The organism is Sorangium sp. So ce185, from assembly GCF_051526825.1.
GTDB lineage: Bacteria > Myxococcota_A > Polyangia > Polyangiales > Polyangiaceae > Sorangium > Sorangium cellulosum_D.
In genome coordinates this window covers 10,687,334-10,744,374 of record NZ_CP150316.1, presented here as the reverse complement: position 1 = coordinate 10,744,374, position 57,041 = coordinate 10,687,334, and the positions used below count along the sequence as shown (strand labels likewise).

Annotated in this window: 49 protein-coding genes (2 of these 49 running past the window's edge); 25 read left to right on the top strand and 24 right to left on the bottom strand. The window is 71.9% G+C overall.

Annotated features, from left to right (window positions below):
• A protein-coding gene (locus tag WMF26_RS39560; protein WP_437996947.1) for a sensor histidine kinase crosses the window boundary here: on the bottom strand, positions 1–1,364 show its 5' portion. The gene continues 91 nt to the left of window position 1, outside the view; the window shows 1,364 of its 1,455 coding nt (coding positions 1–1,364); it begins with the start codon at positions 1,362–1,364; the stop codon falls past the left edge of the window.
• A gap of 260 nt (positions 1,365–1,624) precedes the next feature.
• Positions 1,625–3,088, bottom strand: a complete 1,464-nt coding sequence (locus WMF26_RS39555) for a hypothetical protein (protein WP_437996946.1) — start codon at positions 3,086–3,088, stop codon at positions 1,625–1,627.
• A gap of 245 nt (positions 3,089–3,333) precedes the next feature.
• Between WMF26_RS39555 and corA the strand changes: the two genes are divergently transcribed.
• Positions 3,334–4,536 (top strand): magnesium/cobalt transporter CorA, encoded by a 1,203-nt coding sequence (gene corA / locus WMF26_RS39550; RefSeq protein WP_437996945.1) that lies wholly within the window; start codon positions 3,334–3,336, stop codon positions 4,534–4,536.
• 73 nt (positions 4,537–4,609) lie between these two features.
• Here corA and WMF26_RS39545 read toward each other — a convergent pair whose 3' ends face one another.
• Positions 4,610–5,719, bottom strand: a complete 1,110-nt coding sequence (locus WMF26_RS39545; RefSeq protein ID WP_437996944.1) for a glycosyl transferase — start codon at positions 5,717–5,719, stop codon at positions 4,610–4,612.
• A 176-nt stretch (positions 5,720–5,895) separates the two neighbouring features.
• Here WMF26_RS39545 and WMF26_RS39540 point away from each other — a divergent pair, with 176 nt between their 5' ends.
• A complete protein-coding gene (locus tag WMF26_RS39540; protein WP_437996943.1) occupies positions 5,896–6,966 on the top strand; it encodes a PHP domain-containing protein in 1,071 nt (356 codons plus the stop codon).
• Here WMF26_RS39540 and WMF26_RS39535 read toward each other — a convergent pair.
• Positions 6,911–8,311, bottom strand: coding sequence for an MATE family efflux transporter (locus WMF26_RS39535; RefSeq protein WP_437996942.1), 1,401 nt, complete (start codon positions 8,309–8,311; stop codon positions 6,911–6,913). The genes WMF26_RS39540 and WMF26_RS39535 overlap by 56 nt on opposite strands.
• A 6-nt stretch (positions 8,312–8,317) precedes the next feature.
• Positions 8,318–9,295, bottom strand: a complete 978-nt coding sequence (locus WMF26_RS39530; protein ID WP_437996941.1) for a phosphotransferase family protein — start codon at positions 9,293–9,295, stop codon at positions 8,318–8,320.
• A gap of 434 nt (positions 9,296–9,729) precedes the next feature.
• Between WMF26_RS39530 and WMF26_RS39525 the strand changes: the two genes are divergently transcribed.
• A complete protein-coding gene (locus WMF26_RS39525; protein ID WP_437996940.1) occupies positions 9,730–10,779 on the top strand; it encodes a PEGA domain-containing protein in 1,050 nt (349 codons plus the stop codon).
• A 122-nt stretch (positions 10,780–10,901) separates the two neighbouring features.
• Here WMF26_RS39525 and WMF26_RS39520 read toward each other — a convergent pair whose 3' ends face one another.
• Positions 10,902–12,128: a DUF790 family protein gene (locus WMF26_RS39520; RefSeq protein ID WP_061629191.1), complete on the bottom strand. Its 1,227-nt coding sequence runs from the start codon at positions 12,126–12,128 to the stop codon at positions 10,902–10,904.
• Entirely contained in the window at positions 12,115–12,243 is a 129-nt protein-coding gene (locus WMF26_RS39515) for a hypothetical protein (protein ID WP_437996939.1), read from the bottom strand. The genes WMF26_RS39520 and WMF26_RS39515 overlap by 14 nt, the downstream gene beginning before the upstream one ends.
• 505 nt (positions 12,244–12,748) lie before the next feature.
• Here WMF26_RS39515 and WMF26_RS39510 point away from each other — a divergent pair.
• Positions 12,749–18,391: a sensor histidine kinase gene (locus WMF26_RS39510; RefSeq protein WP_437996938.1), complete on the top strand. Its 5,643-nt coding sequence runs from the start codon at positions 12,749–12,751 to the stop codon at positions 18,389–18,391.
• Positions 18,392–18,463: 72 nt separating this feature from the next.
• Here the strand turns inward: WMF26_RS39510 and WMF26_RS39505 are convergent, their stop codons facing one another.
• Positions 18,464–19,945: a DEAD/DEAH box helicase gene (locus WMF26_RS39505; RefSeq protein ID WP_437996937.1), complete on the bottom strand. Its 1,482-nt coding sequence runs from the start codon at positions 19,943–19,945 to the stop codon at positions 18,464–18,466.
• A gap of 54 nt (positions 19,946–19,999) precedes the next feature.
• The gene (locus WMF26_RS39500; protein WP_061629189.1) at positions 20,000–20,410 is read right to left on the bottom strand and encodes a 6-pyruvoyl trahydropterin synthase family protein; all 411 of its coding nucleotides are present in this window, start codon (positions 20,408–20,410) and stop codon (positions 20,000–20,002) included.
• Between the two features lie 163 nt (positions 20,411–20,573).
• Between WMF26_RS39500 and WMF26_RS39495 the strand changes: the two genes are divergently transcribed.
• Both WMF26_RS39495 and WMF26_RS39490 read left to right on the top strand, forming a co-directional pair.
• Positions 20,574–21,170, top strand: coding sequence for a YqgE/AlgH family protein (locus tag WMF26_RS39495; RefSeq protein WP_061629188.1), 597 nt, complete (start codon positions 20,574–20,576; stop codon positions 21,168–21,170).
• Positions 21,171–21,328: 158 nt separating this feature from the next.
• Positions 21,329–21,796, top strand: a complete 468-nt coding sequence (locus WMF26_RS39490; protein WP_437996936.1) for a Dps family protein — start codon at positions 21,329–21,331, stop codon at positions 21,794–21,796.
• A gap of 51 nt (positions 21,797–21,847) precedes the next feature.
• Here the strand turns inward: WMF26_RS39490 and WMF26_RS39485 are convergent, their stop codons facing one another.
• The gene (locus WMF26_RS39485; RefSeq protein ID WP_437333321.1) at positions 21,848–22,705 is read right to left on the bottom strand and encodes a CvfB family protein; all 858 of its coding nucleotides are present in this window, start codon (positions 22,703–22,705) and stop codon (positions 21,848–21,850) included.
• A gap of 144 nt (positions 22,706–22,849) precedes the next feature.
• Here WMF26_RS39485 and WMF26_RS39480 point away from each other — a divergent pair, with 144 nt between their 5' ends.
• The 10 genes from WMF26_RS39480 to WMF26_RS39435 all read left to right on the top strand — a co-directional run bounded on the left by WMF26_RS39480 (position 22,850) and on the right by WMF26_RS39435 (position 33,401).
• Positions 22,850–23,587 carry a penicillin-insensitive murein endopeptidase gene (locus WMF26_RS39480; protein ID WP_437996935.1) on the top strand — a complete coding sequence of 246 codons (738 nt, stop codon included), beginning with the start codon at positions 22,850–22,852 and terminating at the stop codon, positions 23,585–23,587.
• 270 nt (positions 23,588–23,857) lie between these two features.
• Positions 23,858–25,603, top strand: a complete 1,746-nt coding sequence (locus WMF26_RS39475; protein ID WP_437996934.1) for a hypothetical protein — start codon at positions 23,858–23,860, stop codon at positions 25,601–25,603.
• A gap of 196 nt (positions 25,604–25,799) precedes the next feature.
• The gene (locus WMF26_RS39470) at positions 25,800–26,759 is read left to right on the top strand and encodes a DUF4202 family protein (protein WP_437996933.1); all 960 of its coding nucleotides are present in this window, start codon (positions 25,800–25,802) and stop codon (positions 26,757–26,759) included.
• Positions 26,760–26,778: 19 nt separating this feature from the next.
• A complete protein-coding gene (locus WMF26_RS39465) occupies positions 26,779–27,849 on the top strand; it encodes a CgeB family protein (RefSeq protein ID WP_437996932.1) in 1,071 nt (356 codons plus the stop codon).
• A gap of 16 nt (positions 27,850–27,865) precedes the next feature.
• Positions 27,866–28,594, top strand: coding sequence for a sugar phosphate nucleotidyltransferase (locus tag WMF26_RS39460; protein ID WP_437951284.1), 729 nt, complete (start codon positions 27,866–27,868; stop codon positions 28,592–28,594).
• 11 nt (positions 28,595–28,605) lie between these two features.
• Positions 28,606–29,454 carry a TIGR04290 family methyltransferase gene (locus WMF26_RS39455; RefSeq protein ID WP_437996931.1) on the top strand — a complete coding sequence of 283 codons (849 nt, stop codon included), beginning with the start codon at positions 28,606–28,608 and terminating at the stop codon, positions 29,452–29,454.
• Positions 29,451–30,338 (top strand): glycosyl hydrolase, encoded by an 888-nt coding sequence (locus WMF26_RS39450; protein ID WP_437996930.1) that lies wholly within the window; start codon positions 29,451–29,453, stop codon positions 30,336–30,338. Before WMF26_RS39455 ends, WMF26_RS39450 begins: the two co-directional genes overlap by 4 nt.
• Before the next feature lie 311 nt (positions 30,339–30,649).
• The gene (locus tag WMF26_RS39445; RefSeq protein ID WP_437996929.1) at positions 30,650–31,516 is read left to right on the top strand and encodes a PIG-L deacetylase family protein; all 867 of its coding nucleotides are present in this window, start codon (positions 30,650–30,652) and stop codon (positions 31,514–31,516) included.
• The gene (locus WMF26_RS39440) at positions 31,507–32,562 is read left to right on the top strand and encodes a glycosyltransferase family 4 protein (RefSeq protein WP_437996928.1); all 1,056 of its coding nucleotides are present in this window, start codon (positions 31,507–31,509) and stop codon (positions 32,560–32,562) included. The genes WMF26_RS39445 and WMF26_RS39440 overlap by 10 nt, the downstream gene beginning before the upstream one ends.
• A 203-nt stretch (positions 32,563–32,765) precedes the next feature.
• Positions 32,766–33,401, top strand: a complete 636-nt coding sequence (locus WMF26_RS39435) for an HD domain-containing protein (RefSeq protein ID WP_437996927.1) — start codon at positions 32,766–32,768, stop codon at positions 33,399–33,401.
• A 77-nt stretch (positions 33,402–33,478) separates the two neighbouring features.
• Here the strand turns inward: WMF26_RS39435 and WMF26_RS39430 are convergent, their stop codons facing one another.
• The gene (locus WMF26_RS39430) at positions 33,479–34,279 is read right to left on the bottom strand and encodes a hypothetical protein (protein WP_437996926.1); all 801 of its coding nucleotides are present in this window, start codon (positions 34,277–34,279) and stop codon (positions 33,479–33,481) included.
• Between the two features lie 274 nt (positions 34,280–34,553).
• Positions 34,554–35,468 (bottom strand): LysR substrate-binding domain-containing protein, encoded by a 915-nt coding sequence (locus WMF26_RS39425; RefSeq protein WP_437996925.1) that lies wholly within the window; start codon positions 35,466–35,468, stop codon positions 34,554–34,556.
• Between the two features lie 293 nt (positions 35,469–35,761).
• Between WMF26_RS39425 and WMF26_RS39420 the strand changes: the two genes are divergently transcribed.
• The 5 genes from WMF26_RS39420 (at position 35,762) to WMF26_RS39400 (ending at position 39,975) form a co-directional block, all read left to right on the top strand.
• Positions 35,762–36,130: a cupin domain-containing protein gene (locus WMF26_RS39420; RefSeq protein WP_020733360.1), complete on the top strand. Its 369-nt coding sequence runs from the start codon at positions 35,762–35,764 to the stop codon at positions 36,128–36,130.
• An 82-nt stretch (positions 36,131–36,212) separates the two neighbouring features.
• On the top strand, positions 36,213–36,830 hold the full coding sequence (locus WMF26_RS39415; protein WP_437996924.1) for a sugar O-acetyltransferase: 618 nt from the start codon (positions 36,213–36,215) through the stop codon (positions 36,828–36,830).
• A gap of 10 nt (positions 36,831–36,840) precedes the next feature.
• Positions 36,841–37,416, top strand: a complete 576-nt coding sequence (locus WMF26_RS39410; protein WP_437996923.1) for a TetR/AcrR family transcriptional regulator — start codon at positions 36,841–36,843, stop codon at positions 37,414–37,416.
• Positions 37,417–37,642: 226 nt separating this feature from the next.
• Positions 37,643–39,010 carry a hypothetical protein gene (locus WMF26_RS39405; RefSeq protein WP_437996922.1) on the top strand — a complete coding sequence of 456 codons (1,368 nt, stop codon included), beginning with the start codon at positions 37,643–37,645 and terminating at the stop codon, positions 39,008–39,010.
• A gap of 278 nt (positions 39,011–39,288) precedes the next feature.
• Entirely contained in the window at positions 39,289–39,975 is a 687-nt protein-coding gene (locus WMF26_RS39400; RefSeq protein ID WP_437996921.1) for an SIMPL domain-containing protein, read from the top strand.
• Between the two features lie 65 nt (positions 39,976–40,040).
• Here the strand turns inward: WMF26_RS39400 and WMF26_RS39395 are convergent, their stop codons facing one another.
• Positions 40,041–40,574: a hypothetical protein gene (locus tag WMF26_RS39395; protein WP_437996920.1), complete on the bottom strand. Its 534-nt coding sequence runs from the start codon at positions 40,572–40,574 to the stop codon at positions 40,041–40,043.
• Between the two features lie 504 nt (positions 40,575–41,078).
• Positions 41,079–42,116: a formylglycine-generating enzyme family protein gene (locus WMF26_RS39390; RefSeq protein WP_437996919.1), complete on the bottom strand. Its 1,038-nt coding sequence runs from the start codon at positions 42,114–42,116 to the stop codon at positions 41,079–41,081.
• Positions 42,117–42,486: 370 nt separating this feature from the next.
• On the opposite strand from WMF26_RS39390, the gene WMF26_RS39385 reads away from it, so the two are divergent.
• Both WMF26_RS39385 and WMF26_RS39380 read left to right on the top strand, forming a co-directional pair.
• Positions 42,487–43,131 (top strand): YdeI/OmpD-associated family protein, encoded by a 645-nt coding sequence (locus WMF26_RS39385; RefSeq protein WP_437996918.1) that lies wholly within the window; start codon positions 42,487–42,489, stop codon positions 43,129–43,131.
• Positions 43,132–43,276: 145 nt separating this feature from the next.
• Complete coding sequence (locus WMF26_RS39380) at positions 43,277–43,888, top strand: GNAT family N-acetyltransferase (protein WP_437996917.1); 612 nt, start codon at positions 43,277–43,279, stop codon at positions 43,886–43,888.
• A gap of 28 nt (positions 43,889–43,916) precedes the next feature.
• Here WMF26_RS39380 and WMF26_RS39375 read toward each other — a convergent pair whose 3' ends face one another.
• The 10 genes from WMF26_RS39375 to WMF26_RS39330 form a co-directional block, all read right to left on the bottom strand.
• The gene (locus WMF26_RS39375; protein WP_437996916.1) at positions 43,917–45,230 is read right to left on the bottom strand and encodes an inositol-3-phosphate synthase; all 1,314 of its coding nucleotides are present in this window, start codon (positions 45,228–45,230) and stop codon (positions 43,917–43,919) included.
• 74 nt (positions 45,231–45,304) lie between these two features.
• Positions 45,305–46,315, bottom strand: coding sequence for a UDP-glucuronic acid decarboxylase family protein (locus tag WMF26_RS39370; RefSeq protein ID WP_437951266.1), 1,011 nt, complete (start codon positions 46,313–46,315; stop codon positions 45,305–45,307).
• A 138-nt stretch (positions 46,316–46,453) separates the two neighbouring features.
• Positions 46,454–47,563 carry a CgeB family protein gene (locus WMF26_RS39365; protein ID WP_437996915.1) on the bottom strand — a complete coding sequence of 370 codons (1,110 nt, stop codon included), beginning with the start codon at positions 47,561–47,563 and terminating at the stop codon, positions 46,454–46,456.
• A complete protein-coding gene (locus WMF26_RS39360; protein WP_437996914.1) occupies positions 47,560–48,702 on the bottom strand; it encodes a CgeB family protein in 1,143 nt (380 codons plus the stop codon). Before WMF26_RS39360 ends, WMF26_RS39365 begins: the two co-directional genes overlap by 4 nt.
• On the bottom strand, positions 48,699–49,835 hold the full coding sequence (locus WMF26_RS39355) for a CgeB family protein (protein ID WP_437996913.1): 1,137 nt from the start codon (positions 49,833–49,835) through the stop codon (positions 48,699–48,701). The genes WMF26_RS39360 and WMF26_RS39355 overlap by 4 nt, the downstream gene beginning before the upstream one ends.
• Before the next feature lie 3 nt (positions 49,836–49,838).
• Positions 49,839–51,008, bottom strand: coding sequence for a glycosyltransferase family 4 protein (locus WMF26_RS39350; RefSeq protein WP_437996912.1), 1,170 nt, complete (start codon positions 51,006–51,008; stop codon positions 49,839–49,841).
• Positions 51,001–52,302 carry a TIGR04295 family B12-binding domain-containing radical SAM protein gene (locus WMF26_RS39345; RefSeq protein WP_437996911.1) on the bottom strand — a complete coding sequence of 434 codons (1,302 nt, stop codon included), beginning with the start codon at positions 52,300–52,302 and terminating at the stop codon, positions 51,001–51,003. Before WMF26_RS39345 ends, WMF26_RS39350 begins: the two co-directional genes overlap by 8 nt.
• On the bottom strand, positions 52,299–53,417 hold the full coding sequence (locus WMF26_RS39340) for an SDR family NAD(P)-dependent oxidoreductase (RefSeq protein WP_437996910.1): 1,119 nt from the start codon (positions 53,415–53,417) through the stop codon (positions 52,299–52,301). The genes WMF26_RS39345 and WMF26_RS39340 overlap by 4 nt, the downstream gene beginning before the upstream one ends.
• Complete coding sequence (locus WMF26_RS39335) at positions 53,414–54,532, bottom strand: SDR family NAD(P)-dependent oxidoreductase (protein WP_437996909.1); 1,119 nt, start codon at positions 54,530–54,532, stop codon at positions 53,414–53,416. Before WMF26_RS39335 ends, WMF26_RS39340 begins: the two co-directional genes overlap by 4 nt.
• A gap of 437 nt (positions 54,533–54,969) precedes the next feature.
• Complete coding sequence (locus tag WMF26_RS39330) at positions 54,970–55,536, bottom strand: DUF1003 domain-containing protein (RefSeq protein WP_437996908.1); 567 nt, start codon at positions 55,534–55,536, stop codon at positions 54,970–54,972.
• Between the two features lie 245 nt (positions 55,537–55,781).
• Between WMF26_RS39330 and WMF26_RS39325 the strand changes: the two genes are divergently transcribed.
• Both WMF26_RS39325 and pssA read left to right on the top strand, forming a co-directional pair.
• Positions 55,782–56,138, top strand: a complete 357-nt coding sequence (locus WMF26_RS39325; protein WP_061629153.1) for an antibiotic biosynthesis monooxygenase family protein — start codon at positions 55,782–55,784, stop codon at positions 56,136–56,138.
• Between the two features lie 178 nt (positions 56,139–56,316).
• Positions 56,317–57,041, top strand: the 5' portion of a protein-coding gene (pssA, locus tag WMF26_RS39320; protein WP_437996907.1) for a CDP-diacylglycerol--serine O-phosphatidyltransferase. The gene runs 232 nt beyond the window's last position; 725 of the gene's 957 nt are visible here — the first part of the coding sequence; its start codon is at positions 56,317–56,319; its stop codon lies beyond the right edge, outside the window.

The following is a 57,041-nucleotide window of genomic DNA, read 5'->3' as shown; positions in this document are numbered from 1 at the left end:
ACGACGGTGCGGAGCCCCACGCGGCCGCCGTGCGCCTCGGTCAGGCGCTTGACGGTCGCGAGGCCCAGACCCAGACCCGGCACTCGAGCGCTTTGCGCTCGGACGTGAGGCTCGAACACGAGCTGCTCGACGGCTGGCGCGATGCCGGGCCCCGTGTCCTCCACCTCGATCCGCACGGCATCCCTGGCGTCGAGCACCCGGACGACGACGCGACAGGTCGCCGCGTCGCCGAGGTACTTGAGCGCGTTGCGGATCAGGTTGGCGAGGATGCTGGTCAGCACGCCCGGGCTCGCGGCCACCGCGCACGGGGCGAAGGGCTCGACGTGGAGCTCCGCGCCGAGCTCCACCGCGACAGGGACGAGCTCGACCATGAGGTCGTCGATCACGGGGCGCACCTCGGCGCGCGCGCCCGGCTCCGGCCTCGCGCCCGCGCGAGCGAACCCCAGGAGCCCGTCGGTGATGCGCTTGACCCGCAGGATGGCCCGCCGGCCCCGCTCGATCGACGTTCGTGCAGGCTCTCCCTCGCCGCACCGCCGCAGGGCGAGGTCCAGCGCGAGCGCGACCGCGCCGAGGGGGCCGAGCACGTCGTGCGCGACCCGGCCAGCGAACTGCTCGAGCTCATCCGCTCGGCGCTCCAGGAGCACGCTCTGCCGCCAGAGCAGCCTCACATTGCGCCGCACCTGCACGGCGGCCGCCGCGCAGGCCAGCAGCGCGAACGCCACGCTCGCCGTGTTGAGCGCCAGCGCGACCCGGCGCGAGCGAACGCGGTTGGCCGCGATCTCGATCGCCATGCGACGCGCGTGTTGTGCGTTGAGCTCGATGCTCGCCATCACGGCCTCGCTCGTCGCGTCGAAGTCCGCTCGCAGCGCGTCGTCCATGAGCTTGTTGGCCTCGCGCGGCTGGTCGTTCGCCACCAGCGAGAGGACCCGATCGGTGTCCTGCCCGAGCTTGCCGAGCTCCTGCGCGACGGTCTGCCACTGCTTGAGCTCTCCCGGATAGACGGGGATGACGAGGTAGGCGTCGAGGCTCCGGGAGAGGTTGTCGCGCGCCTGATCGAGCTCGCGGCGGTCGAGCGGCCGGCCCAGCACGGCGCTGTTGACGAGGTCGCTCAGGAGCGCCTGGGTGTGCCTCAGCTCGGCGCGCGCGGCCGCCAGGTGCATGATGCTCGGCGTGGCGTTCTCCGCCAAGCTCATCGCCGCAGCGTCGATCTCGGCGGCTCGGTGCTCGGCGTAGGCGGCCGAGATCACGAAACTCGCGATAGCGGCGAAGAACGCCGCAAACAGCGACAACAGGATGGACGGCAGCCGCTCGATCATCAGAGAAGATTTCGATTTCGCCGGGGCCTGCGGCCATCGCACCTCCATGCCGGGATCCTGTTGCGCCGCGCGCGCGAGCGCAACGCCGGAAGAGCGCCGGAGCCGCGGCGGATCGCCGTCGCCGCAGCGGCAGATGTCCGCCGGGCTCGTGTCAGGTGCTGACAGATCGACCGGAGCTCGTTGGTGCATCCCCTCGCGCCGCCATTGTGGCGTTCGGGGCTGAGCGCACATGACTTCTGCGCCGGCCCGGGAAGACTCGCTTCCTTTCTTTTGCGCGCTCGACGAGGAGGCCGGGCCGCGGCCGCCGCTCAGCGGTTCACGCTGGTGTCCGGTCCGGCGCCCTTCGGGGGCTCGTACGGCTCGGGGCTCTTGCCGACGGTCCTGAGGTTCACGAGCTTGTTGAGCAGGTCGAACCAGAACGGCGCGCCGAGCGACGCGGCGGCCGCGGTGATGAGGATGCCGGGGCTCAGGAGCCGATCGAGCACCCCGCGGATCCAGGCGACGATGGCCTGGCCGAGGATCGCCGAGAGCGCGCTCCAGAGCCTCGGAGCGCTCGTCTGCTCGGGGGCCTGCACGCCCCAGGCGATCTTGAGATCGAGCCCGGTGAGCTTGCCGTGCGCGCTCCCGCCCTGGGCGAGCGCGGCCATGAGGTCCTCGTCCTGGTCCAGGCCGCCCTCGTGCGGCGCGGCGCGGGGCGCCGTCTTCGCCATCTCCTGCGCCGCGGCGATGAGGTGGGCGCGGACCACGGCGTCGCGCGAGAGGGCGCCCGCGAGCTTGATGCTGTCGGCGTTGAACCCGACGCACAGGACGAGCGCCGTCGCGCTGATGATGAGCTGCGCGCGGCGCTTGTACCGCCCGGCGGCCCGGTCCATGGCGTCGTTGAACCAGCGCTCCAGCCGGATGTTGGCCTCGCGCATGTCCCGGACCGTGCTGTCGACGATCGTGGCGAGGGCGCGCCGGAGATCGCTCTCCCGCGGCATGCGCTCGATGATGCCCTTCAGCTCGTCGAGCGGCGCCTCGTCGCTGCTCGGCAGCGCGGCCCCGCCGCCCGGCGGCGCCGCCGCGGCGCCGGTCGGCGGGGGCGCGGCGGCGTCGGCGATGGCGGGCGGGGACGGCGCGGCGGCGCTCTCCGGCGATGCGGGCGCGGCGTCGCCCGCCGGCGCCGGCGCGGAAGCGGCGTCGCCCGCCGGCGCGGAAGCGGCGTCGCCCGCCGGCGCAGGCGCGGGGGTCGCGGCGATGGAGAGGGCGGCCCTCGCCAGGAGGGGCGACGGCGCGGCGCCCGCCTGGGCGAGCGACGGCGCCGCCGCGACGGCCTGCGGGGGCGACGGCGCGTCGCTCCTGGGCCAGTCGATGTGCCGCAAGGTGTCGATGAGCGCGGCCACGAACGCGTGCGCGGGGATGTAGGACGGCCCCACCCACCCGTACTTGAGGTCCTTGATCAGCGGGTGCTGCCGGAGCGCGTCGGCGAGCGGGCTCGGGTGCGGCCCCGGCATCAGCCGGACGCGCACGAGGTCGGCGGCGCGGCGGAGCACGCGCGTCGCGATCGGCTCGCTCGGGGCGGCCCCGTGCGCGGCGGCCTCGCGGGCGGCGAGCGACCGGAGCACGTGCGGGTCGAGCGCGCGATCGGCCAGCATGATCTCGATGCTCTGCGCGAGGTTGAGGGCGCGCAGCCGGAAGACGCCGGCGAGCGCCTCGTAGATGGCCGAGCTGAGGACGCTGAGCAGGAAGAAGACGCTGACGAGGCCGATCGCGATGTCGAGGGTCGTTCCCATGGGCATCCGGGAGGGCAGGGCGCGCGGCGGCGCGAGGCGCAGGCCGGCGCGCCTCGCGGTGCTCCCCCTGCCAGCAGGACAAGGAGGAAGACGTGGCCTTGCGAGCGCCCGTTCCCCTCCGCGACCATCCCAGCATACGCCACGCGGCGCTGCGGAGCGAGCGCCACCCGCGGCGCCACCCGTGCTCGCCGCGAGCGCCAGAGCGCGCTCGATGCCGCGGGATCTTGGTCTACCATCCCGCCCCCGTGACGAGCACCACGCTACCCCCCGACTCGCAGCGCAGCAGCGACCCGCCGCTGCGCACCTCCTGGGCCCAGGAGCGGGCCGACCTCGACCGGACGCAGCGGCCAAGGCGCGATCGGCTCGTGCACGAGCCGCCGCCGGCGTCGCCGCCCGGGACGCTCGTCATCGACGACACGCGGCGGCCGAAGATCTTCGTCATCGACTACGACGCCGAGGTGGTCTCCGAGAAGGAGATCCCGACCCTCGACGAGTGCATCCCGTACCTCACGGACGACCGGCCCTCCATCACGTGGGTCGACGTCCGAGGGCTCGGGCACAAGGCCACCTTCGAGCGGCTGGGCGAGATCTTCAAGATCCACCCGCTCGCGCTGGAGGACATGGTCAACGTGCCCCAGCGGCCCAAAGCGGACGTCTACGGCGGCGAGCACGTCCTCATCATCGCCCGGATGGCGCAGGTCACCGAGCGCTGCGAGCTGCGCACCGAGCAGCTCGCGATCCTTGTCGGCAAGACGTTCGTCCTGACGGTCCAGGAAGAGGCCGACTGGGACGTGATGGAGGCCGTGCGGGAGCGGATCCGCACCGGCCGGGGCACGGTGCGGACGCGCGGCGCCGACTACCTGGCCTACGCGCTGCTCGACGCGGTGGTCGACGGCTTCTTCCCCGTGCTCGAGCGGCTCGGCGAGCGCATCGAGGACCTGGAGGTCGAGGTCATCGACGCGAAGCGCTCGATGTCGAAGCCGATCCACGACCTGAAGCGCGACCTGCTCACGCTGCGGCGCGCCATCTGGCCGCAGCGCGACCTCGTGAACGCGCTGCTCCGCGAGGACAACCCGATCTTCACGAAGGACACGAGGCTCTACCTGCGCGACACGTACGACCACTCGGTGCAGCTGATGGACATGGTCGAGACGTACCGCGAGCTGAGCTCGGGCCTCATGGATCTCCACCTCTCCGGGATGTCGAACCGGATGAACGAGATCATGAAGGTGCTCACGATCATCTCGACCATCTTCCTGCCGGTCACCGCGATCGCGGGCATCTACGGGATGAACTTTCACCACGAGAGCTCGCCGTACAACATGCCCGAGCTCGACTGGTATTACGGGTATCCGCTCGTCTGGTGCCTGATGTCGGCGAGCGTCGTCGGGCTGCTCACGTACTACCGTCGCAAGGGCTGGCTCGGGAAGGACGGCGACAGCCGCTGAGCGGCGGCGGCGCGGCGAGGGGCGGGGTCGCGGCGGCGCCGCGCGGGCGCGGGCCGCCCGGCGGCGCGGGGCGTCAGCGCTTCGTCGCGGTCGTGTAGAAGGCGAGGTTCCGGAGCAGGCGCGGGTCGCCGGGGCGGCGGGCGAGCGCCGTGCGCAGCGCGGCCTCGCCGGCGGCGAGCTCGCCGAGGTAGAACGCGCTCGTGGCGACGAGGTCGAGCAGCCTGTGCTCGTAGATCTCGGCGTCGACGAAGAGCGTCGCCTGGGCGGGGAAGGGGATGGCGGCGCCGCGCGAGGCGAAGAGGTAGGCGAGCGGCCAGCATTGCTGCTCGTACCAGCGCCAGGCGACGGCGAAGAGCGGCTCGGCGCGGTGCGGGCTGTGGGCGTGGGCGTCGAGGTAGCGCTGCTGCACCTCGGCCCAGGGGCGCCCGAGCGCGGCGGCGGTGCGCGCCATGCGGAACAGCGACTCGTAGACCTCCTCCTGCCAGCCGCCCAGCGCGGCGCGGCGCTCGTAGGTCTCGAACGCCTCCGCGTGCCGGCCGAGGCACTCCAGGGTCTGCGCGAGGTAGAAGACGGTGCGCCCGTCGCGGGGGGCGCGGGCGAGCGCGGCCGAGAGCAGCTCCAGATCGCGCTCCCACCGCCGGGTCTGGGCCGCGGGGTCGCGGCGGGAGAGGTCGTGGACGATATGGGCGTCGGGGACCCGGATCGAGGGGGGCGGCTCGCCTTGGCGGGTGAGCACCTCGTGGGTGGCGCCGACGTAGCGCCACCCGGCCGAGGCGCGGGCGAGCCGGGCGGAGTCGTAGACGGCATCGCCGTAACGCACGCGGACGTAGTAGGCGCCGTGGCCCGGGCCCGAGGCGTCGCGGCGCTCCTCGCAGAAGCGGCGGAGCGCCCCGCCGCCGACGAGGCGCTCGTCGCCGCTCAGCATGAGGGTGAACACCGCGGCGTCGCCCGCGAGGTCGAGCGCGCGATTGCGCGTCGCGCCGAAGTCGACGAACGGCTCCTCGACGAAGTCGCCCGGGACCCCGTCGAGGGCGGCGGCCGCGAGGGCCTGGGTGCCGTCGGTGGAGCCGGTGTCGAGGAGGGTGAAGCGGTCGACGTGGGGCCTGACGGAGGCGAGGGTCTCGCGGATGGAGGGCGCCTCGTCCTTGACGATCATGACGAGGGCGAGCAGGGGGCGGGGCACGGGAGGCAGTATGCCGCCGGGCGTGCCCCCCTGGCGCGACGATTTGAGCCGGAATGAACGGACGGGGGACGGGCGCGCCGGAGCGCCGGTGAGGGGCGCGCGGAGGTGCGATTGCGCTGCGCGGAAGTGGTCGCGGCCGAGGCGTCCTGTATACTCTCCATATCGTCGCTATGGGGATGCGCAGACGCTGGAATGCTCTTGTGGTCATCGGCGCGGCGGCCGTCCTCGCGTTCGCCTCCTGGAAGGAGCGCGCCTGGTCCTCCTCCGACGCCCCCGATCCCCCGGGCGGGCCGCCGGGGCCCTTGCGGTTCGAGCAGACGCTCGACGTGGACGTGTTCCAGCGCGGAAATCTCCACACGCACACGTCGCTGAGCGACGGGGACAGCCCGCCGCGCGAGGTCGCCCGCTGGTACCGCGACAACGGGTATGCGTTCGTGGCCCTGACGGATCACAACCAGCGCGCCGATCCTGCGATGTTCCGGGATCTGGAGGTACAGCCGAAGTTCGTCGTTCTCCCCGGCGAGGAGATCACGATGTCGGCGGAAGGGCGGCCGGTGCACGTGAACGCGCTCTGCACGCGGGCGACGATCGGCGGCGGCGATTTCCCCACCAAGGGCGAGGCGCTGAGCTGGGCGGTCGGGCGGGTGCGGGCGCAGGGGGGCGTGGCGCTCATCAATCATCCGAATTTCGACTGGGCGCTGACGGCCGGCGACCTCCTGGGGGCGCCTGCGGCGGAGCTCCTGGAGATCCACAGCGGGCATCCTTACGTGCACACCGAGGGTGACGCGGCGCGGCCGTCGCACGAGGCGCTGTGGGACACGGTGCTGACGGCACGCGGCTTCGTGGGCGGGGGCATCGCCGGCGTGGCGGTGGACGACCTGCACCAGCTCGTGCCCGGGTCGAGCGCCCCGGCTGCGGGGCCCGGCCGGGGGTTCGTCGAGGTGTTCTCGCGCGAGGTGTCGCGCGCGGCGATCTGCAGCGCGCTGGCCCGGGGGCGGCTCTACGCGTCGTCGGGCGCGCGGCTGCGGAGGATCTCGATCGGCGGCGACGCGTTCTCGGTGTGGCCGGTGGCCGCGGGCGCGGTCGTCGAGTTCGTCGGGCGGGGCGGGCGCGTGCTGGAGCGGCAGCAGCCGCTGGCGGGGCGGGCGACGTACCGGCTCCGCGGCGGGGAGCGCTACGTGCGGGCGCGGATCACGCGGCCGGACGGGAAGCGGGCGTGGACGGCGGCGTACGCGACGGTCGAGTAGGGGCGGCGAGGGGGGAGCTCCAAGGGGGCGACTTCCTCAGCAAGAAGAAGGAGACGAGGCACAGGATCAGCTCCGAGCTCGCCTCCGCGGCCCAGATCCCGGTGAGGGAGAACAGGCGGGAGGCCAGCAGCAGCACCGGCAGCTTGACGAGGATGGTGCCCCCGAGGGTGAGCAGCAGCGCCTCCCTGGCCCGGCCGACCGACTGGAACGAGGCCGCCGTGACCATGACCACGCCGGTCAGGGGATAGGACAGCGCCAGCAGCCGCAAGGCGGTCTGCCCTTCGGCGACGATCGCGCTCTCTCTGGAGAGCAGGGCGATGAGCGCCGCCGGCAGCAGCAGGCAGACGCCGCAGACGAGCGAGCCATAGGCGACCGCGGCGCTCAAGGAGAGCCGGACGGTCTCCCGCACCCGCGCGAAGTGCCTCTGGCCGAAGTTGTACCCCACGAGCGGCTGCATCCCCTGGACGATGCCCGTCTGCGGCGTGATCAGCCCGGCGTAGAGCCGGCCCACGATCGCGAACACGCCGAGGGCGCTGTCGCCGCCGCTCATCCTGAGCAGGTTGTTGGTGGCGACGGCGACCAGGCTGACGCTGAAGTTCTTGACGAGCGAGGGGAGCCCGATCGTCAGCACCTGGGCGATGATGGGCCAGTCCGGCTTGAAATACGACGCCTTGATGCGATAGGAGCGGTCCTTTCTGAAGAAGAAGAAATAGACGCTCATGCCGGCCGAGAGGGTCTGGCCAGAGACCGTCGCCAGGGCGGCGCCCGAGACGCCGAACCGCAAGACGAGGATGAAGAGCCAGCACAGGACGATGTTGGCGCTGACGGGGATGACCCAGATGGCGGTCGAGTACCTGGCGTTGCCGTCCGCCCTGATGATGGCCGAGTAGCCGGTGCTGGTGATGGCGCCGAGGAAGATGATCCGCCCGTACTCGACGGCATAGGGGGCGATGCTGTCGGTGGCCCCGAGCAGGTAGACGATCGGCTCGATGAAGGCCGAGCCCAGGACCGTGATGGCGAGCGCCGCCGTCCAGAAGATCAGGAAGGTGTTCGCCACGGTGCGGGAGGCCCTCTCCACGTCGTGCTCGCCGAGCGCGCGGGAGACCACCGAGGCGCCGCCGGCGCCGACGGTCGTGGAGACGGCGCCGAGGGCGATCAGGACCGGCGAGACGATCGAGGCGCCGGCAGCCGCCAGCGAGCCGATGCCCACCGAGAGGAAGTAGATATCCGTGATGCTGTAGGCGGCATAGACCAGCAGGGAGAGGGTCGTCTGGGAAGACATCTCCAGGAGCAGCTTCCCGATCTTCTCCGTCCCCAGGCGCTCGACCCTGGAGTTGCCGCCCATGCGCGCTCAGCCGGCCTTCAGCCAGTCCATGCTCGCGCCCATCATCTGCCTGGACATGTTGTAGACAGAGTCGGTGTCATAATTCCGGTAATAGCATTCCGTGTTCATGACCAGCGCGAGGTGCAGCGAGTACAGGCAGCACCTTTGTTCCTCTTCCCGGGTGAAGGCGGTCTTGCCGTAGCCGCGCATGCTGTGGGTGATCCCCTCGCTGAAGAGCAACCGGAACTGGGACTCCATCAAGGGATCGGCCCAGAGCGCCCGTTCAAAGTCGATGATGCCGGTGACCCTGCCGCCCTTGACGAACAGGTTGAGGTCCCAGGCGTCCCAGTGGACGAGGCGGGGCGTGGTGACCTCCTCCAGCGCGGAGGCGTGCTTGAGGATGGCGGCGCGGATCTCGTCGTAGCCGTGGTCGTACACCACGTTCTTCCTTGCGCCGTCGTCGAGCACCGACTCCATGATCTTGAGGAACGCCTCTCTCCAGGTGCTCGCGCGCAGGTCCGGGTTCCCCTCATAACCGAAATAGGCGCCGGTGAAGCCGTTGATCTCCCGGATGATCTCGCCGATGTGCCGCTCGACGGACGCCTGAGCCTCGGGGGGCAGGCTCGGCTTCGCGTGCTCGAGGTTGTCGCCGGCGATCTTCTCCATGAAGAAATAGTCCGAGTCGCACAGATCGCGGGCGTCGTCGTAGAAGTAGACCTCGGGCACTGGAATGGCAGGGTTCCGCCGGACAAGGCGCATGGCGGCGACCTCGGTGGCCATGATGTTCTTCTCGTACGACAGGACTTCCGCGTCTCTCGGAGGCGCGATCTTGAGGATGACCTCGCGGCCGTCGGCGAGCCGGACGTCGTACGCCGCGTTGAACCAGCCTTCCTTCAGCTCGCGCACGGCATGCTCGCCGTCCGCGAGCGCCGCGCCGCCGAAGGCCCTGGCGGCCATGGCCGCGATCTGCGGGCGCGTCTTCGTGTTCTTGGTCTTGCTCTCCACGGCTTTCCCTTGGTCGTCGACGGCCGGTGTGATCGGCGCAACAGCGTCCGTCGTGCTGGACTTGGGCCGCTGTCGGGGCGCGGCCGGGAGTGTACCAGGGCACGGAGCAGGGGGACCGGCTCTTTGCGGCACCCCATGGGTGCTGCGCGTGCGCGCCCGTCGCCGGGAGGGGCTCCGGAACCCAGCCTTCGTCGTCGACCGACGCCCGCCGGTAGTCCGCGCCCTTGTGGAGCAAGCCGGCGAGCGCCTCGCGCGGCTCGGCGAGCGGCCTGTGCGGGCGCGGATCATACCGCCGGCGGATGGAACGCGGGCGTGGACGCAGGCCCACGGGACCGTGGCGTGACGAAGCTGCCAATTGACTTGGGATCGCCGCAGCAAGTATCTCAGAGTACGTGCGTCGCTTGATCTCCTGGCTGCTGCCATGTGCTCTCGGGATGTCCGTCGCCGGTGTCGGGAATGCGGCGAGCGCGGACGAGCCCTACGCCGATCCGGACGTGCGCGCGGCGTCGATGGCGGCGGGGCTGCTGCGCCGCGCCAGGCAGGCGCAGGCGGCCGGGCGGCAGGTGGCGGCCGCGGCGACCTACGAGCGGGCGCTGGAGGCCGCGCAGGGGGCGTGGACGACCGACGCGGAGCGGGCGACGATCGCCGGTGAGCTCGGGCTCGTCGAGCTCTCGCTGGGGCGGCATCGGGACGCGGCGAGCCACCTGGCGCAGTGCCTCCAGCACCGGGGCGTGATCAGCGGGTGGCTCCGCGGCCAGGTCGACGATGGCCTGCAGCGCGCCGCGAAGCGCGTGGCGACGGTCTACGTGACGACCAATCCGCCGGGCGCCGAGGTCCTGATCGACGAGCAGGCGCTCTACCCGCCGGAGCCGGTCCACGAGGTGTTCGTGGAGCCGGGGCAGCACACCGCGCGGGCGCGGCTCGAGGGGCACGAGGAGGCGGTGAGCTCGTTCTTCGCCGAGGCCGGCCTGACGCACCCGATCGCCCTCAAGCTGCGGCGCCTTCCGGAGCGCGTCGCGCGCGCGTCGGAGGCGGCCCCGGCTGCGCCGCTTTCGGCGGCTCCGGCTGGGGCTCCGGCGGGGTCGACCTTCCCGCTGGCGGAGCTGCGCATCGGCGGGGTGGCGCTCACGACGGCGACGGTGGCGGCCGGCACGGTCTTCCTCCTGCGGTCTGGCGTCCTCCGCGACGACCTCGCCGCGCAGGAGGCCGCGCTCCGCGGCGGGGGAGGGGACCCGTCCGCGTGCGGGGGGGCGGACGCGCCGCTGGCCTGCACCGAGCTCCGCGACACGGCCGAGGAGCGGGACCTGTTCCGCGAGCTCGGGGTGGGGACGCTGGTGGCGGGCGGCGTCTTCGCGGCCGTGACGGTGGCCGCGTTCCTCACGGATCTGTCGTACCTGGCGCGCGAGCCGGCCCGCCAGGGCGTCCGCGTCGTGCCGGTGATGACGGCAGAGCGGGCGGGGGTCTTCCTTCAGGGCACGTGGTGACAAGGCACGTCCCACGGTAGCGGCGCGACATGGGCAACCCGGCCGTCAGGGGAGCTGGGTTTCCCTTGGCTATCGAGGCGCGCCCTCCAGCCAAACCTGGATACGTGGAGGTCCCGGCCCCCTCAGCCCTCACGCCCCCCGCGCTTGCCGTCCAGCCGCGCCAGCACCGCCCGCGGCGACATCGTCGCCCGGTACACGTAGATCTCCCCCGCCTCGTCCTCCCCCAGCACCTCCTCGCTCACGCGGAGCTGCTTGCCGACCGCGAGCAGGATCCTCGCCGGAAACCCCTTCCGGATCAGCTCGACGCGCCGCCACACCGCGTCTCGGCTCCAGAAGCCGAACGCCTCCAGGTACACCTCCTCGCCGGTCTCCGCGTTCAGGAACACGAGGTCCGGGACGCACACCACCTCTCCGGGCAGCGCGAACAGCCGCTCGTTCGGCGACACGGTCCAGGGCGATCCGAGCTTTTTGAACCCCTCGCAGAACGCGTCCAGCTCCGGCGTCGTGTCCGCGAGCTCGCGCCCGTGGAACACGAGCCCGTCCGACGGGCCCATCTCGACGGCCAGCGGCTCCTTGTCGCGCCCCCAGCGCAGCTCGGCGCGCAGCCGGAACGAGGCGCACGAGAGCACCGACGGCAGGAACATCGCGAGCCGCAGGCCGTAACGCTGCACCGCATCGAACAGGCTGAACGGGCCGTCGAGCACGATCGTGTAGCCGGAGACCGGATCGCCCTGGACCACGTGGATCAGGCCGTGAAACCGCGCCGCGCGGAAGATCCGTCGGTACCGCGGGGCGCTCTCGCCCTCGACGCGGATCGTCACCTGCGTCGCCTTCAGCAGGATCGACTGCGCCAGCGACAGGTTGTACCGGTCGAGCAGGATCTCCGGCGCGTCCGCGGCCGCGCGCCGGAGGATCTCGGCGCCGCGCAGGTCGGCGTAGAGGCCCGCCTCGATCGCGGCGGGCGTGGTGCCGAGCCGGGCGGCCACCTCGTCGAGCACCGCGGCGCGATCGAAGCGGGCGCGGACGTCGAGGGCGCGGTGCGCAGCCGCCGCGGCCAGGAACAGCTCCCGCCGGAGCGCCTCGGGGTCGACGCCCTCCTGCACCTCGTACTCGCAGCCGTCCTCGAGCACCTTCCGCAGGCCGAGCGCGGCGACGCGATCCCGCGCGGGCACCTCGACGGCGTCGAGCGCGGCCTCGACGTCGTCGCGGCGCTCGCCGACGCGCTGGGACAGGATCTCGATGTACGCGCGCGCGACCGGGAGCAGCCGCTCGGCGGCGGCGCCGCGGAGGTACTGCGGGACGAGCAGCCCGCCGCGGCGGCGGACGCGGACGAGATCACTGGTAAGCAACGTGCTCCCGGCGCTTGTCGCTCACCCGCTGCCGGGCGCGCTCGATGCCCACGACGCGAAGCGCGCCGCCCTGGAAGCTCACGACGATCGGCGCTGTGGGAACCGGCTCGGTCATCGGCACGCTCTTTTGCCGCAGACAGGGCCGCGTGCCAACCGGAGAGTGAAGGGCACGACCGCCGCGCCGAGGTGCGCCGTACCCCGGCCCACGACGGAGAGCGCGCCGAAGGCGCTCGAGATACGGACCTCGCGGCCGCCTGTGCGGCGGCCGACGGAGCCTATCAGCGGGGCGACCCCGGCCGCGCGAGCCGCCGCCGACCGCGCCGAGGTCGACGTCGAGGAACAGGGCGAACGGGGAGCTCGGCTGCCATTGCCGCCGAGGCGGCGCGCCAGATCGAGAGCGCTCGGGAAGCCGGGCCGGTGAGCGAGCGCCTCGGAGAGAGCCCGCTTGGCCCCACAGGAGTCGCCGCGCTGAGCCTACACAGGGACTGACCCCGGGACGAACTCAGGGAACGAAGTGCCAGATGCGCGCGAGCAGAGTCTTCCGGGGTGGGCTTGCTGATGCCACGTTGCACAGCCATGCTGAAGATGGGCGACTTCATCGGTCCGCTCGGATTCCCACCATGAGCTCCTCCGCTCCGTACACGATCACGGAGTCTCTCGCCCACGGCAGCCGATCCGCCCTCTATCGCGCGATCCGGAACGCCGACGGTCGCCCCGTGGTCCTCAAGGTGCTCGATCCGCAGCGCAGCCGGCCGAAGGACCTGGAGCGGCTGCAGAACGAATTCGAGATCGGCAGGCTGCTCGACTCCACGGCTGTCGTCAAACCGCTCGCGCTCGAGATCTACCAGGGCATGCCCGCCCTCGTCCTCGAGGACTTCGGCGGCCGGTCCTTGGACGAGCTGCTCGGCGGGACGCCCACGCCGATGGATCGCTTTCTCCCGCTCGCCATGGCCATCGCGAGGGCGGTCTCGGAGGTTCACCGAGCGGGCATCGTCCACAAGGACGTGAAGCCGGAGAACATCCTCGTGAACGCCGCCTCCTTCGAGCTCAAGCTCGCCGACTTCGGGCTCGCGTCCCGCCTGCCCCGCGAGCGGCCGTCCGCACAGCCTCCCCGGCTCATCGAGGGATCGTTGCCTTATCTGTCGCCCGAGCAAACGGGGCGGATGAACCGCGCGATCGACCACCGCTCCGATCTCTACGCGCTGGGCGTCACGTTCTTCCAGATGCTCACCGGAAAGCTCCCTTTCGACGCGAAGGACCCCGTGGAATGGGTCCATCGCCACGTCGCCCGCGCACCTCCTTCCCCTTCGGCGCTCGTCCCCGAGGTGCCCGAGCCGATCGCGCGCATCGTCTCGAAGCTGCTCGCCAAGGCGCCGGAGGATCGCTATCAGAGCGCCGGCGGCCTCGTGGCCGATCTGGAGCGCTGCGTGGCCCAGTGGCAGGCGTGCGGGAGGGTCGAGCCATTCCCGCTCGGCAGGGACGATGTCCTGGAACGAATCCAGATCCCGCACAAGCTCTATGGGCGTGAGCGGGAGACGGCCGCGCTGCTGGCTGTCTTCGACGCCGTGGCGACGACCGGCGCGCCGGCGCTGGTGATGGTGTCCGGCTATTCGGGGGTCGGCAAGAGCGCCCTCGTCAGCTCCTTGCACAAACCGATCGTGGAAAAGCGGGGGCATTTCATCGCCGGCAAGTGCGACCAGTACAAGCGCGACATTCCTTACGCCACCCTGGCCCAGGCCTTCCAGTCCATGGTCCGCCACATCCTGGGCGAGAGCGAAGCCCGGATCCGAGCGTGGCGGGACGCCCTGTGCGCGGCGCTGGGCCCGAACGCAGAGCTCATGGTGAGCCTCATCCGCGAGCTCGAGCTCTTCCTCGGGCCCCAGCCGCGGGTGCCGGAGCTGCCGCCGCAGGAGGCACAGTACCGCTTCCAGATGGTGTTCCGCCAGCTCATCGGCGTCTTCGCCCAGGCCGCGCATCCGCTGGTCATCTTCCTCGACGACCTGCAGTGGCTGGACGCGGGGACGCTGGCGCTGCTCGCCGATCTGACGACCCACCCGGACGTGGGCTACTTGCTCTTGGTCGGGGGTTACCGCGACAACGAGGTCGACTCGAGTCACCCATTGATGCGCAGCCTGGAGGCGATCCGAAAGGCGGGCGGCGCCGTCCATGACATCGTCCTCGCCCCCCTCTCGCCGGACGATGTCGAGAGGCTCGTCGCCGATGCGCTCCATGATCGTCCCGAGAGGGTCCGGCCGCTCTCCGAGCTCGTGTTCGAGAAGACCCGGGGCAATCCGTTCTTCACCACCCAGTTCTTGACGGCCCTCTGCGAGGAGAAGCTGCTCGGCTTCGACCCCGGGAGCCGGGCCTTTCGCTGGGATCTGCCGCGCATCCACGCCAAGAGCTACACGGACAACGTGGTGGACCTGATGGTAAGCAAGCTCGCACGCCTTCCAGGAGGCACGCGGAGCGCCTTGAAACAATTCGCCTGCCTGGGAAACGTCGCCGACGTCGAGACGCTCGGCCTCGCGCTCGGGCAGTCCGCGGGGGCCATCCACGCGTCCCTGGGGGAGGCGGTTCAGGCGGGCCTGGTCCTCCGCCAGAAGGACACCTACAGCTTTCTCCACGACCGGGTGCAGGAGGCGGCCTATTTGCTGATCCCGGAAGACGCGCGCGCCGGCGTCCACCTGCGCATCGGCCGAGCCCTATCGTCGAGCCTGACGCCCGCGGCGATCGCCGAGAGGATCTTCGAGGTCGTCAACCAGCTCAATCGCGGCAGTGCGCTCGTCGAGTCGCAGGAGGAGCGGGAGCGGATCGCCGAGCTCGATCTCTTGGCCGGCAAACGCGCCAAGGCGGCGACGGCCTACGCCTCGGCCTCGAGCTACCTGGCCGCCGGCGCGGCGCTCCTGGCCGAGGACCGCTGGGAGCGCGCGTTCGGGCTCGCCTTCGCGCTGGAGCTCCACCTTGCGGAATGCGAGTTGTTGACCGGCGCGCTCTCGGCGGCGGAGCAGCGGCTCGGGGAGCTCTGGGAGCGGGCCGAGAGCGTCGTGGACCAGGCGGCCGTCACCTGCCTACGCGTGGAGCTGTACCTGACCCTCGATCGGTCCGACCGCGCGGTCGCCGTCGGTCTGGACTATCTCCGCGAACGCGGGGTCGAGTGGTCGCCGCATCCCACCCAGGCGGAGGTCCGGCAGGAGTACGAGCGGATATGGCTGCGGCTCGACGAGGTGCGGATCGAGGACCTCATCGACTTGCCCTTGATGGACGATCCGGCCGCGCGCGCCACCATGGAGGTCCTGTCCCGGATCGCGCCGACGAGCTTGACCATCGACGAGAACCTCGTGTGCCTCGTCACCTTGCACGCCGTCAATCTCAGCCTGGAGCACGGCAACAGCGACGCATCGGCCAATGCCTACGTCTGGTTTGGCATCATCCTAGGTACTTACTTCGAGGAATATGCGATGGCGTTCCGCTTCGGGCAGCTCGCCGTCAACCTGGTGGAGAGGCGCGGGCTGGACGGGTACAAAGCCCGCGTCTACCACATGTTCGGACATTTCATCGTCCCGTGGACACGGCCCGTGCGTTCGGCCAAGCCGTGGTTGCGGCGCGCCTTCGATGTGGCGACCAGGATCGGCGACCTCAGTTTTGCGAACTTCGCCTGGAATTGTCTGGTCACCAACATGCTCTTATGCGGCGATCCGCTCGTCGACGTGGAGCGTGAGGCCGTCGCTGGACTCTCGTTCGCGCGCAAGGCGCAGTTCGGCCTCACCATCGCCTTCGTCGTAACACAATTGCGACTCGTCCGGATGCTGCGTGGTCTGGCGGTTTGTTTCACCTCCTTCAACGGACCAGACTTCGACGAGGCCGATTTCGAACGGCGCCTCGAAGCCAATCCGAACTTGGCCATCGCCTCTTGCTGGTATTGGATCCGGAAGCTGGAAGCACATGTGTTCGCTGGAGACCATGCGTCTGCCCTGACGGCGGCCGCGAAGGCGCAAGGGCTCCTCTGGACGACGCGCATTTTCTTGGAGCACGTCGAGTACCATTTCTACGCAGCTCTCGCGCACGCGGGTGTCTGCGCGGAGGTGCCGGCCGAAGCGCGATCCCCGCACCGAGACGCCCTGGCGGCCCACCACCGGGAACTCGCGATCTGGGCCAAGCATTGCCCCGAGAACTTCGAACCCCAGAGGGCGCTCTGCGCCGCCGAGATCGCGCGCATCGAGGGCCGGGACCTCGATGCCCAGCGCCTCTACGAGCAGGCCAGCCGCTCGGCCCACGACGGCGGCTTCGTGCACCACGAGGCCCTGGCCAACGAGCTGGCCGGCCGGTTCTACCTGGAGCGCGGCCTCGACAAGAACGGCGTTGCCCATCTCGGCGATGCGCGCGCCTGTTATGCCCGTTGGGGAGCCGAGGGCAAGGTCAGGCAGCTCGAGCGGCAGTATCCCCACCTCGTCGCGTCGAGGCTCCTCGCGCCCACGGCCACCGTCGCGATGCGGACCGAGCAGCTCGACCTCTACTCCGTGACCAAAGCATCGCAGACCATCTCGGGCGAGATCCTCCTCGATAAGCTCTTGCGCACGCTGCTCACGATCGTCCTCGAGCAGGGCGGCGCCGAGCGGGCTTGCTTCGTCCTGTGCCGGGACGAACGCCTCTCGATCGAAGCGGAGGCGACCCTCGACGCCAGAGGGGTCGTGACGACCGTCCTCGAGCCCATGTCGGTGGATGGCTCCGAGCGCATCCCCGCGTCCGTCGTCCACTACGCGCACCGGACGAAGGAGCGCGTCATCCTGAGCGACGCCGAAGGCGACGCAGGCAAGTTCGCCGGCGACGACTACTTCGCGGCGCGCCGGCCCAAGTCGGTGCTCTGCCTGCCCATCCTGCGGCAAGCCGAGGTGGTTGGCCTGCTCTACCTCGAGAACGACCTCCTCGCCGGCGCCTTCACGCCCGATCGGCTCCTCGCCCTCTCGCTGCTCGCCACGCAGGCCGCGATCTCCCTGGAGAACGCCCTGCTGCTCGCCAAGGAGAAGGCCGCGCTCGCAGATGCCGCGTTCCTCGCCGAAGCGGGAGCGGTGCTCTCCGAGTCGCTCGATTACGAGGCGATGTTCGCTCGCCTCGGCCGCCTCTGCGTGCGAGGCCTCTCGGACTGGTGCGCCATCGACATCGTAGAAGGTCGAGAGATCCGGCGCCTCGCCGTGGCGCACAGAGACCCCGCGAAGGAGCCGATGCTGCTGGAGATGGTGAGGCGATATCCGCCCGACTGGAGTTCACCCCACCCCGCCATCGCGGCCCTCCGCGCCGGCGAGCCAGTCCTCACGCCCGAGCTGACCGACGATGTCTTGCGGGTGGTCTGCCACAACGACGAGCACGTGCGGCTCGTCCGCGCGCTCGGCACGCGGACCGGGCTCTCGGTGCCGCTCATCGCGCGCGGGCAGACGCTCGGCGTGCTCAGCCTCGCCTGCGACGCCCCGGGGCGCCGCTACGGGCGCGCCGACCTCGGGCTCGCCGTGGAGCTGGGGCGCCGCGCTGCCACCGCGATCGACAACGCCCGGCTCTACCGCGCTTCGCAGGAGGCCGTCCGCGCTCGCAGCGAGTTCCTCACGGTCGCATCCCACGAGCTCAACACGCCCCTCACCTCGCTCACGCTTGCGGTGCAGTCCCTCCGCAGGGCGGCACCTCAGGGGCGAGTCATCGATCCGCAGGTGCTCGACCGGCGGCTCGAGCTCGTCGCGCGACAGGGGACCCGGCTGACCCGGCTCATCCATGATCTGCTCGACGTGTCGCACCTCGACACGGGGCCGCTCGTGCTCGAGCGCTCGGACGTCGACCTCGGCGCCCTCGTCCGCGAGGTGGCCGAGCGCTTCGAGGCCGACCTCGCGGGGGCCCGCTGCTCGGTGTCGATCCGGACCGGCGCGCCGGTCCGTGGCAGGTGGGATCGATCCTGCCTCGACCGGGTCGTGACCAACCTGCTCTCCAATGCCATCAAGTTCGGCGCCGGCAAGCCCATCGAGATCGCCGTCGGCGCCGAGCGCGGCACGGCGCGGCTCGCCGTACGCGATGACGGCATCGGCATCGCCCCCGAACAGCGCGATCGGATCTTCGGCCGCTTCGAGCGCGCGGTGTCGGAGAGGCACTACGGCGGACTGGGCCTGGGCCTGTACATCAGCCGCAGGATCGTCGAGGGCCATGGGGGCTCGATCCGATGCGAGAGCCGGCCGGGCGCCGGGGCCACGTTCATCGTCGAGCTCCCGTGCGCGGAGCCAGCGTGATGCCCGGCCGCCGCGGCCCCGCGGAGGTGCTGCGGGACGAGCAGCCCGGCCCGCCGGCGGACGCGGACGAGATCACTGGTAAGCGACGTGCTCCCGGCGCTTGTCGCTCACCCGCTGCTCGCTCGTGCCGAGGGCCACGAGCTCGTAGAGGATCGCCGTCTTGTTCTCGCTCCGCCGCAGGATGCGGCCGAGCCGCTGGACGTGCTCCCGCACCGAGCCGCTGCCCGACAGGACGATCGCGACGTTCGCCTCGGGCACGTTGACCCCCTCGTTCAGCACCTTCGACGTGACCACCGCCGACAGCGCGCCGCGGTTGAACGCCTCGAGGATGGCGCTGCGCTCCTTCACCTTCGTCTGGTGCGTGATCGCCGGCAGCAGGAACTGCCGCGAGATCTGGTAGACCGTGGCGTTGTCCTCGGTGAAGACCAGCGTGCGATCGGCGCGGTGGGCGTGGAGCAGCCGCGCGAGCACGTCGATCTTGCCGGGCGCGCAGAGGGCGAGGCTCCGCTGGCGGCGGTACGCCTCGAAGGCGCGGCGGCCGGCGTCGGACTGCGAGCTCAGCAGGATGAACTGCCCCCACCCCTCGGGCATGCGGATGCCGTTCGCCCGCAGAAAGCCGATGTACACGGCGCGCGCCGCCTCGTACGCGGCGCGCTCGTCCTCCGAGAGCGGGACGTCGAGCCGGACGACGTCGTAGGCCGCGAGGTACTGCCCGGAGAGCTCGGTGATCTCCCGGCGGAAGACGATGGGACCGATGAGGTCGTCGTAGCCCCGGCCGTCCGCGCGCTCCGGCGTCGCGGTGAGGCCGAGGCGGAAGGGCGCGAGGCACATCTTCGCGGCGAGCGCGTACGACGGGCTCGGCAGGTGGTGGCACTCGTCGAAGATCACGAGGCCGAAGCGGGCGCCGAGCCGGTCCATGTGGGCGTGCGCCGAGTCGTAGGTGGTCACCGTCAGGTCGAGGACGTCGTGGTAACCGCCGCCGAGCAGGCCGATCGGGACGCCGAACGCGGCGGAGAGGCCGTCGTACCACTGGTTCAGGAGATCGAGCGTCGGGACGACCACGAGCGTGCTGCGCTGGCGCGCGGCGATCGCGAGCGTCGCGACGAACGTCTTGCCCGCGCCCGTCGGGAGCACGACGACGCCCCGGCTGCGCCGCCCGGCCCACGCCTCGAGCGCCTCGCGCTGGTACGGGAAGGGGTCGTGCTTGGCGAGCGGCTCGAGCGGCAGCGCCTCGTACTTGCGGGCGGCGTCGGTGAAGGCGACCCCGCGGGCGCGGAGCCGGAGGACGAGCTCGGCGTAGTCGATGGCCGGCACCCGATAGACGCGCTCGCGCGCGTCCCAGCGGCAGGACGCGGGCAGGCACGCGGGGTCGAGCGGCGCGCCCTCCGCGGCCGAGCCCGGCGCCCCGTCGCCGCCCGGCGCCTCCGCCGGGAGGGCGCCGCCGTCGATCTCGCCGGCCGGCGCCAGCGCGGGGCGCGGCGCGACCCCCTCGATGCGGAGGGTGCCGCCCTGGAAGCTCAGGACGATCGGCGCTGTGCGGACCGGCTCGGTCATCGGCGCCCTCTTTTGCCGCGGGCGGGGCCGCGTGCCAAGCCCGGAGAGCGGCGATCAGGCCAGCTCGGTCGGCATGATGGAGGCGCCGCGGATCGGCGCGCGGTAGCGGACCCACACGAGCGGGGACTCGTGCAGCGTGATCGTGAGGGTGGTGCCGGCGTTCAGCGGGAGCCTGCGGCCGAGCTCGCGGTGGATGTAGCGCGCGATGAGCTCCGGGGTCGAGCGCTTGCCGTCGAACGCCGGGTGCTCGTCGAGGTTGCGGTAGTCGATCTCGGCGAGCACGCTGCGCAGGTTGTCCCGCAGCACGCTCGTCTCGACCACCTGGCCGAGCGGCGACAGCTCCTCCCGGTCCACCTCCACGCTGACGGTGTAGGTCGCGCCGTGCAGGCGCTGCGCAGGGCCGAACTGCTCCCCTTTGAGGCTGTGGGCCACCATGATGTGATCGCGGACGCCGACCGTGTACATGGTCGCACTATACCCGTCGTTCCGGCGTCGGAGGGAGATCCCAATCGCCTGCCGCGGCGCGCGGGAGTAAGGTGCGGACGGGTGCCCGCTCCGGCCGCCGCGTCGGCAGGCGGGTTCGTGCGGGACGCAGTGACCGGTCGACCGTTGCGAGGGAGGATCGCCGATGAACAGCGAAGCGAGCGTGCTGGCCCCTGGGTTCCTCATCGCGTCGCCGCCCCTGGGCGATCCGAACTTCGACAAGACGGTCGTGCTGCTGGCGGTCCACAGCGACAGCGGGGCGCTGGGGTTCGTGGTGAACCGGCCGGCGCCGATGACGCTCGGCGAGCTCCTGTCGTTCGCCGGCTACGGCAACGAGCTGAAGGACCCGGCGCCGGTCTACCTCGGCGGGCCGGTCCAGCCGAGCTCGGGGTGGATCCTGTGCCTCGATCCGGCGCTCGGGGCCGAGGAGACGGGCGTGATCCCGGTGGGCTCCCGGGTGCGGGTCACGTCGTCCCGGAGCGCGTTCGACACGCTCGCGGCCGACGCGGTGCGCGGCGCGGCCTCGGCGGACCCGCGGAGGAGGACGGTGCTCCTCGGCTACAGCGGGTGGGGGCCCGGGCAGCTCGAGCGGGAGATCGCCGCGGGCGCGTGGCTGCCGGTGCCGCTCGACGAGCGGATCCTGTTCGACGTGGCCGCGGAGCAGCGCTGGGAGCAGGCGTATGCGCTGCTCGGGCTGCGCCCGATCGAGGTGCTGTCGATGCGCAGCATCGGAGAGGCGTGAACGCGGGCGGCCGGAAGGCTCCTCCTGATTGACTCGGCCCCGGCGCGCACGAACCTTCCCGGTCGCGTCCCGCCCCCGGGGAGGGCGCCGCGCGGGCCTTCACCTCCGCAGCGGCCGGCCCATCGATGCAGAGAGCACACGCCACGAGAGGAGCCATCATGGAGATCAACATCGGAATCGACGCCAAGACCCGCGAGCAGATCGGCGCTGGGCTCGGCCGTGTCCTCGCCGACACGTACACGCTTTACCTGAAGACGCACAACTTCCACTGGAACGTCACGGGTCCGATGTTCCAGACGCTGCACCTCATGTTCGAGCAGCAGTACAACGAGCTGGCGCTCGCGGTGGACCTCGTCGCCGAGCGCATCCGGGCGCTGGGCCTGCCCGCGCCGGGGACCTACAAGCAGTTCGTGGCGCTCTCCTCCATCAAGGAGGAGGACGGCGTCCCCAAGGCGACCGACATGATCAGGCGCCTCGTCGAGGGCCACGAGACCGTGGCGCGCACCGCGCGCGAGCTCTTCCCGGTGGCCGAGCAGGCCAACGATCAGCCCACCTGCGATCTGCTCACCCAGCGGCTGCAGGTCCACGAAAAGACCGCGTGGATGCTGCGCAGCCTGCTGGAGTAGCCCCCGGCCGCCCGGGCTCGGCCGCCGTCGGGGCGGGGCCGTGCGTCCGGCTCAGCGCCGCTGGGGGACGAGGAACCCCTCGCCGTCGACGGCCACCGCGCGCTGCTTCAGGAGGCGGCCCACGGCGCGCTTGAACGCCTTCTTGCTCAGGCCGAAGATCGCCCGGATCTCGTCCGGGCTCGAGCGGTCGCCGACCCGCGGCGCGCCCGGGCGGGCGAGCCGCGCGAGGATCGTCTGGGCGTCGCTCTCGAGCTCCTCGTGGGCGTGGCCGCGCAGCGAGAGCTCGACCTTGCCGTCGGACAGCACGCTCGTCACGCGGAACCGCGCCGCCTCGCCGCGCGCGAGCGCGTGCGGCTCGTCCGCGGGGACCAGGCCGACGAAGCTGCGCTCGAGGATGACGAACAGCCCGAGCCCCGGCTCGTTGCGCCACGCCTCGCCGTCGACCCACTCGTCCAGATCGAACTCCCCCTTGTCGCGCAGCATCTCGCTGACGCGCATCGTCCCCGCGAGGCGGCCGGTCCTGTCCACGATGAGGCCCACCGGGTGCCGCTGCCCGACCCGCAGCTCGCGCGTCTGCTCCGCGTGCGGGACGAGCAGCTCCTTCGGCAGGCCCCAGTCGACGAACGCGCCGAAGCGCGCCACGTCGGTCACCTCGAGGAACGCGACCTCGCCGAGCGCGACCTTCGGGCGGCGCGCGGTCGCGATCGGGCGATCCTCCGAGTCGAGGTGGACGAAGACCTCGAGCTCGTCTCCCTCCTGCGCCCCCTCGGGCACCTCGCCGCCCGGCAGGAGGAGCACCGGCGCGTTCGGGCGCAGGTCGCCCGGGTCGGGCGAGAGGAACGCGCCGGGCGGGCCGAACCGCCGTATCGGCAGGGTGACCACGCGCCCGAGGAGATCGTCGTACGGCATCGGCGCGCAGTCTTGCACAGGCCGGGCGGCGCGTCGCCAGGGAGGCGAGCGGCGCGGACTCCCGATCTCCGGCGCTCCAGAGCTCGATCCCGCGCCAGCGCGGCGCCTCGACCGGGGGCAGGGAGATTGATACGACAGCCGCTGATGCCCAGGGTCCTCCACCGGCTCGCAAGGCGCCTCGCGCTCGCCGCCGGTCTGCTCCTCCTCGCGCCCGTCGTCGTGGCGCACGCCCGCGTCTGGCTCGACGACGGCGCGCCCTCGGAGAGCGCCGGCAGCCCGGCGCAGGGCCGCCTGCGGCACGGGCACCCGCTCCCCCCCTCGGGGCCGGGTCACGTGACGTATTCGTACCTGGGAGCGAGCCTCGGCCGCCAGTACGTGCACGGCGCCGTGCGCGACGCGCTGCTCGAGGCGTTCGCCGCGGTGTCGGCCGCGCGGCCCGGGCGGCGCTTCGTCGTGGGAGAGACGGGCCACCGCCAGGGCGGCGCGTTCTGGCCGCATCGCACGCACCAGAACGGGCTGAGCGTCGATATCTTCGTCCCGCTGCGCGACGCCGCGGGGCGGCCCGCGGACGTCGCGACCTACCCCTGGAACCAGCTCGGCTATGGGCTCGAGTTCGACGCGCAGGGCCGCCGCGGCGACCTGGCGATCGACTTCGACGACCTCGCGCGGCTCCTGTCCGCGCTCGACGAGGAGGCGAGGCCGCGCAAGCTCCGGATCGAGCGGATCATCCTGGCGCCCGAGTACGTGCCGCTGCTCCTCGCGAGCCCCGCGGGCCGCGCGCTGGGCCCGCTCTCCGGGGCGATCCTCCGGCGCCAGGTCTGGTGGCGCCACGACGAGCACGCGCACATCGAGTTCGCGCTCGAGGCCGGGGCCCCGCGCTGAGCGAGGCAAACGATTGGGCGAGAGAGCAATGGGCGACACCGCGACAGGGCCCGGAGCGGCCGCGCTGCTCGCGGCGCCCGGAGGGCCCCGCGCTGCGGCGCGCCCCGCTTGGCATCGGCCCTCGCCCGCCCCACGCAGGGCTGGCAGCCCGGGAGACCGAGCATCATGCCGGTGCGCGGGCCGGGCTGCGCGCGCCGCTCCTCGCGGCTCGGGCGCGCTCCTGCGAGCCAGCCCGGCCCCTGCGAGCCGATCCCCGCGGAACCCCCCTCCATGACTGACAGCTCCGGATACCGCATGTACGTGTTCCGCAGCGGCCGCCGCGACGTCCCTGGGCCGCGGCTCGTCGCCGAGCTCGCGGACGACCTCCGGGCGCTCGCCGCCCCCGCCGGCGCCGAGCGCGATCGCGGCATCGTGCTCCGCGCCTTGATCCGCGCCGGCGAGCTCGAATCGATCCTCGCCGACGCCGGCGCGGTCGGCGCCCCCCTGCTGGCGCGGCTCGCGGACGAGCTCGCCGCCATGCTCGTCGGCGGCGACGGCGCGGGCGCGCTCGCGATCCCGGACGGTCCGACGTCGGACCCCGGACGGCCAGACCTCTGGCCACGGGCGGCCAGCCGCCTGACCACGCCCGAGGCCCTCGCGGCGCTCGCGGCGATCGACGTCCCCGCGACGGTCCCGACCTCGCCGCCCGAAGGCTTCTCCTTTTACGCGCTCCACCCGCTCGATTTCGCCCGGCTCGCCGAGCGGCTCGCGTCCCCGCCGGCGCCGGTCCGGGTCGTCGGGATCCGCAGCATCGGCACCACCCTGAGCGCGGTGGCGGCCGCGGCCCTGCGCCGCCGGGGGATCCCGGCCGGCCGCATCACCGTGCGCCCGTCCGGGCACCCCTACGATCGCCGCGTCGAGCTCGGCGCCCGCGAGCTCGCCTGGGTCGAGGACGGCATCGCCGAGGGGGCGCAGTTCTGGGTCGCCGACGAGGGGCCGGGCTTCAGCGGATCGTCGTTCCTCTCCACCGGCGACGCCCTGGTCGGCGCCGGCGTTCCGCGCGGCAACATCGTTTTCCTCGGCTCCCGCGCCGCGGACCCCGACGCCCTCGTCGCGCCCGACGGCGCCCGTCGCTGGCGATCGTTCCGCGCCGAGCGCGCCGAGGGCGGTAAACAGGTCCCGGCCGATGCTGGCGAGTTCATCGGCGGCGGGACCTGGCGTCGCCGCTTGTATGAGGACGAATCGCGCTGGCCCCCCTCCTGGACGTCCATGGAGCGCCTCAAATACCTTTCCCGCGACGGCCGCCGAATTCTCAAATTCGAGGGCATGGGCCGCTACGGGGCCGAGTGCCTGGAGCGCGCCCGCGGCGTCGCTCAAGCCGGCTTCGGTCCGGCGCCACGCGACGAGGGCGAGGGCTTCCTCTCGTATCCATGGCTCCCGGGCCGGCCGCTCGAGCCCGGCCACCTCTCCGCCGCCGTGCTGGAGCGCCTCGCCGATTATTGCGCCTTCCGCGCCTCGGCCTTTCCCGTCCCGCCCCCCACGACCGACGAGCTCATTACGATGGCGCGTACCAATTTCTCAGCGGACATGGGAAATGAGCTCCCGGCGGAGCTCCATCTGGAGATCGCCCGTCCCGTGCTCGTGGATGGTAAGATGGATCCTCACGAGTGGCTCGGGTCTGCGCCAGGCGAGCTCTTCAAGGTGGACGCGGCCGGGCACGGCGACGATCACTTCCTCCCCGGCCCCACGGACATCGCCTGGGATCTCGCCGGGGCCATCGTCGAGTGGCGGATGGCGCCCGACGCCCGCCGCGCCTTCCTCGATCGCTACCGGCGCCGCTCGGGCGACGACCCCGAGCGGCGTTTGCCCGCGTATCTGCTGGCCTACGCGCTCCTGCGCCTGGGATATGCCGCGATGGCCGCCGCGTCGCTCCCGGACCAGGGCGAGGCGCGGCGCCTGGCCGCGGCGCGGCATCGCTATCGCTCTGCCCTGCTCGAGCGCCTCGCCCCCGCGGCCTCGCGGGGCGCGCTCGGGTAGCGCCGCTGGGCTGGATCCGGAGTACACGTCACGCGCTCACTTCTTTCCTGACACGGCTGTACGGAATTTCCGCGATGGTGCGACGGCCGATGCGGAGATAGGTTCACGGCGCCGTATCCATGATTCGTCCGCGGCAGCCCTCGCGCGGAAGCTGGATCGAGCTCGACGCCCGTCGCTGACCGAAGAACGCAAGCTCATGCTCAAGCGCCTGATCCTCATTGCCGGCTCCTCTTCGAGCAGCGATGAACCGTCGGCCCGCGGGACACCGCTGCTCTCCCCCGCCGACAAGGCGGCGCTCTCCCGGGAGTTTCCCGGCGTGGAGATCGACGCGCCCTGTCCGCCCGGGAACGCGCCCCACGCCGCCGTCGACGCCCGCGCGTGGCGCGCCTCGCAGCTCGATCTGTGGGCGCTCGACACGCACCTGCACGCGCTCGACGCCCGCGGCCTCTTCGACCTCCGGCTCCAGGGGCTCGAGCGCGAGGGCGCGGCGCGCACCGCCTACGAGGTCCTCACCCGCTGCCAGCGCTTCATCCGGAGGAGGAATGTCGCCTCCGCGACCGCGGTCTTCGCCCGGGTCCTCGGTCGCCACCGGGAGCTTTACGATCTCGACAGGCCGCTTGTCAGGGCCGACTACGATCATGCGATCGACGTCTGGCAATGGATGCTCCGGCTCGACCCGCGCGCGTCCGTCGCCGCCCAGGCGGCGGCGCTGTTCCACGACGTGGAGCGGCTCGTCTCCGAGGCGAACGTCCGGATCGAGCACCGCGCCGCGGACTACCAGGCCTTCAAGGACGAGCACGCGCGGCGCGGGGCGGCCCTCGCGGGCGCCGCGCTCGCCGGGGTCGGGCTCCCGCCCGAGGTCCTCGATCGGGTCGGCGCGCTGGTGGCGTCGCACGAGCGGCCGGGGGACGACGCCGACCTCGCGCTGCTCAACGACGCCGACGCGCTCTCGTTCTTCTCGCTGAACAGCGCCGGGTTCCTCGATTACTACGGGCCCGAGCACACCCGCGCCAAGGTGGCGTACACGCTCCGCCGCCTCCGGCCGGAGGCGAGGGCGCTCGTGCCGCGCGTCCGCTGCCGCCCCGAGGTGGAGGCGATGATCCTCGGCGAGCCGAGGCGCGCATCGGCGCCGGCCCCGGCGGAGACGCAGGCCTAGAGGGGAGGTCCGGTTCGCGATGAGGCTCGTCATCTTCGGTCTGACGATCAGCTCGTCCTGGGGCAACGGCCACGCCACGCTGTGGCGCGGCGTGATCAACGCCCTCGGGCGGGCCGGGCACCGCGTCACCTTCTTCGAGCGCGACGTGCCCTATTACGCCTCGCACCGGGATCTGTGCTCGCTGGCGCACGGCAACGAGCTCCGGCTCTACAGCTCGTTCGACGACCTCCTCCCCGAGGCCCGGCGCGCCGTCCGGGAGGCCGACGCGGCGATGGTGACCTCGTATTGCCCGGACGCCGGCCCCGCGACCGAGGTGGTCCTCGAGTCGCGCGGCCTCAAGGTCTTCTACGACCTCGACACGCCGGTGACGCTGGATCGGCTGAACGCCGGTCAGCCGGTCGGCTACATCGGCCCGCGGGGCCTCGTCGATTTCGATTGCGCGCTCAGCTACACGGGCGGCGCGGCGCTCGACGCGCTCCAGGCGAAGCTCGGCGCCCGGCGGGTGTTCCCGCTCTACGGCAGCGCCGACCCCGAGGTGCACCGCCCGGTCGCGCCGCGGGAGGAGTTCCGCGGGGACCTCTCGTACCTCGGCACGTACGCCGCCGACCGGCAGGAGGCGCTGTCCGCCCTGTTCCTCGAGCCGGCGAAGCGGCTGCCGCACAGGCGGTTCGTCATCGGCGGCTCGCTCTACCCCGAGGATTTCCCGTGGGCGGAGAACCTCTATTACATGCGCCACGTGGCGCCGCCGGATCACCCGGCGTTCTACTGCTCCTCGCCGATGACGCTCAACATCACCCGCGGGGCGATGGCGGCGATGGGGTACTGTCCATCCGGGCGGCTCTTCGAGGCGGCTGCGTGCGGGACGCCGATCCTGAGCGACAGCTGGGAGGGGCTCGACCGGTTCTTCGCGCCGGGGGAGGAGATCCTCGTGGCGAGGACCGCGGACGAGGCCGTCGCGGCGCTCTCGCTGTCGGCGGCCGAGGTCGCGGCCGTCGCCGGCGCGGCGCGCGAGCGGGTGCTCGCGGAGCACACCGCGGCGCGGCGCGCGGCGGAGCTCGTGGCGATCCTCGAGTCGGTCTCGGCGCGATGAAAGGAGGCAAAGGGCGATGTGGGGAGTGATTCCGGCGGCGGGCCTGGGGAGCAGGATCCAGCCGCTCGCGTTCTCGAAGGAGCTGCTCCCGGTGGGGACGCGCCGGGACGGCGACGTGGAGCGGCCGCGCGCGGTCAGCGAGTACCTCATCGACCGGATGATCCTCGCCGGCGCGACCCGGATCTGCATGGTGATCTCGCCTGGCAAGTCGGATATCGTCGAGTATTACGGCGCGAGCGTCGGCCCGGCGCACATCTGTTATGTGGTGCAGCCGGTCGCCGCGGGGCTCTGCGACGCCATCTTCCGGTCGCTCCCGTGGATCCAGCCGGAGGAGGAGGTCCTCGTGGGGCTGCCCGACACGGTGTGGTTCCCGGAGCACGGGCTCCGCGCGCTCGACGGCGGGGGCCTCTCGTTCCTGCTCTTTCCGGTCGATCACCCGGAGCTCTTCGACGCGGTCGTCACCGACGAGAAGGGCAGGGTGCTCGAGATCCAGGTCAAGCAGCGGGACGCGCGCTCGCAGTGGGTCTGGGGCGCCTTCAAGCTCACGGGGGCGGTGATGCGCGAGCTCCACGATCTCTGGTGCGAGCGCGGGCAGACGGACCCGTACATCGGGACGCTGGTGAACGAGTACCTCGCGCGCGGCGGCAGCGCGCGGGCGGTGCGGGCTGGCGAGGCGTACGTCGACGTGGGGACGCTGCATGGCTACCGCGAGGCCATCCAGCTCCTCAGCGGCGCGGCCGTGTGAACGGAGGAGCCATGGATCGGAGCGTGGAGAGCGTGAGGAGCGTGCCGAATGTGCAGAACGTGGATGACACGAGGAAGCTGACCCGGGAGCAGATCCAGGAGCGCGTGCGCGGGCTCGGGCAGTGGTTCCACAACATCGATCTCGGCGGGGTGAAGACGGCGCCGGATCATTTCCTCGGCGATTACCCCGCGTTCAAGTGGAAGGGCTTCGCCCACGCGATCCCGGAGGATCTCACGGGCAAGACGGTCCTCGACATCGGCTGCAACGCGGGCTTCTACGCGCTCGAGATGAAGCGGCGCGGGGCGGCGCGGGTGCTCGGGATCGACAGCGACGACGATTACCTGGCGCAGGCGCGCTTCGCCGCGGAGGTCTCCGGCGCGGACATCGAGTTCCGGAACCTCTCGGTGTACGACGTCGGGAGCCTCGGAGAGCGCTTCGACCTCGTGCTCTTCATGGGCGTCCTGTACCACCTCCGCCACCCGCTGCTCGCGCTGGATCTGCTGCACGAGCACGTGGTCGGGCACACGCTGGTCTTCCAGAGCATGCAGCGCGGGAGCGCCGAGGTGACGCCGCTGGAGGGGGACTATCCGTTCTCGGAGAAGCGGATCTTCGACGAGGCGGGCTATCCTCGGCTCCACTTCGTGGAGCACAGCTATTCGCAGGATCCGACCAACTGGTGGGTGCCCAACCGGGCGTGCGGGGAGGCGATGCTGCGGAGCGCCGGCTTCGAGATCGTGAACCACCCCGAGCCCGAGGTCTACATCTGCCGCCGCCGCGAGCGGGCGGACGGCGTGCCCGGCGCGGTCTACCCGGCCAGGCGAGCCGGCGTGAATGCCGGCGTGAATGGAGAGCAGGCATGATCGAAGCGGTGATGCTCTGGAACGAGCCCAACAACAAGTCGCACTGGGATTTCGAGATCGATCCCGAGTGGACGACGTACGGCGCGCTGGTGAAGCTCGCCGCGGACGCGATCCGGAGCGAGCGCCCCGAGCTGCCGCGCGTGCTGGGCGGCATCTCGCCGATCGATCCTGCGTTCATCGCCAACATGGGCCGGCAGGGCGTGCTCGATCACGTCGACGTCGTCGCGGTGCACGGCTTCCCGCTCGACTGGAACCACTGGCAGATCCACGAGTGGCCGAGCAAGCTCGAGGAGATCCGCGCGGTGACCGACAAGCCGCTCTGGATCACCGAGATCGGCGTTTCCACGTTCGGCGCCGAGGAGGTGCAGGAGTTCGGCCTGAAGCGGAGCGCCGAGCTGCTCCGCGGCAAGGTCGATCGGGTCCACTGGTACAGCCTCTACGATCTGCCGCGCGCGTGGCCGGCGACGACGCGGCACCGCGAGGCCGAGGGCTCGTCGTACTACCGCCATTTCTACATGGGCCTGCTCCGCGAGGACGGGACGCCCAAGCGCGCGCTGCGGCTCTTCCCGGAGTGCACGCCCGATTTCGGCGTGTGCCAGTGGTTCCACTTCGAGGACCACCGGCTGGACGACGCGGTGGCGTGGTTGAAGAAGCTCGGGGTGCGCCATCTCCGCACCGGCCTGAGCTGGGCCGACAGCTTCCGCCCTGGCGCGGAGGCCTGGTTCGACCGGCAGATGCGGGCGATCGAGGCGTTCGATGTGACGCTGACCTACTGTTTCACCCCGGAGCACGCCGGGGTCCGGCCGCACCACACGAGCCCCCCGCAGCGGCTCGAGGAGTTCGCGGAGTTCTGCGCCCGCATGACGCGACGTTATGTGGGGTAGGCGGCGGCTGTCCGGCTGTCGGGGCGACGTCTCTCTGCGCGGATGCGGCCTGTCCTGAACGCGCCGTGCCGTCGAGGATCGCCTGTTCAGCTGTCCGTGAATGACGCGCCATCTGGCGCGCCGCGTAGCCGTTTGATAGGGTGGAGATCGCGCGCGCCTCCGGCGCCGGGACGACCGGACGTCGCGCACGGCAGGTGGCTCATGTCGCACGTCACGAGCAGCGCGAAGCGAGAGAGACCCGAGGCGCGCGGCGGCGCCCGCGGAGGCTCAGGCGGGCGCGGCGGGCGCGCGGAACGGCGGGAGGCGCTGCCGTGAACCTCGCCTCGCTCCGCCGCCAGGGCCGCACCCCGCCGGACCTCGCGTGGCCGCCGTTCTCGTGGCTCTCGTCGGGCCGGCCGCCGCGCTGCCTCGTCGTGGTCGCCCATCCGGACGACGAGACCCTCGGGCTCGGCGCGCGCATCGGCCGGCTCCAGCCGATCGAGGTGGTGCACGTGACCGACGGGGCGCCCCGCGACAGCCGGTTCATGCCGGCGGAGCTCGCCGACATCGGGCGCGAGCGCTACATCGCCCTCCGGCGCGGCGAGGTGACCCGCGCGCTCGCCCTGGGCAACGTGCCGGCGTCGAGGCTCAGGTGCCTCGGCGCGGTGGACCAGGAGGCCATCGAGGAGGCCCCGAGCCTCGCCCGGAAGCTCCTCGAGCTGTTCGCCAGGACGCGGCCCGAGGTGGTGCTCACCCACCCCTACGAGGGCGGCCACCCCGATCACGACGCGGCGGCGCTCGCCGTCCATTCGGCCGCGGTGCTCGCCCTCTGGAACGGCGTCACCTCGCCGCTGATCTTCGAGGCGGCCTCGTACCACGCCGCGCGGGGTCACCTCGTCACCGGCGAGTTCATCGCGCAGCCGAGCGTCCCCGAGATCGCCCTCCGGCTCTCGGGCGAGGAGGCGTCGAAGAAGCGCGCCATGCTGGCCTGCTTCTCCAGCCAGAAAGAGACGCTCGCCCCGTTCGGCGCCGAGGTCGAGCGCTTCCGGCCGGCGCCCGCCTACGACTTCCGGATGCCCCCGCACGAGGGGGCGCTCCACTACGAGCGCCTCGGCTTCCCGATCGACGGCGCGCGCTGGCGGAAGCTCGCCATCAAGACGCTGACGCTGCTCGGCCTCGATCGAGAGCGATGCCTCTGACGGTCCTGCACGTCGGCTATCCGCTCGCGCCCGTGGGTCCGGACGCCGTGGGCGGGGCCGAGCAGGTGCTCTCGATGCTCGACGAGGCGCTCTCGCGCGGCGGCCACCGGTCGATCGTCGTCGCGCCGGAGGGCTCCGCGTGCGCGGGGGCGCTGGTCGCCACGCCGGCGCCGCCGCCGGGCGCGGTCCTCGACGAGGCCGCCAAGGAGCGGGCGTGGCGCCACCACCGGAGCGCCATCGCGCGGGCGCTGGAGCTGTATCCGGTCGATCTCGTCCACCTGCACGGCGTCGATTTCGATCGCTACCTGCCCGAGCCCGGCGTGCCCGCGCTGGCGACGCTGCATCTCCCGCCGAGCTTCTATTCGCCGGCGGTGTTCCGGCTCGAGCGCCCGAGGACGTTCCTCCATTGCGTCTCCGCGACGCAGCGGCGCGCCTGCCCGCCGGGCGCGCGGCTCCTGCCCGAGGTCCCGAACGGCGTCCGGCTGGAGCATTACCGGCCGCGGCGGTACCGGCGCGGCTTCGCGCTCGCGCTGGGCCGGATCTGCCCGGAGAAGGGGTACCACGTCGCCGTCGAGGCCGCGGTCCGGGCCGGGTCGCCGCTGCTCATCGCCGGACAGGCGTTCGGCTACGAGGAGCACACGCGGTATCTGCGGGAGGTCCTTGTGCCGATGCTGGGCGGCGCCGGGCCGGCGCGGCGCTTCCTGGGCCCGGTCGGCCTGGTCCGGAAGCGCCGGCTGCTCGCGGCGGCCCGGTGTCTGCTGGTGCCCAGCCTGGTCCAGGAGACCAGCTCGCTCGTCGCCATGGAGGCGCTCGCCTCGGGCACGCCGGTGATCGCGCTCCGCGGCGCCGGCGCGCTGCCGGAGATCGTGGAGCACGGCCGGACGGGGTACCTGGTGGACGACGCCGCGGAGATGGCCGAGGCGATCGCGATGGCGGACCGGCTCGACCCGGCGGAGTGCCGCCGCGCGGCCGAGGAGCGCTTCTCGGCGGCGAGGACGGCGGCGGCGTACCTGGAGACGTACCGCCGGATCCTGCGCGAGGGGTGAGCGGGAGGCGCCGGGGAGGCGCCCTGGGTTTCCTCACCTCTGTATTTCCGTTCTTCCCGGCAAGGCACGGGCGGACCTGGTGATCAGCACATCGGGTGTGTCGTCGACCGAAGCTGGCGGCTCCTTCCGATGGTGGTCACGCCTGGTCGCCCGCAGGTTGTTCGGCGAGACCGGGCTCGGCGTCGCACGAAGGAGGGAGGACCGTGAAGAACGAGATCGCTGGCATTTGCATCCCTGACAGCCACCTGGCCGCGGAGGCGACCGAGCTCGCGCGGGAGATGTCGGCGCCCTTCCTCTTCAACCACGTCATGCGCACGTACATCTTCGGCGCGCTGCTCGCGAAGCGGCGCGGGCTCCAGCTCGATCTCGAGCTGTTCTACCTCGGGGCGGCGCTCCATGACCTCGGCCTTGCCGAGAAATTCCGCGGCCCGGAGCGGTACGAGGTCGAAGGCGCGAACGCGGCGAGCGAGTTCTTGAAGCAGCGCGGCGTGCCCGAGGAGGCGATCGGCGTCGTGTGGGACGCGATTGCGCTGCACACCGTGAGGGGCGTCCCGTCCTACAAGCGGCCCGAGGTGGCGCTGCTCCACGTCGGAACTGTCATGGATATCACTGGCAAGGACGTGAAGGAGCTCTCTGCGGACGAGGTGGATGAGGTGCTCCAGGCGTACCCGCGTCTCGACTTCAAGCGCGCGTTTCCGCAGGCGATCGCCGACATGCTCGCCAGCAAGCCCGAGACCGCCTTCTACAACTTCACGGCCGACATCGCCGAGCGCCTGATCCCGGGCTTCCATGCCCCCAATTTCTACGACGTCATCCTGGCGGCGCCGTTCAAGGAGTGACCGGGCCCAGCGCGTCCTCCCTCGAGCGACCGCGCACGCGCCGGCCCCCCCGGCGCGTGCGTCGCCCATGCGCGCTCTCAGACGCGGGCTGCAGAGGCGGCGTCCTGCTGCAAGCGGGCGATCAGCGCCACCAGCACATCGAACGACATCACGGCGTTCGAGTGCATGGTGTGGAACACCCCGCCATCCACATCCAGGATCTGCGACCGCTCTACCCAGAGGTTGGATGCGACGTCGGCGATGCGTTCGATCGCGATGGTCTTCCCCTCGACCGTGAGGTGGCCGCGCGTGAGCTCGATCATCTTCATCGGGTGGTCCATGTTGCGGGAGGCGAACAGGGTTTTGGACAACGCCACGCTGTCGGGCAGAGCCCGGAAGCGGACCGACCCACCGGCCTGAAGCTCGTGGTAGAGCCGCTCCCCGCGCTGCTCTACATGGCGCATCCGCAATGTCCGGCTCAGCTCGGCGTAGCGCGAGGTGCGGGCTCCAATGAAGACCCACGGCGCCTGTGGTGTCGCCCGGTAGCCGATCCCGCCGAAGTAGAACGTGTAGAGATCCTCGATGTCGGCGTAGAAGTCGGTCCGGGTGCCTTTGCGCTCCCGAGCCTGGATCGCGTTCTGGTGCAGCACGAACACGGGCTGCGAGGCCACGACCCACCACGTGCCCAGCGCGATCACGACGCCCAGAGCGATCGCCCCGTAGCCAGCGCGATACAGCACCGACACATCCCCATCGAACCGCACCGTGCTGCCCGGCCCTGGTACCAGGGACAGCACCAGGGCGCCCGCACCGGCGAACAGCGCTGCCAGAAACCATCCGGTAAAAAGAAGCGAACGGCTCTTGCCGTAGGTGCCGATCACATCGCCTGGATTGCGCATGCTTTCATCCTTGTCGTTGGTTGTTCTTGTCGACCGTGCCACGCGGCGGCGGCGCGGTCCCAGGCAGGCGATCCTCGAGACCGCATCTTTTGCTCCTTCTGCGTTACGGTGAGGCGCCGGGGGGGCGACCGCATGTCCCCCCTCTGCTCGAACACTCTCCAGAAAGCAGCGCCCTGGGTGTCGCCGGGATTGCTCCGCATGAGCGTGCAGGGTTGGCGGCGCGCAGGAATAAGGCGCCCGACGCCCTCGGGGATGAGGTGGCGGCCCGGGTCGTTCACGAGGCGATCGGCTGGGCTCCACGAGCGATCTCGACGGGACGTTGCAGCGCCTGCACCACGAGGGCCGCGAGGCGGGCGGTCGGGAGCTCCGGTTCCGCCGTTGCCTGGTGCAGAGCCAGGGGGAGCGCGGGCAGCACCGGCAGCCCGGCCTCCCCGGGGCCGAGCGCGCGCACGCCGGCGGGCAGGCCGATCGGCGTGCGCACCGTGAACCCAAGCCCTGCCGCCGCCGCGGCCCAGAGCCCGCCCAGGTCCGGGCTGGTGAAGGCGAGCCGCCACGGGATGCCAGCGCGATCGAGCGCCGCCGCGGCGGCATCCCGGAACCGGCACGGCGCCTCGATGGCCAGGAGCGGCAGCGACTCGCCCTCCGCCCCGGTCCGCGCAGGGCCCCCCGCGGCCGACCCGATCCAGCGCATCGGCAGCTCGGCCAGACGCTCGCCATGCGGCGCCCCCATCCCGTCGCCCCACACGAGCGCGAGATCGAGCCGGCCCGACGTGACCCGCTCGAGCAGCTCCGCATTGCGCGCGACCCGCACCTCGATCCGCACCCTCGGGTGGGCGCGCGAAAACCGCCCCAGCACCCCGGAGAGCAGCACGTCACCGAAGTCCTGTTGCAGGCCGAGCCGGACCCAGCCCTCGAGATCGACGCCGCGGACCGCGACCGCCGCCTCGTCGTTCAGCTCGAGCAGGCGGCGGGCGTACGCCAGCATCGTCTCGCCCGCCTCCGTCAGCGCGAGACCGCGCCCGGCCTTGCGAAAGAGCGGCGTGCCCGCCTGCTCCTCCAGCTTCTTGAGCTGAGCGCTCACCGCCGAGGTCGACCGGCCCACCCGGCTCGCCGCCCTGGCGAAGCTGCCCAGCTCCACCCCCGCGACGAAGCTGCGCAGCACGTCGAGATCGAAGGTGACGCGTTGCATGGCAACCGTCCCGTTTTTATGAACTATCCGTACCAAAGTTCCTGATTTTCAGCACGATGATGCTCCGTCATGCTGGTGGCGTCAAGGCGAGCCGGAGCCGCCTGGCAGGGCACAAGGACCCACACTCCATGCGTTTCGCTCACGTCTCACCGCGGAATGTCGAGCCGCCGCTGCGCGCAGGGGACCTCTCTCTCGATCTCGCCGACAGCCATCGTCGCACGCGGCGTCCGGGGAGAGCGCTCCCTGGGAGCGGGCGCCGCCTCTCCCGGGCTGCGCTCGCGATAGCGACAGCCTTGCTCTGTGCCGGCGCGGGATGCGCGCGGGACTCGGTCCTGGAGCGAGCCTCGCTCGGGACTCACGCGGTCGCGGGCGGGAAGGCCGTGACCCGCGTCGAGGTGCAGCGGCTGACGTTGCCCCCTGGGTTCAAGGCCGGGCCGCACACGCACCCCGGTCCGGTCGTCTGCTATGTGACCGAAGGGCGTATTCTGTTTCAGGTGAAAGGCCAACCGGCCAGGTACTACACGGCAGGGCAGACGATCTTCGAGCCCGCGAGCACGCCCATCGAGCGCTTCGACAACGACTCCAGCTCGGCCCCCGCGACCTTCATCGCCACCTACCTGCTGGGCGACCAGGACACGGAGTTGCTCCACAGGCTCCAGTAGACACGCCTGCGCTCTCTGGCCGTAGTAGCTCTTCCGGCCGGCGATGTGGACACCCGTTCCAATGATGCGTACACTCGTCCATATGACGACCCCCGACGACACGCGATCCATGCGCGAGCGGATGCTCGCGGGCGACCTCTACATGGGCGATCCCGAGCTCGCGGAGCTGAGCGCCGCGGCGCTGGATCTGATGGCGGCCTACAACGCGACCTCGGCGCGCCAGCGCCCGCTGCGCCGCCGGCTGCTGGAGCAGCTGCTCGGCTCGATCGGCGAGGGCACGGAGATCCGCCCGCCGTTCTATGTGGATTACGGCGCGCACATCACCATCGGGGCGCGTTGCTTCGCGAACTTCGGGCTGGTGGCGCTCGACGTCGCGCCGATCACCATCGGCGACGACGTGCAGATCGGGCCCAACGTGCAGCTGCTCACGCCGACCCACCCGCTGGACCCCGAGCCGCGGCGCGAGAAGTGGGAGGCCGCCAAGCCGATCACGATCGGGAACAACGTGTGGCTCGGCGGCGGCGCGATCGTGCTGCCCGGGGTGACGATCGGGGACAACACCGTGGTGGGCGCCGGCGCCGTCGTGACGCGCGATCTGCCGGCCAACGTCGTCGCGGTGGGCAACCCCGCGCGCGTGATCCGCACGCTCGACGGCGCCGGCGCCGCGGCCGGGCCCGCGCCGGGCGACGCGCGAGGGTGACGGGGGCGCGATGGGCAGAGCCAGCGCGAGGCGCGCGGCGCCGGCGCGGAGGGCGCGCCGCCACGACCCGGGGCGCCGGGACCGGCTGGTGGCGACGGCGCTCGACGTCATCGCCGAGCACGGGGTCGCAGGCGCCTCGCATCGCTCCATCGCGCGGGCCGCCGACGTGCCGCTCGGCTCGACCACGTACCATTTCGCGTCGATCGACGAGCTCCTCGCCGCGGCGTTCACCCGGCACGCGGAGGCCGCGGCGTCCCGCTTCGAGGCGCGGATGCGCGCCGCCTGCGGCCGCGAGGCCGCGGTCGAGCTCCTGGTCGAGCACCTGACGGCGGACCTGCTCGGCTCGCCGCGCGACCTCGTGCTCAGCGTCGAGCTCTACGTCGCCGCCGCCCGGCGGCCCGCGCTGCGCGCCGTCACCCAGGCCTGGATGCTGCGGAGCCGACGCGCGCTGGAGCTCCACTTCGACCCGGTGACCGCGCGGGAGCTCGACGCGCTGATAGAAGGCCTGGTGCTGCACAGCGCGCTGTCCACGGATCCGATGACCGCCGAGCAGATCCGGCACGCGATCTACCGGCTCACCCGGTGAGGACACGCATGCCGCATTCGAGGCATGTTCGCCGGAGCTCAGCGACGCACTCGCAGGGCCGCCTCCCGGGGCGCGCTTCGGCCCGCCGCGCTGGAAGAAGCGGGCTCGGCGGGCCGCGCGGGATGTGTCCGAGGCGGTGAGATCTCCGGGCGCCCGCGGTGACGCCGCGGCGTCGGCATCGGCGCCCGTTTGACGGCCCCCCTCCGCGCGTCCAACAGATCCTCTCATGAGGATCCTCCATGCATTGCTCACGTTGCTCGTCCCGAGTTACTTCCTCGCCGAGGAGCCCGCCGGGAGCGCCCCGCCCGACACGGCGGCGCCCGCGCGCGGCGGCGAACGCTGCGGCTGCGCGGGCGACGAGCCTGGCCCGCTCGCAGGGCAGCTCGATCCCTCGTTCGGGGAGGCGGGCACCGGGATCGCGCGGGTGCGCTTCGGCGCCGACGACGACGGCGGCTTCTTCGATGTCGACGTCGCCGGCGATCGGATCAGCGCGGCCGGCTGGGGCCAGGGCGGGCTCGGCGGGATCAGGTTCCGCGTCGTCCGGCTGACCGGCGCCGGCGCGACGGATTCCACCTTCGGCGGCGGCATGGTGACCACGGGCTGGGCCAACTCGACCGGCGACATGGCCTATCTGGCCGCCACCGGCCACCAGCAGGGCGGCGAGGTCGTCGCCATCGGCTGGCGCGACCGGTTCCGGGACGCCTCGGCGGACGTGGCGCTGGCGCGCTACGCGGAGGACGGCTCGCTCGACCCCGGCTTCGGCGACGGCGGCAAGAGCCTGCTCGACCTCGGCGGGGACGAGGAGATCCGGGGCGCCCTCGTCGCTCCGGACGACGGCATCGTGGCCGTGGGCCAGCGCGACGGGCGCCTGCTGATCGTGCGCGCCACCGCGGACGGCGCCCTCGACACCTCGTTCGCGAGCCCGCGCGGCTACAGGACCGTCTCGCTGGGCGCCGCGTCGGTGGCCGAGGCGGTCGCGCTCGATGACCGCGGCCGCGTCGTCGTGGCCGGCTCGGTCGAGCGGGGCGGCCAGCGCGACATGATCGTGATCCGCCTGCGCGGAGACGGCGCGCTCGATCGCTCCTTCGGCCGCGGGGGCGCGATCGTCGCCGGCGATCCCGGGGTCGACGAGCGCGCGGTCGCGCTCGCGCTGTCGCCGGGCGGCGGCATCGTGGTGGCCGGCGACGCGGGGGCCGAGGGGGCGCGCGACTTCCAGGTCCGCCGCTTCCACCCGAACGGCGCGCCCGACCTCGCGTTCGGCGACGGGGGCGTGGCCGCGTGGCCGACGACCGGCGGCGACGACGTGGCCGAGGACATGGCCCTGCTCCCGGGCGGCGCCGTCCTCGTCGCGGGCAACGGCGGCGAGCGCGGCGAGGGCGGCACGACGACGCCGCTGCTCGCGCGGTACACGTGCGACGGCGCGCTCGACCCGGCGTTCGGCGAGGGCGGCGTGCTCCCGGTCGATCTCGGCGAGTTCGGGCAGCTGCACACCGTGGAGGTCGTCGCCGACGACCAGGTCCTCCTCGGCGGCGGCGACGTGGGCATGTCCCCGGGGCCTGGCACCTACGGCGTCGTGGCGCGGATGTGGATGTGACGTCGTCGGCCGACGCCGGAGAGCGCGCACCCGCGCGCCGCTCCCTCGTCCCGGATTCCACGCGTCTCCCTTTGTCCCGCCTGCCTCGGTGCCCCGGCGACGCGTCGAGCGGTGGTGGCCGGATTTGAACATGAAGGCGGGGAGGCGGGAAGAAAAGGTTAATGATCTTCCTGCCATCCCGCCTTCATGTGAATCGCTCCGGGGCAAACTGGGCCACCACCCGTCGAGCCTCCCTGAACGCGCCTCCCGGCCTTAGGTTCTCCTCACGGAGGGGCGGGATGAACAGCATGGTAAAGTCTACGGATCTGCAGGTCGTGGAGGTCGAGGGGTCCGGCACCGTGTCGCTCCCGCCCGACTCGCTGCGCACCAACGTGTCCGTGGAGGTCCGCGGCGAGAGCCTGGAGGCCGCGCGCGAGGAGGCCGCGGCCAGGACACGGTCGATCGTGAGCGCGCTGGAGGGGCTCCAGATTCCGTCGCTCCAGGTCAGGAACGTGGGTGTCTCGCTGAGCCCGATCCCGGAGGGCGAAACGGAGCGGGAGCGCGTCGCTCCTCCGCGGATCATCGGATACGAAGCGACGAGCACGGTGTCGGTGATCCTCGAGCGGGCGCCGCTCGACGTGCTCCGCGTCGAGAGCTCGAGGATCCTCGAAGCGGCGCTGTCCGCGGGCGCCAACCAGACCAGCGGGATCCGCTTTTTCCTGAGCGCGCCGCAGGAGGCCTACCGAGCGGCGCTCAAGGCCTCGATCGAGGACGCCGAGCGCAACGCCGGCGCGATCGCCGCGGCGGCCAAGATCAAGCTCGTCGGGTGGCGATCCGTGTCGAGCGCGGGCGAGGAGGACGGCGGGCGCGCCTGGCAGATGGCGGCCGGTCGCATCGGCTCGCGTTCGACCACGTTCCCGATCGAGCCCGGAGAGATCGAGGTGACCGCCACGGTGCGGGCCCGCTTCCGCTTCGCGAAGCGGTAGAGCCGTCGGCGGGGCGCGCGCGTCGCGTCAGGGCGCGCCGCGCCGCCTCCGTCGGAGGCCTGGGATCAAGGCGACGACTTCGCCAGAAAGGCGTCCTCCACGCCCGCGGGCGAGAGGGCACCGCCGCCGAGATCGGCGTCGATGGCGATGCCGGTCGCGCGCTGAGGGAGATCGGTGCCGAAGCCCTTGCTCCAGCGGTGCTCCCCGCCGCCGCAGGAGGCGTTCACGCCATCGCAGTTCTCATCCGCCGCCGTGTGGCAGTCATCCTCGGTCGGGCGCACTTCACCGATGCAGGGCCCGTAGCCGGTCCCCTGGGCGTTGCAGATCGCCGTACCTCCCTTGCAGATCCCGACGCCCGCGGTTCCGGGCGCGCCCGTGTAGCACGACGCAGCCGCGCCGGGGACACAGATGCAGCCGGGGCCCTCCTCGTTGGCCTGACCATCGCAGTCTTCGTCCGCCGGATCGACGCAGGTCTCAGGCGCTGGAGTGACCTCACCGATGCAGGCGCCGAGCTCCGAGCCGTCGTCGCTGCAGGTCGCGACGCCCCGCCGGCAAGCCCCGACATCGGCGGTGCTCGACGCCGCCGAGTAACACGGCACTTGAGCCCCAGGCTCGCACACAGCGCCTCCCCCGCCATCACCTCCTCCGCCGCCGTTGCCCGCGCTTCCGCCGTCGCCCGCGCCCGCGCTTCCGCCGTCGCCCGCGCCGGCGCTTCCCCCGTCTCCGCCGTCGCCTGCGCTTCCGCCGTCGCCCGCGCCGGCGCTTCCGCCGTCTCCGCCTGCGCCGAGACCTCCGCCGGATCCCGATGTTGCACCGCCCTCGCCGGCTCCGCTCTCGGCGCCGGCGGATCCCCCGCTCCCGCTGGCGGCACCGCCTGCGGCGCCGTGGCCGCCGCCGCCCTCGCCGTCGTCACAGGCAGAGCTCATCAGCCAGAGCAGCGCGATCCAGCCCATTCGACGAACCGTGAGCATCTGTTTACCTCCCTGAGGCGGCGGCCTCCTTCGGGCCGACGCTCGAACGCTTGCCGCCTGGATGCGGCCCGCCGCAACCCCGTTCACCGCGCCACGTAGGCTCCACCACGGCCGAGGCGCGGCGGGCGTCGCTCACGGCTCCCGCGCGCACCGGACCCCGATGCCGACCGTGCGGGTCGTCGGGACGCGCTGGTCGCGGGTGGAGAGGTGCAGCGCCTCCGCGGCGCTGCGCCAGCCGCCGCCGCGCATCACCCGCTCCGTGCCGCCCGTCGTGACGGCGCAGTCCACGCACTCGGGCGGGTAATCCCCGTGATAATCCAGCGTCCACTCCCACATGCCCCCCGCCAGATCCGCTTGCTTGAACAGCCCGTCTCCCTGCGGTGACTTCGACCCGACCGGCGGGAGGTCCTCGATCACGCACCCCGCCACGTCGCTGCCAATGCATGCATACACCGCGTGGTCCCGATCGAGCGTTTCATCGTCCGGCGAGGTGGACCACGGATACGGACGCTGCTCGGCGCCGCCGGCCGCCGCGTACCCCAGCTCCGCCTCGGTCGGCAGTCGGCCGCCGTCCCACGCGCAGAACGCAAACGCCATGTACCAGCTCACGCAGTTCATCGGCAGGCGCTCGTTGGCGCCGGGCTCATCCGTCCACGCCCACGCCGTCTCCTCCGAATCGCAGAACAGCCCTTTCAGGAGCTCCGCGCGGTCCGGCGGCAGCCGATCTTCCCACTCCGCATCCCACCCGCTCCCCGCGATGAGCGGGTGCTCTCCGGCGCCCGGCGCCGGCCGGCTCCCGGGATACGCGTCCACGAACGCCCGGAACCGCCCCAGCGTGACCTCGAACCGGTCCAGCTGGAAGTCGCTCACCGTGGCCGGGAAGGCCGGGTCGTTGCTCCGGTTGAACGTACCCCCCACGACCAGCTCGCTCGCGCAGCAGCTCTCGTCTTCCTTGGGCCCGCACGTCGCAGGCAGCCCGGCGCAGCGGCTGCCAGTTTCCACGCCACCGCCGCCACCGCCGCCACCACCGCCGCCACCGCCGCCACCGCCGCCACCGCCGCCCTGGTCCTCTATCGGATGATAGGGCTTGTCCAGCCCGACGACCGTCGTGCAGCCGACGCCCGGCAGGCACAACGCCGCCCACAGCCATCGCGCAAATCGTTCTCTCATGCTCCTCGTGTGTTACCGAGGCGAGAGTGAGGAATCAACAGAACGATCGGAGGGTCAGCGTGCTCCTCGGCGGGATCGCCCACGCCCGTAACGAACGACGGTTCGGGCCCGTTCCGCTCAACGACGACGCGCAGCCGCTGCGCGGCGGTGGGGTCGGCCGCCGGATGACCCGCGGAGCTCGCCACCGGGCTGCGTTGACGCAGTGCGGCCCGGAGGTTAAAGGTGGGCTGCAGCGCCATCGGCGCCCTGGGAGCAGGGCTCGCCACGAGCGCCGGGAGCGTCATCCTCGCCGCCGTCGTCGCGGCCGCTGCGCGGCGCTATCGGCCTCCGCAAGTTCGCCGTAAGATGGACACGCCGCGAGGCAGACTGCATGGCATCGATCACTCCCGATAAGAAGAAGATCAAGAGCTTCCCCACCGAAGCCGAGCTCGAGGCGTGGATGGCCGCGAACCACGCGCAGGAGACGGAGCTGTGGCTGAGGATCTACAAGAAGGGCTCCGGCGTGCCGACGGTGACCCAGGCGCAAGCGCTCGACGTGGCGCTCTGCTGGGGATGGATCGACGGCATCCGCAAATCCCTGGATGAAAGCTCGTTCTTGCAGCGGTACACGCCGCGCAAGTCGAGGAGCGTCTGGAGTCAGATCAACCGCGACCACATCGCCCGCTTGACCGCCGCGGGGCGCATGACGCCCCACGGGCAGCGGCAGGTGGACGCGGCCAAGGCCGACGGCCGCTGGGATGCGGCGTACGCGCCGATGCGCAGCGCGACCGCGGCCACCCTGCCGGACGACCTTCGCGCCGCGATCGAGGCGAACCCGCGGGCGCGCGAGGCGCTCCAGGGGCTGGGGCGTCAGAACCTGTTCGCGCTGGCGTTCCGCATGAGCAACATGAAGACGCCCGCCGGCCGCGCAAAGAAGATCGCCGACCTGGTGGCGATGCTGGCGCGCGGGGAGACCATCGTGCCGGAACGGCGCAAAGAGCCGAAGGCGGCCCGGCCCCCCAAGAAGCCCCGTTGAGGCGGACCTCGAAGCTGCCGAAGGCGGCCGGTCGGGCCCGCGTTGGACCGCGCCGCAAGCGCGCGCGGCCGAGCCTCAGCCGGAACCGATTGACAAGCAACCCCATTGCGTGAAATGTAGTTTCCCCACCCAATAAGGAATTTGCATGCCCTGGCCGGAACCCGTCACCTTGCGCGGGCGCCATGCCGCGCTCGAGCCGCTGACCCACGCTTACCATGACGATCTCGTCGACGCGGTGCGCGACGGTGAGCTGTGGGATCTCTGGTACACCTACATCCCGCGCCCCGAAGGCATGCGCGACGAGATCGAGCGTCGGTTGTCCCTCCAGCGCTCGGGTTCGATGCTGCCCTTCGTCGTGATCGACGCGCGCAGCGGACGCGCGGTGGGCATGACCACGTACATGGACATCGACGCGGCCAATCGGCGCGTGGAGATCGGCTCGACGTGGTACCGCAAGAGCGTGCAGCGCACCCCGCTCAACACCGAATGCAAGCTGCTGCTGTTGCAACACGCGTTCGAGACGCTGGAGTGCATCGCGGTGGAGTTCCGAACGCATTTCTTCAACCACCAGAGCCGGCGCGCCATCGAGCGCCTGGGCGCGAAGCTCGACGGCGTCTTGCGCAACCATCGTCGCGCGTCCGACGGCACGCTGCGCGACACGTGCGTATACAGCATCATCGCTGCGGAGTGGCCCACGGTGCGCAGCCACCTCACTCATCAGCTCTCGAAGCCTCGCGAGGCGGCGCCCGCGCGCTGAGCCCCCTCGGCATCGCAGCGTCGCCGCCTCAGTCGTAATACTCGTTCCCGAGGTGGGTGATGAGCTCTTCCCCCATCATCCAGCGCAGCGTGTTCTTGAGCTTCATCGACTGGATGAACAGGTCGTGCTCCGGGTAGAGCTCCGGCGCCGTCATCGGGCTCTTGAAGTAGAAGCTCAGCCACTCCTGCGTCCCGCTGAACCCCGCCCTCGCCGCGAGGTCCAGGAGCAGCGCCAGGTCGAGCACGATCGGCGCCGCCAGGATCGAGTCCCGGCAGAGGAAGTTCACCTTCATCTGCATCGGGTAGCCGAGCCACCCGAACAGATCGATGTTGTCCCACCCCTCCTTCGCGTCCCCGCGCGGCGGATAATGCTCGATCCGCACCTTGTGGTAGAGCTTCGAATACAGCTCCCTGTAGAGCTCCGGCTGGAGGATCTGCTCGAGTACGCTGAGCTTCGAGGCCTCCTTCGTCTTGAACGAGTCCGGATCGTCCAGCACCACGCCGTCGCGGTTGCCGAGGATGTTCGTCGAGAACCACCCCGAGACGCCGAGCATCCGCGCCTTGAGCGCCGGCGCGATCACGGTCTTCATCAGGGTCTGCCCCGTCTTGAAGTCCTTGCCCGCGATCGGCACGCCGTGGCTGCGCGCGAGCTCCCACGCGGCGGGGAAATCCACGGTCAGGTTCGGCGCCCCGTTGGCGAACGGGACACCCTCCTTGATGCACGCCCAGGCGTAGATCTGCGAGTTCGAGATGGCCGGGTGGTTCGAGAGGAGCCCCGCCTCGAACGCGGCCGCCGACCGGTGCACCTCCGACGGCGCGATGAAGATCTCCGTCGAGCCGCACCACACCGCCACCGCGCGGCTCGCACCGCGCGAGCGCACGAAGCCGCGGATGTCGTCCCGCACCTGCTCCACCATGTCGGCCTTGCTGCGGCCGGTCTTCACGTGCGGGCCGTGCAGCCGGCGCACGTAGTCCGGGTAGAACACCGCCTTCATCGGCGTGACGGCCGCGAGCTCCTCGCGGACGGCATCGAGGTGCGCCGCCTCGAGCACCTTCGCCTCCACCGCCGCCTCGTGCGCGTTGTCGGGGAAGATGTCCCAGCCGCCGAACTCGAGATCATCGAGCGACGCCAGCGGGACGAAGTCCTTGATCCTCGGAGAGCGGTTCTCCGTCCGCTTCCCCAGCCGGATCGTCCCGAGCTGCGTCAAGGCCCCCACCGGCGCGGCGACGCCCCGCCGCGCGAGCATCACGCCCGCGATCGTCGTCGTCGACACCGCCCCGAGCCCCGGGAGGAGCACGGCCAGCTTCCCCTCGGGCTTCGCCAGCTTCTGCGGCTGCTTCATCAGATCTCTCCTCACGCGACCAGCTCGGCCGCTCACGGCTTGTCTCGACGAACGCCCGGCGCGCGCGGCGCCGCTCAGCCGTTGGCGGCCTGAGGCAGCGCCGCGTCGGTCTCCGACGCCGCCAGCGCAGGGGCGTGCCGGCCCAGCCCGAGCACGCTCCGGAAACCCTCGATCGTCCGGCGCAGCCCCGCCCGCAGCGGCACCTTCGGCTCGAACCCGAGCACCCGCTTCGCGTGATCGATGACCGGCTGCCGCTGCCGCGGATCGTCCTGCGGCAGCGGGCGGAACGCGATCCGGCTCCGGCTCCCGGTCAGGCGAATCACCTCCTCGGCGAGCTCCAGCACCGTGAACTCCTCCGGATTGCCCAGGTTCACCGGGCCCGTCTCGGTGGGGTGCTCCATCAGCCGCACGATCCCCTCGACGAGATCGTCCACGTAGCAGAAGCTCCGCGTCTGCGAGCCGGCGCCGTAGACCGTCAGATCCTCGCCCTGGAGCGCCTGGACGATGAAGTTCGACACCACGCGCCCGTCGTCGAGCGCCATCCGCGGGCCGTAGGTGTTGAAGATCCGCGCCATCCGGACCTCGACGCCGCGGCGACGGTGGAAGTCCATCACCAGCGACTCGGCGCAGCGCTTCCCCTCGTCGTAACAGGAGCGGATCCCGATCGGGTTCACCGAGCCCCGGTAGCTCTCCGGCTGCGGGTGAACCTCGGGATCGCCGTAGACCTCGCTCGTCGACGCCTGGAACACCCGCGCCCCGCAGCCCTCGGCGAGCTTCAGCGCGTGGAACGCGCCGACCACGTTGATCAGCGTGGTCCGCACCGGATCGCGCTGGTAATGCGGCGGGCTCGCCGGCGAGGCGAGGTTGTAGATGCGGTCGACCTGGAGATCGTACGGCTGGGTGACGTCGTGCTCCACCAGCCGGAAGCGGCGATGGTGGAGGAGGTGGGCGACGTTGCCCCGGGCGCCGGTCGAGAAATCGTCGAGCGCGATGACCTCGTGGCCGTCGCGGATCAGCCGATCACACAGGTGGGAGCCGACGAAGCCGGCGCCTCCGGTCACCAGGATGCGCAGCGCAGCGCTCATGTCTCTCTGACCTCCTCTCCAGGCGACGACGACCGAACGACCGCCCCGGCACGGGTCGGCGCGATGGGGTTCCTCCCCGCCACGGTCGCTTCGTCATCCTTCATTTGCAGCACGCTGTTTCGAGCCGACACCACACGTTCACGACCCCCGGTCCCCTGGGAGCTCCCGCTCGTCCCGCTCGTGGAGCAGCTCCCGGGCGTATCTCTCCAGCGCCTCGGCGCGGTGCGCCGCGGTGTGCCGGGCGAGCACGCGCTCGCGCGCCCGCTGCCCGATCGCGACCCGCTCCCGCTCGGGGAGCTCGCGGAGCAGGCGGAGCGCCTCCTCCGAGGAGCGGGCCACGAGGATCTCCTTGCCCGGCTCGAAGAGCTCGTCGAGCCCGGGCCAGTCGTCGCTGATCACCGGCACCCCGCAGGCCGCCGCCTCGAACAGGCGCACGCTCGGCGAGTACCCCGCCTCGATCATGTCCCGCCGGGTGACGTTGAGCGTGAAGCGCTGCGCGCCGTAAAAGGCGCGGTGCTCGCCCGGCGGGATGTGATCCGTCCGGTCGACGTTCGCCGGCCAGTCGATGTCCGCCGGGTACTGCGGCCCCGCGACCGCGAAGCGCCCCTCTGCCCAGCGGCGCGCCGGCTCGACGAGGAGGCGATCCAGGGTGGGCTGGCGATCGGGGCTGTAGGTGCCGAGGTAGCCGAGATCCCACCGGGGCGAGAGGCGCTCCGGGAAATACGCGTCCGGATCCACCGAGCAGTAGAGCGGGCGCGCCCGCTTCGCCCCGTAGCGGCGCTCGAGCAGGTCGAGCGTGGGGCCGCCGGTGAACGAGAGGTAGAGGTCGTAACGCGGGATCAGCGCCGCCGACAGGTACTCGGTGTCGCCCCGCTCGAGCTTCTTGAGCGTCACCGGCGTGTCGATGTCGTAAAAAGCGGTCTTCCCGCGCGCCGTCTCCGTCACCCAGGCGCCGACCTCGACCCCGTCGGGCACGTAGGACCCGACGACCACCATGTCCGCGTCGCGCACCGCGTCCCCGAAGCGCGCGCGGAGGTCGTCGAGCCCCTGGTAGAGCTCGGTCCGGCCGTACGGAGGGGCCGGCAGATCGCGGTTCTCCGCGTAGAACCAGAGATCCCGCTCGAGGAACAGCACGCGGTGCCCGCGCTGGGCGAGCCGCTTGAGGAGCCCGCGGTACGTGGTCGCGTGGCCGTTGCCCCACGACGAGGTGATCGACAGGCCCAGGAAAACGAAGGAGAGGGTCTTCACGGCGCGATCGCGGTGAGGGTTGCGTCGGCGGCGTCGGCGGCGGCGGCGCGGCCGAGCAGCGCTTCGACCTGCTTCGCCCGCTCCGCGTACGTGTGCTCGGCGAGCACGCGCTGCTTCGCCGCCTCGCCGATGGCGCGGGCCCGCTCGGGCGTGAGCGCCCGGAGGATCGCCGCGACCTCGTCGCCGCTGCGCGCGACGAGCACCTCGCGCTCGGGCTCGAGGAAGAGCTCGATCCCCTCCCACGCGTCGGTGATGAGGCACGCGGCCGCGCCCGCGGCCTCGAACACCCGGGTCGCCGGGGAGAAGCCGACCGACGCCATGCTGTCGCGGGCCACGTTCAGCACCGCGCGGGCGCTCGCGTTGAAGGCGTTGTGATCCGCGGTGTAGACGTGCCCGACGTATCGGACGTTCGACGGCATCGCCTTGTCCTGCCAGCCGTTGCCGCCGAGCAGGAACCGGAGCTCGGGGAGCGCGGCCGCGGGCCGCAGGAAGAACTCCTCCACGCGCCGCTCCCGGTCCGGGAGGCGGTTGGCGAGGAGCGCGAAATCGCAGTCGAACCGCGGATCTGGCGCGACCTCGAAGTGGGTCTCGGGGTCGAGCGCGTTGTAGATCGGCACGCAGCGCCGGGCGCCGAGCGCCTCGTAGCCGCGCACCACGGGGTCGCCGCCGCCGTAGGTGAAGACCAGGCCGTAGCGCGGGATCTGCGCGCGGAACGGGTCCGACGGGTCGGTGCGGACCCGCTCGAGCGTGGCCGGGGCGTCGACGTCCCAGAAGATCGTGGTGAGCCCCGGCCGATCGAGCGCGGCGACCTCGGCCTCGAGGAGCTCGTCGAAGACGCCGACGCCGCTCGCCTTGACCACGACGTCGGCGCTCCGCGCCTGCTGGACGAGGCGCCTCGGCTCGTCGGCGTCGGTGCCGGAGTAGACGACCACGCGGGCCCACGGCGGATCGTCGATGTCGCGGTGCTTCTGCCGGTCGTACGCGTCCGGCTCGTAGAAGGTGACGCGGTGCCCCCGCGCGGCGAGGGCGCGGATGATGCCGCGGTAGTAGGTGGCCGCTCCGTTCCAGTAGGCGGAGACGAGGCTCGATCCGAAGAAGGCGATGTTGAGCGGTCGGCTCGAGGTCGGGCGTCGGTTCATGCGGTGGCTCGCTGGGTGGTGGCGGCGGGCGCCGGGCGGTCGACCTCGATGCCGAGGTCGGCCGAGATGCAGAGGAGCTCGTTGACGCGGTGGGCGCAGGTGTGGCGGGCGAGGACCGTCTTGCGCCCCCGCTCCGCCAGCTCGGCGGCCATGGCGGGCTCGGCGAGGAGCGCGCGCAGGTGCTTCTTCATCTCCTCGCCGTCGCGGGCGACGAGGTAGTCGAGCCCGGGCGAGAACAGCGCCTCCGCGTCGCTCCACGGCGAGCAGACGAGCGGGATGGCGCAGGCCATGGCCTCGAACGGCCGGATGGTCGGGATGCCCGGGAGCGACGCGACGTAGGGCCGCCTCGGCACGTGGACGGTCACCCGCGCCCGCGCGAACGCGTCGGGCGCGCGGTGGTTGGGGAGCCAGCCGCGGTACTCGACCCCGGCCGCCTCGAGCGCGGCGCGCGCGTGCTCGGGGTAGCGCACCCCGTGCACGCGGGCGGAGAGGCCGAGGTCGCGCGCCGGGCCGATGAGGAACTCGTCGAGCTCGCGGGTGCGCTCCTCGTCGCCCCAGTTGCCGACCCACACGAGATCGCGCTCGGGCTGGAGCTCGCGGCGCGGGCGGAAGACCCGCGCGTCGGCGGCCTCGTGCCAGACGAACGCCCGGCGGGCCCAGCGGCGCTCGAGGTAGAGATCGCGGATCACCCGGCCGAAGGCGAGGACGCCGTCGTAGTGGGTGAGGTCGTAGCGGGCCATGGCCCCGGGATCGGTGACCGACCGGTGGTGCGTGTCGTGGAAGAGCAGCCGGTACGACGCGCCAGCCCGGTGGGCGCCGACGCGGGCGACCAGCTCCGGCTCGCTCCACTCGTGGACGATGACCAGCGCGGCGCCCTCGAGCGCCTCGTCCAGGTCGAGCGAGGCGAGGTCGTAGCGGATCGGGTCGACGTGCGGGTAGACCTCGCGCACCTCGCGCAACGGGGCCTCGCCGTGGTCGGCGACGAGGTTCTGGAGGCTCCATGCGTCGCGCGGCTCGAAGACGCGGACCTCGTGCCCGCGCTCGGCGAGCTCGGTGACCACGCCCCGGAGGAAGTGCGCGTTGCCGTGGTTCCAGTCGGACAGGAGCGAGTGGCAGAACAGGACGATGCGCATGGCTCACTCGCCTCCCACGGCGGCGGCGCGCGGCGCCTCGCGCGCCGGCGAGCGCCTCGCTCGCGAGCTGCCCCCGAGGAGCTCGCCGTAGAGGCGCAGGTAGCCCTGGGCCATCCGCCGCGGCGAGAACCCGGCGGCGCGGGCGCGGGCGCGCGATGCCATCTCCTGCCGCCTTTCGGGGTCGTCGATGAGCGCCTGGAGCGCGCGCCGGAGCGCCTCGGTGTCGCCGGGATCGACGTAGAGGGCCGCGTCCCGCCAGACCTCGCGCAGGCTGGGGATGTCGCCGAGGACGAGGGCGCAGCCGGAGAGCGCGGCCTCCAGGACCGACAGGCCGAACGGCTCGTAGCGGGCGGGGTGCGCGCAGATCGAGGCGCGGGCGAGCGCGGCGGCGACGCCGGCCGGCGAGAGCACGCCGAGGTGCTCGAGCGACGGGACGGGCCGGCTGCCCCCGCCGGGGTGGACGTCGCTCCCGGCCACCTGGATCGGCCAGGGCAGGCGAGGGGCCACCTCGCCGAGGGCCGCGATGTTCTTGGCCTGGTCCCAGAGCCGCCCGACCGCGACGATGACCTCGTCCTTCGGGCCCGGGGCGAACCGGTCCGGGTCGGCCGCGTTGGGGATCACCGCCGCCCGGGCGCCCCGGAAGGGCGCGCGCGCGCCGTGGTGGCGCACGAGGGCGTCGAGCATCGCCTGGGTCGGCGCCACCACCGCGGCCGCGGCGGCGAGCCCGCGGGCCACCTCGCGCCGGTAGCGATCGTACCGCGGCGGCGCCTCCCCGCCGAGGACGGCGGTCCACCAGGAGAGCACGCACGAGTGGGCCACCACGAGCTTCGGGGCGCGGAAGCCGAGGGCGCCGTGCGCGTAGCCGTTCAGGTGGACCACGTCCGGGCGGACGCGCTCCTCGAGCTCGAGGAGCCAGTCCCCGGCGCGCGCGACGTCGTCCCAGGGGTCGTCCATCCACTCGAGCCGGAAGGAGCTCTCGAAGACGGCGAGCCCGGGCACGCGGCCCGCGGCCTCGCGCTGGGGCGCCGAGAGCGGCCCGCCCATGGTGGCGAGCGACGTGCGGACCCCGCGCGCCGCGAGCGCGCGCGCGAGCTCGATCGCGTAGGAGAAGACGCCGCCCACCGTGTCGGCGGTCATCAGGACGGAGCCGGGGGTCTGCAGGGCGTCAACCATGGCCGGGCGCCGCGACCTCGAGCTCGGAGAGCGGGAGCGGGCGGCTCTCCTGGATGTCGCTGAAGTGATCGAACTGGCCGAGGTAGTGCGCGACCGAGCGCTCCCACGCCTGATCGTCCGGCAGGCCCCAGCGCATCGTGTAATCGGGCGACCCGGGGTAGGGGAACATCGGCACCGGCTCGTTCGCCCACACGCCGTGCTGCCGGAGCCGCTCCCGGAAGGCGGCGACGTCCGCGGGATCGTCGGTCTGCGACTGGATCAGGTTCGCCTGGACGAAGGGGACGCTCTTCTTGGCGTGGATCAGCAGGTCGCTGAGCTGCTCGGTCGAGAGCTTGCAGTGCTTGGCCAGGAGGCTCCTGCCCTCCTTCGTGATGCTCTCCACCCCGGCCTCGATCGAGACGCACCCCGCCTTCCCGAGCAGGTCGAGCATCTCGCGGTTCCAGTTGTCGATGCGCATCTGGATGCCGAACGACACCGGCCGGTCCACGAGCGCCTCGAGCAGCGGGCGGTCCGGGAGGAAGATCTCGTCGATGAAGTAGACGTAGCGGACGCCCTGCGCGACGAGCCCGTCGAGCTCGTCGAGGAGCACGGCGAGCGGCCGCTTGCGGTAGCGATCGCGGAAGTTGTCCTTCGCGCAGAAGGTGCAGTGGTACGGGCACCCGCGGGACGCTTCGATCTCGGCGCCCGGCCCGACCGGCGCGGCGTCGAAGCGGTGGTGGTGGTGGGCGTGGCGCGCGACCGTCGCCTCGTCCCAGCGGAGGGCCGGGAGCAGGGCCATGTCGGACGCGTGCGGCCCGCCCTGGACGCGCGCCTCCTCGCCTTCGACATACGCGATCGAGGCGATCTCGCCCCAGCGCGCGCGCGGCAGATCCGCGAGCTGGACAAGGACCTCCTCGCACTCGCCCATCACCACCGCGTCGACCCCGAGCTTGCGCAGGGTGGCGCGGGGGGTGGTGGAGGCGTGGGGGCCGACCGCGAACCTTAGCCCCGGCAGGTCGCGCAGGGCGTGGAGCGTCTGCTGCGGGATCCGGAGCTCGGGCGGGGCGCAGCGCCAGAAGAGGTAGCTCGGCGCGGTGGTCACCACGACGGCGTCGGGGCGGAGCGCGGCCACCTCGTCGCGGAGCGCCTCCAGGGAGAGGTCCCGGGCCTGGGCGTCGACGATCGCCGCCTCGTGCCCCGCGGCCTCGAGCAGCGCCCTGGCGTAGCCGTACTCGAGCGGCAGGTGGGGCTCGCGGCAGCCGAAATAGATGCTCCCCTCGAAGCTCCAGGGCGGGTTGACGAGCGCGAACCTCACTCGGCGCCCTCCATGCAGAGCTCCTCGGCCGCCTGCCCGGCGGCCTTGCCGGCGCCGGTCATCTCGCGCAGCCAGCCGTGCAGCTTGCGCACGCCGTCGCGGAACCGGACGCGCGGCCACCACCCCGTCGCCGCGTTGAACCGGCGGCAATCGGAGACGTAGTAGCGCTGATCGCCGGGGCGCCACGCCTCGAAGCCGGTCGCGGGGCGCTTGCCGTCGAGCTCCTCGATGAGGTCGAGCAGCTCGAGCAGGCTGAGGGTGTTCTCCGGGCCGCCGCCGATGTTGAACGCCGTCGCGGAGATCTGCCGGATGTTCTCGCGGGCGAGGAGGAAGGCGTCGACGAGATCGTCGATGAACAGCACGTCCCGGACCTGCATCCCGTCGCCGTAGAGGGTGATCGGCTCGCGCCGGAGCGCCTGGAGGAGGAAATGAGCCACCCACCCCTGGTCCTCGGTCCCGAACTGGCGAGGCCCGTAGATACAGCTCATCCGGAACACCGCCGCGGGGAGCCCGAAGGTGCGGGCATAATCGATCACGTACTGATCCGCCGCGCCCTTCGAGCACCCGTAGGGGCTGTGGAAGTCGAGAGGCCGGGCCTCCGAGATGCCGGCGGCGCGGAGCTTCGGATCCTCGGGCGCGTACTGCCGATCCCTGCACTGGAGCGGGACGTCGGGGAGGCCGCCGTACACCTTGTTGGTGGACGTGAAGAGGAGCGGCGGCGGGGCGCTCTGGTCGCGGATCGCCTCGAGGACGTTGAGCGTCCCCCGGGCGTTGATCTCGAAGTCCTCCTCCGGCCGGACCAGGCTGGTGGTCACCGCGACCTGGGCGGCGAAATGAAAGACGCTGGAGGCGCGCCGGACCACCTCGGCGACCGCGCCGGCGTCCCGCACGTCGCCGGTGACCAGCGTGACGCGGTCGCCGTGGACGCGCTTCAGCCAGTCCACGTTGCGCGCCACGGAGGGCCGCGAGAGGTTGTCGAAGAGGATCACCGACTCTCCCGCCTGGAGCAGGCGGTGGGCCACGTTGGACCCGATGAAGCCGGCGCCGCCGGTGATCAGCGCCGGCCGCCCCGGCTCCCCGGCCGCGCCGCGGGGATCGAGATCCGCGGCGCTCATACCGTCAGCCCCCGGGACTCCAGCTCGGCGCGGGCCTGGGCGACAGCGTCCTTGGCCACCTGGCCCTCGAGCCAGCCGGCGAGATCGCGGAGCCCCTCCTCGAGGGTGACCTGGGGCTCATACCCGATCTTGCGCTGCGCCGCGCCGATGTCCGCGAAGCAGTGCCGGATGTCGCCCAGCCGCGATTTCCCCGTGATCTCGGGCTCGATCCGGTCCTTCCCCATCACCTTGCGGACGTGATCGGCGACCTCGCGCACGGTGTACGACCGCCCGCTGCCGATGTTGAGCACCTGGCCCACCGCGGAGTCGGCGCTGAGGACCCGGACGCAGGCGCGGGAGATGTCGGCGACGCTCACGAAGTCGCGCCGCTGCAGGCCGTCCTCGAAGATGAGGGGCGGACGATCGTTGAGGAGCCGGGAGGCGAAGATGGCGAGGACGCCCGTGTACGGGTTGGAGAGGGCCTGACGGCGGCCGTACACGTTGAAGAAGCGGAGGGCGACGGTCGGGATGTTGTAGGCGCGCCCGATCGTCAGGCAGAGCCGCTCCTGGTCGTACTTGGAGAGCGCGTAGACCGACTCGAGCGCCGGCGTCTTGGACTCGGGGGTCGGGATCGGCACGAGCGCCTCGCCCGCCTCGCTCCGGACCTCCCAGTCGCCGCGCTTCAGCTGATCGAGCGGGCGGCTCGCGCCGGGGACCACGGCGCCCGAGGCGGTCCGGTAGAGCCCCTCGCCGTACACGCTCATGCTGGAGGCGACGATCAGCCTCGACACCGGCCTCTCGGCGAGCTCTTCCAGGAGCACGGCGGTGCCGAGATTGTTGACCGAGGTGTACTCCTCGATCTTGTACATGCTCTGTCCGACCCCGACCATGGCCGCGAAGTGGTAAACGACGTCCACTCCGCGTAATGCTGACTTCACCGCGTCCCGGTCCCGGACGTCACCCACGATGAGCTCGACTTCCGGGTTGAGGTAAGCCGGGCGCCGGCGCTCGGGCCCGTGCACCTGCGGGGTGAGGCTGTCGAGCGCCCGGACGCGATGCCCTTGGCGCAGGAGCTCGTCGGCGACGTGCGAGCCGATGAAGCCCGCTCCACCGGTGATGAGGACGTGACTGGCCATATTCCTCTGGGTCGATGGTCAATGCGTGGCAAAACGCCACGAGCCTGAGCGGATGAGGCTAGGCTATAGAAGAGGGCGCCTCTCGCGCGCGAGGCCGCGCTCGGCACAGCTCAGTGCGCCGCCGTGTCCGATTCTGTTCAGCGCGGACATCGTACAATCGACGCCCGGGACGCCATCCGAGTAACATGTAACTCACGACCCTGCAAGAGCGGTTCGTGAGAGATTTGACAATATCACCCGCAGTGCGATCTTCGAGTCGCGCTGGCGAGTACTCGAATCCCGCCAGAACCCTCGGTGATTTCACGGACAATCCTCGGGCTCGGTCCATGGCGCTCCGGTGCGTGGGCGCGCCGTCTGCGGACGACGGAGCATGCGATACGCCACCTCACCGTGGGATCAGGCGAAGCCGGTGCTCCTCTAGGGAGAGTCCGTATTGACTACTTCGTTATATCCCGCTGCGCGCGCTCGATCTCCTCCAGCACCACCTCGGGGTGGACATCTTTCTTGAGCTCCTCGAGGTGCGGGTCGCTGGTCCGGGGCACCTTGAGGTGCCTGGAGATGCCGTCGACGAGCTCGATGAGCCGGGTGACCTCGTGCTCTGCCAGGAGGTTGATCTGGAGGTCGAGATCGGCGCGTTTGTCGGCGAGCGCCTGCATGCGGTTCTGGCTGATGAGCACGAAGGTCGAGAGGAAGATCGCCTCGACCGACGCGATCATCGCGAGCATCACGAACGGAAACGGGTCGAACGGCTTGAGGCCGGGGATGACGCCCGTGTTCACCACGATCCAGCCCCCGAAGACGGTGGCGTGGAGGAAGACGAACGTCATGCTCCCCGTGAACTTGGTGATCGTGTCGGCGAGGGCCTCCTGGAAGCCCTTGTTGCGCTCGCTCTCCTTCCGGACCTGCAGGAGCGCCTGGATGTTCCGGCGCACCACGCCCTCCATCTCGGAGCGATCGAGCCCCGCTGCTGATCGGGCGCCGCGAGCCGTCTCGGGATCGTTCATGAACGGACCTCCTGGGATGAGGGCTCCGAAAGGCGGACTTGTCAATCCGTTTTCGTCGGAGCTGCCGCCCGGACGTGACCGGTCGCGTGTTATCGACCGCATTACGATGAGCTCTGAGAAATTCTAAGATTATCTGCAGCGAACGGGGGCAACGTGCGCGGCGCGGTCCCGGCCGGGCGGGCGCGCTGCTAAGCTCGCCATCGCCCGCGCCGGGGCGGGTCCCGGGGCACCAGCAAGGAGGAGCCATGATCGTCGTCACCAACCGCATTCCCGTCGCCGAGGGCCACGAGGCCGAGTTCGAGGACCGCTTCAAGAACCGGGTGCACCTGGTCGACCGCGCGCCCGGCTTCATCCGGAACGAGGTGCACCGGCCCAAGCCGATGAAGCTGGACCACGCGACCGGCGCGTGGAGCCCGGATCCGGACGCGCAGGGGTTCTACGAGGTCAAGACCTGGTGGCGGTCGATGGACGACTTCATCGCCTGGACGAGGAGCCCCGCCTTCGCGGAGGCGCACCGGAACCGCGCGCCGAAGGAGATGTTCGCGGGCCCGAGCAAGCTCGATATCCACGAGGTGTTCCTCAGCACCGATCTGCAGGGCTAGCGATCCTCGGCGCGGGCCGGGGGCGCCGTGGGCGCGCGCGGGCGCCGTGCGCGCAAGGCGCCGCGCTCCCGGCTTGAAGGCGCGTGGCCTCGTGTACTACGAGGCCGGGCGAGCGGGCCCGTCGGGCCGCGGGCCAGGGGCCGCGCGGCCAGGCGGGGCCTGGAAGACCTCGCCCATCATGTCAGCACTCACTCCAGGAAGACGGGACGCCGGCGCCGCGCGCTGGCGCCCCCCGGGCCCACGGCCAGGCCGGGGCGCGGGGCCCGAGCGGCCGCGCGTCGAGGCGGCGCGGCGGCGGCCGCCGCGGGCCCCGGGGAAGGCGCTGTTTCTCCTCCCCAACCTGATCACGCTGTCATCCATCTTCTGCGGCCTCGACGCGGTACGGCGCTCGGCCGCCGCGCGGTCGGACGACGATTTCCGGCGCGCCGCGAGCCTCATCCTCCTCGCGATGCTCCTCGACGCGCTCGACGGCCGCGTCGCGCGGGCGACCAGGACCGACAGCGCGTTCGGGCGGGAGCTCGACGCGCTGGCCGATCTCGTCTCGTTCGGCGTGGCCCCGGCCGTGCTCGTGCACCAGTGGGCCCTGCACCGCCTCGGCCTGGCCGGCGTGCTCGGCGGGTTCGTGTTCGCGGCGTGCGGCGCGATCCGGCTCGCTCGCTTCAACGTCCTCTCCCTCGCCGAGGCGGCCTGTTCGTCGGCGCCGCCGCGGTACGTCGTCGGCCTCCCCGTCACCGGAGCGGCCGGGATCCTGGTCGCGATCGTCATGACCCACGGCGCCGCGGACGGGCAGCTCGCCGGGGCCGGCGCCGCGCCGGCGGTCCTCGCGACGACGCTGCTCCTCTCGCTCCTGATGGTGTCGACCCTGCGGTTCCGCTCGTTCAAGGACGTCCGCCTCGACGCCCG

Coding starts and splice junctions, on each gene's coding strand:
- WMF26_RS39515 (WP_437996939.1), bottom strand. CDS start 12,243: ATGACCGAGCCGGTTCCCACAGCGCCGATCGTCGTGAGCTTCCAGGGC.
- WMF26_RS39525 (WP_437996940.1), top strand. CDS start 9,730: ATGTCCGTCGCCGGTGTCGGGAATGCGGCGAGCGCGGACGAGCCCTAC.
- WMF26_RS39475 (WP_437996934.1), top strand. CDS start 23,858: ATGACTGACAGCTCCGGATACCGCATGTACGTGTTCCGCAGCGGCCGC.
- WMF26_RS39410 (WP_437996923.1), top strand. CDS start 36,841: ATGGGCAGAGCCAGCGCGAGGCGCGCGGCGCCGGCGCGGAGGGCGCGC.
- WMF26_RS39370 (WP_437951266.1), bottom strand. CDS start 46,315: ATGAGCGCTGCGCTGCGCATCCTGGTGACCGGAGGCGCCGGCTTCGTC.
- WMF26_RS39360 (WP_437996914.1), bottom strand. CDS start 48,702: ATGAACCGACGCCCGACCTCGAGCCGACCGCTCAACATCGCCTTCTTC.
- WMF26_RS39430 (WP_437996926.1), bottom strand. CDS start 34,279: ATGCGCAATCCAGGCGATGTGATCGGCACCTACGGCAAGAGCCGTTCG.
- WMF26_RS39400 (WP_437996921.1), top strand. CDS start 39,289: ATGAACAGCATGGTAAAGTCTACGGATCTGCAGGTCGTGGAGGTCGAG.
- WMF26_RS39460 (WP_437951284.1), top strand. CDS start 27,866: ATGTGGGGAGTGATTCCGGCGGCGGGCCTGGGGAGCAGGATCCAGCCG.
- WMF26_RS39450 (WP_437996930.1), top strand. CDS start 29,451: ATGATCGAAGCGGTGATGCTCTGGAACGAGCCCAACAACAAGTCGCAC.
- WMF26_RS39425 (WP_437996925.1), bottom strand. CDS start 35,468: ATGCAACGCGTCACCTTCGATCTCGACGTGCTGCGCAGCTTCGTCGCG.
- WMF26_RS39325 (WP_061629153.1), top strand. CDS start 55,782: ATGATCGTCGTCACCAACCGCATTCCCGTCGCCGAGGGCCACGAGGCC.
- WMF26_RS39335 (WP_437996909.1), bottom strand. CDS start 54,532: ATGGCCAGTCACGTCCTCATCACCGGTGGAGCGGGCTTCATCGGCTCG.
- WMF26_RS39385 (WP_437996918.1), top strand. CDS start 42,487: ATGGCATCGATCACTCCCGATAAGAAGAAGATCAAGAGCTTCCCCACC.
- WMF26_RS39490 (WP_437996936.1), top strand. CDS start 21,329: ATGGAGATCAACATCGGAATCGACGCCAAGACCCGCGAGCAGATCGGC.
- WMF26_RS39380 (WP_437996917.1), top strand. CDS start 43,277: ATGCCCTGGCCGGAACCCGTCACCTTGCGCGGGCGCCATGCCGCGCTC.
- WMF26_RS39390 (WP_437996919.1), bottom strand. CDS start 42,116: ATGAGAGAACGATTTGCGCGATGGCTGTGGGCGGCGTTGTGCCTGCCG.
- WMF26_RS39540 (WP_437996943.1), top strand. CDS start 5,896: ATGCGCAGACGCTGGAATGCTCTTGTGGTCATCGGCGCGGCGGCCGTC.
- WMF26_RS39555 (WP_437996946.1), bottom strand. CDS start 3,088: ATGGGAACGACCCTCGACATCGCGATCGGCCTCGTCAGCGTCTTCTTC.
- WMF26_RS39330 (WP_437996908.1), bottom strand. CDS start 55,536: ATGAACGATCCCGAGACGGCTCGCGGCGCCCGATCAGCAGCGGGGCTC.
- WMF26_RS39440 (WP_437996928.1), top strand. CDS start 31,507: ATGCCTCTGACGGTCCTGCACGTCGGCTATCCGCTCGCGCCCGTGGGT.
- WMF26_RS39375 (WP_437996916.1), bottom strand. CDS start 45,230: ATGAAGCAGCCGCAGAAGCTGGCGAAGCCCGAGGGGAAGCTGGCCGTG.
- WMF26_RS39485 (WP_437333321.1), bottom strand. CDS start 22,705: ATGCCGTACGACGATCTCCTCGGGCGCGTGGTCACCCTGCCGATACGG.
- WMF26_RS39355 (WP_437996913.1), bottom strand. CDS start 49,835: ATGCGCATCGTCCTGTTCTGCCACTCGCTCCTGTCCGACTGGAACCAC.
- WMF26_RS39455 (WP_437996931.1), top strand. CDS start 28,606: ATGGATCGGAGCGTGGAGAGCGTGAGGAGCGTGCCGAATGTGCAGAAC.
- WMF26_RS39340 (WP_437996910.1), bottom strand. CDS start 53,417: ATGAGCGCCGCGGATCTCGATCCCCGCGGCGCGGCCGGGGAGCCGGGG.
- WMF26_RS39405 (WP_437996922.1), top strand. CDS start 37,643: ATGAGGATCCTCCATGCATTGCTCACGTTGCTCGTCCCGAGTTACTTC.
- WMF26_RS39480 (WP_437996935.1), top strand. CDS start 22,850: ATGCCCAGGGTCCTCCACCGGCTCGCAAGGCGCCTCGCGCTCGCCGCC.
- WMF26_RS39510 (WP_437996938.1), top strand. CDS start 12,749: ATGAGCTCCTCCGCTCCGTACACGATCACGGAGTCTCTCGCCCACGGC.
- WMF26_RS39465 (WP_437996932.1), top strand. CDS start 26,779: ATGAGGCTCGTCATCTTCGGTCTGACGATCAGCTCGTCCTGGGGCAAC.
- WMF26_RS39415 (WP_437996924.1), top strand. CDS start 36,213: ATGACGACCCCCGACGACACGCGATCCATGCGCGAGCGGATGCTCGCG.
- WMF26_RS39500 (WP_061629189.1), bottom strand. CDS start 20,410: ATGTACACGGTCGGCGTCCGCGATCACATCATGGTGGCCCACAGCCTC.
- WMF26_RS39535 (WP_437996942.1), bottom strand. CDS start 8,311: ATGGGCGGCAACTCCAGGGTCGAGCGCCTGGGGACGGAGAAGATCGGG.
- WMF26_RS39495 (WP_061629188.1), top strand. CDS start 20,574: ATGAACAGCGAAGCGAGCGTGCTGGCCCCTGGGTTCCTCATCGCGTCG.
- WMF26_RS39350 (WP_437996912.1), bottom strand. CDS start 51,008: ATGGTTGACGCCCTGCAGACCCCCGGCTCCGTCCTGATGACCGCCGAC.
- WMF26_RS39470 (WP_437996933.1), top strand. CDS start 25,800: ATGCTCAAGCGCCTGATCCTCATTGCCGGCTCCTCTTCGAGCAGCGAT.
- WMF26_RS39505 (WP_437996937.1), bottom strand. CDS start 19,945: ATGACCGAGCCGGTCCGCACAGCGCCGATCGTCCTGAGCTTCCAGGGC.